Origin of the sequence: Streptomyces spiralis (assembly GCF_014654675.1) — a bacterium.
In the GTDB taxonomy this organism is placed as follows: domain Bacteria; phylum Actinomycetota; class Actinomycetes; order Streptomycetales; family Streptomycetaceae; genus Streptomyces; species Streptomyces spiralis.
On the sequence record NZ_BNBC01000046.1, the window covers coordinates 1 to 57,671 of the forward strand.

Genomic DNA, 57,671 nt, shown 5'->3' on the forward strand with positions numbered 1-57,671 from the left:
TACACCATGGCGGCTCTCCTCGGTGGATGGCGAGTGCGGTACGACGGCCCACGCCGTCGTGACGCGGTGCACTATGAACCCCCGAGGTTGGCGAGAGGTTGGCGCCGCCCGCCCGGCCCGCGCGGTCAGTCCCGCAGGGCCGCGGCCAGGCGTCCGGCCGCGATGGCACGACGGGGATCACGCGGGCCGAGCAAGTTCAGCGCGTGCTCGTGCACCTCCACGTCGTACGGGACCCGTTCGCCGAACCGCAGCGCGTGCTCCGGGCTGGTGCTCACCAGCACGGCCGCCCGGACGGACACCTCCAGGTGGGTGCGCCACTCCGCGATGCCCGGCGCCTCGGACCAGGAGAGCAGCGGGCCCCGGTACAACCGCAGGGCGGTCTCGGTGTCGCCCTGCTCCAGGGCGCGCAGCAACTCGGCGGCGTCGCAGGACACAGGTGCGGTCAGCACGTAGCGGCGGGTGGCGACACCGCCGTCGAGGGCGCGCCGCAGATGGGAGATCTCCGCCTTGAACGTGGACGCCGTCACCGGCCGGTCGCCGTACACGGCCTCGCGGAGGCGTTCGGGGGAGTATCCGTCCGGCTCCAGCGCGAGCAGGGTCAGGATCTCCAGCTGCCGGGGTCGCAGCGCGAGGGGAACGCCCTTGCGTACGGCTCGTCCGGCACCGAGGCAGGTGAGGTTGACGGGGTCGGTGTTACCGCGGGGGCGCGACGGGGGCTCTGTGCGGAGCCTAACCTCGATGGTGGCGACCAGCGAGCGCACCGTGGACATCGCGAGAGGGTTGGAGCGGTCCCAGGTGGTGGACATGTCCAGCACGCCCAGAACGCGTCCGTCCGGGCCGTGCACGGGAGCGCAGTAGCAGACCCAGTCGTGCAGGGCCGTCACCAGGTGCTCGGCCGAGAAGACGGAGGCGGGGCGGCCGGTGCGCAGCGCGAGGGACAACGCGTTGGTGCCCATGGCCTGCTCGTCCCACCGGCCGCCCGGCGCGAAGTTGACACGCTCGGCACGGCGGCGCATGGTCCGCCCGCCGCACGTCCACAGAATCGTGCCGGACTCGTCGGTGAGCGCGGTGACGAACCCGGCGTCCTCCGCGATGCTGCGCAACTCGTCGGCGAGGCCGTCGACCGGCCGGCGCAGCGGCGAGCCGCTCCAGCGGTGCCGCACCCCTCCCCCATCGGTGACCGGGGCGCTGTCCCGGTCCGGATCCACGCTGCTCAGCGAGCGAACCCACGATTCGGTCACGTCGTCGTGCACCGCTTCCAGACCGCTCGGTTTCGATCCGGCGGTTCTCATCTCCGGGACCAGGCGGGACCACTCGTTCTCCAGCGCGGCCCTGCGCCGCCGGAGGTCACTGCGTTGTGACATGTGCTTTCCCCTGTCATCGAACGGGGACGACCGATTATTGTCCGCAGGGGCCGCGCCGGCGCACCTGTCCGAGCGGTCCGCGTCCCCTGTCCGATCGGACAGGTGCCGTACCCCGGCGCGCGCGCCTAGCGTGGTCTTCAGTTGGACGACAGTGTTATCGACCAACTCGGCCGTAAAATCAAGGTTGCATGTGCGTTGCGGGCTTCCCGCCCTTTGGAGGTCGCATGTCGCTCACATCTCACGTCATGGTGGCGGGCGGTGACGATCCGAGTGCCGACTGGAGCCGCGACGAGGGTCGCTGCGAGCTTCTGGGGCCGCAGCGCACGAGCACGGAGGCCGTGCGGCGGTCCGCCCGGCTGGCCAAGTTCCATGTGCCCGAGGTCGTCTTCGGGCCCGGTTCGCTCACGGAGCTCGGGCACTGCGCGCTGCGCCTCGGCGGTCGCCGGCCTTTCCTGGTCACCGATGCCGGGCTGATGGAGGCAGGCTGGGTGGACGAGGCGGTCGGCCATCTGCGCAGGGCAGGTCTGCGCCCTGTCGTGTGGTGCGATGTGACGCCCAACCCCAAGGACCATGAGGTGCAGGCCGGCTTCGAGCGGTACGCCGCCAGCGGCTGCGACGTGATCGTGGGGGTCGGCGGCGGCTCGGTCATCGACGCGGCCAAGGGCGTGGCGATTCTGTCGAGCAACGGCGGGCACATCCTCGACTACGAGGGTGTGGACCGGGTCGTGCAGCCCATCCCCCCGACCGTGATGGTGCCCTCCACGTCGGGCACCGGTGCGGACGTCTCCCAGTTCGCCGTGATCACCGACACCACCGAGCACGTCAAGATCACCATTGTGAGCCGCACGCTGGTGCCTGAGATCTCGGTGATCGACCCGCGGCTGCTGACCACCATGCCGGACTGGCTCAACGCGGCCACCGGCCTGGACGCGCTGACGCACGCCATCGAGGCGTTCGTCTCCCGGGCGCACAACCCGCTGACGGACAACCACGCCCTGCACGCGGTCGAGCTGATCACCGCGAACCTGGTGCGCACCCAGGTCGACCCCAGGGACTTCGGAGCCCGGCTCGCCATGGCCCAGGCCGCGCTGGAGGCCGGCATGGCCTTCACCAACGCCATCCTCGGCGCGACGCACGCCATGAGCCACCAGGTCGGCGGTCTGCTGGACGCCCCGCACGGCGTGGTCAACGGCGTGCTCCTGCCGCACGTCATCCGGTTCAACGCCGAGGCGTGGCCGGAGCGCTTCGTCGCGCTGGGCGCGGCGGCCGGCCTTCCGGTCTCCGGTGTGCCGGCACAGGAGGTGGCCGAACAACTCGCGGATCTGGTGCGCGCACTGGCGGACGACGTCGGCGTGCCGAAGGGACTGGCGAGCCTCGGGGTCGCGGAGCGCGACGTGCCGGTCCTGGCCCGCACGACGCTCAAGGACGCGTGCATGGCCACCAACCCCAGGGACGTCGACGTGCGGGACGTGGAGACACTGTTCCGCGAGGCACTGTGAGGCGATCCCGGTGAGCACCCCCGAACGCACGAACCGGACCCCCGACCTCGGAGTCCTCACCGGGCTGCGGTCCGGCAAGCGGTCCTTCTACCCGGCGTACGTCCGCTCCACCGAGCGGCTGGAGAGGACCGTGGAGGCGCTCGACGGCATCTCCCGCGCCCTCGTGCGCACGGCGGAGGGTCCGCGCGCCCTGGTCGAGACCGTCGTACGGACCGCGGCCGAGCATCTGCGCGCCCGCTGGCTGCTGCTGGCCGTCGCCGACGGCGCGCTGCGGGCCGCCCGTCCACGGTTCCTGCTGTACGCGGACGACGTGTTGATCGACGACGAGACCCGGATACCCGTCGACGTGCGTGAGCACCTGGAGCTGCTGCGCACCCGCCCCTGGGAGGCCCAGGAGCCCGACCGGGGCCGGGGCTGGGTGCGCGCGCCGATGACCCTGGACGACGAGCCGGTCGGCGGCATCGCCGCGGAGCCCGGCGCCGGTGTCGAGGTCGCCGACACGGACCTGGCCATCCTGCGGGTCCTCGCCAACCAGGCCGCCGTGGCGCTGCACCACACGTTCCTCTTCCACGCGGCGACCACCCTGCGCGGACGCGCCGAGGAACTGTCCGAGGCGGCGGAGCGGCAGGCCCGGGACCTGGCCGCGCGCAGCGCCGAGCTGGCCGAGACGCAGGCACGGCTGCTGGACGCGATGCAGCGGCAGGCACTCGACGACGAGCGGCGTCGTATCGCACGCGAACTGCACGACAGCGTCTCCCAATACGTGCTCAGCGCCGGGATGACCGTCGAGGTGTGCCGCGCGGAACTGGCGGGCCTGGGCGGACAGGCCGCGGAGATCGCCGGACGGCTGGCCGGCGCCAAGGACCTCAACCGGCAGGCCGTGGAGCGGCTGCGTGCCGCGATCTACGCGCTCCACCACACCTCGCAGGAGCCGGCGGGCCCGCTCCCGGTGATGCTGCAGCGGCTGTCCACGGTGCACCTGCCCACGGAACTCGACGTCCGGGTACGGGTGGCGGGCAGTCCGTCGCCGCTGCCGCCCGAGGCCGAGCAGTCGATCCTCCGGATGACCGGCGAGGCCCTGTTCAACTCCGCCACGCACGGCAAGGCCGGCCGGGCACTGGTGCGCTTGCGGTACCTGCCCGGGATGCTCGTGCTGACCGTGTCCGACGACGGCGGCGGCGACCCTGCTCAGCTGCGCCGCGCCCTGCGCGTGTCCCGGGCGACCGATCTCGCCGGACGCCATCGGGGGCTGGCGAACATGGTGGCCCGGGCCGAGGAACTGGGCGGCAGACTGTCGATCCGCCGGTCGGCCATGGGAGGAGTCCTGCTGCGGGTCGACGTCCCGCTGCCGGTGACGCGCGTCGGGGAGGCAACGGATGACCACTGAGCAGCGGACTCACGTACCCACGCAGGCCTTGCGGATCGTACTCGTCGACGACCATGCCATCGTCCGGCACGGGCTGCGGTCGATCCTGGAACGCGAGAGCGACCTGGAGGTGGTCGGCGAGGCGAGCACGGCCGCCGAGGCGGCCGCCGTGGTCGAACGGACCCGTCCGTCGATCGTGCTGCTCGATCTGAAGCTGTCCACGGCGGCCGACACCGAGGGCCTGGACCTGTGCGCCCGGCTGACGCAGCGCCACCCGGACCTGGCGGTGCTGGTGCTCACCACCTTCCTCGACGACTCGCTGGTCGTGGAGGCGATCCAGCACGGTGCGCGCGGCTACGTCGTCAAGGACGTGGACACCACCGAACTGCTGCGCTCCATCCGCGCGGTGGCCCGTAACGAGAGCGCCTTCGACTCGCACGCGGCCGCGGCGATGGTGCGTTCGATGCGTGTGCAGCCGCAGCGGCCGAAGTTCACCGAACGGGAGCTGAACGTCCTCCAGATGCTCGCCCATGGGCTGAGCAACCGGGAGATCGGCGGGGAGCTGTACATCTCGGAGACCACGGTGAAGTTCCACGTCCGCAACATCATGCGCAAGATGGACGCGAGCAGTCGGGCGGAAGTCGTGTACGAGGCGAGCAAGCTGGGCGTGATCTGACGGGCGGGAGGCCGGGACCGGCCGTCGGCCGGTCCCGGCCTCCCGCCCTCGGGTCATCCGCCCACGGCCGGGCGGCCGAGCGGCAGTCCGCGTCCTCCGGTGGCCAGCGAGGTCACATGGAGGAAGAGGTAGAACCCGACCGCGACGAACGCGAAGACGGCGTATCCGCCCAGGGTCCGCAGCCCGCTGGATCCGTTCAGGGTGGCGCACAGCACCAGTGCGAGCGCCAGGTCGATCAGCGTGAACAGGACGGTGAAGGCGGCCGGCAGCCGGAGCGTGCTCACGGTCAGCAGCACGATCGTGACCAGCCAGGAGATCAGGAACAGGCCCTGGGTCCTGGTCGCGGCGCCGGCCGTGATGCCGAACCAGCCGTGGATGAGCCCGAGCACGAGCACCGCGTAGCTGAGCCAGAAGCCGGTGAAGACACCGAAGATCGCCGCGACCGCGCTCTGCCCGAGCGCGGCCGCCCAGACCGCGGCGATCAGCTGGCCGAGTGCGGTGGCGGCCAGGATGATCGCGACGGGCGCTCCGGCGGCCTGAGCCGGGAGATAGCCCACCAGGGTGAGACCGAGGGCGATCGAACCGACCACGAAGGTGGGCACGCCGATCAGCGCCGGATCCCCGTCCAGCGGTCCGGGCGCGGCCTGCGGCCGGTGCTTCGCGTGAGCTGCGGCGGCGGTACCTGCCGCGTCCGTTTCCGAGAGGGACATGAACGCTCCTTTGCGTTGTGTTCTTCGGGGTGGCGCAGTTCGTGGGGGAGCGGCTCAGCCGGGCTCGACGACCAGCCAGCCGCCGTGGAAGGCGCCGACCGAGAAGCGGCGGCCCGTGCGGCGGCCGAGGTCGGCGAGTTGCTCCGGGGTGAAGCACCGCACATGGCCGTACGCGGCGGTCGGCTCGTCCTCGTACGGCACGGCCACCACCACGCGCCGCCGGGCCAGCCGCAGCGCCTCGTGCACGACGGCGTCACCGTGCCCGGCGTCGAGGTGCTCCAGTACGTGGATGACGGTGACGGTGTCCACCGACCGGTCGGGCAGCGGCACCCGGGAGGCGTCGCAGACCAGCACGTCGAGCGTGCGGCCCCGGGTGCGGGCCACGGCGCTCAGCAGACGCATGGTGCCGCGGGAGAGGTCGGAGGCGATCACCGTCTGCCGCTCGCGCTCGGCGAGCAGCAACGGCAGGAAGCCGAAGCAGGAGCCCAGGTCGAGCACGCTGCCGGGGGCGACCAGGTCCAGCGTGCGCCGGTACACGGGCGCGAACCCGGCGATCGAGGAGTGCCCGGCCGGCTCCGGGGTCTGCCAGCACTGCCGGATGCGGGCCAGCGTGTTGTCGTAGAAGGTGGTCCAGGCGGGCAGCGGTCCGTCCACGCAGGAGCGCACCACCCCCGTGAAGACCCGCTCGAAGACATCGCTGCCGGACAGCCAGCCGGGGGCGAACAGCTCCTCGGCGAGCAGCCCGGCCAGGTCGTTGTCCAACTGCTCGGGGCGCAGCGAATGGCCCAGTTCGACGCGGCGGCCACGGCGGCGCAGCGTGAAGTGCTCGGTGCGGACGATCGGCGGGGGGACCACGCTCTCGGGGACAGGCCTGTCGCGGATCACGCGGACCAGAGGGTCGGCGTACAGGCCGGGCGCGCCCGGCGCCAGCGGGTCGATGCGGCGGGCGGCGATCGCGCTGCGCAGGCTCGGGACACTCATGGCTGTGGCTCCCCCTGACGGTGTGCGGTGGTGCTCATCGGCCGGTCGCCTCCGTGGCCATCCGCAGGGCGGCGCGCTCCAGCCCGGTGAGGTCGGCGACCACCTGGACGCGGTCGCAGTACTCGGCGTAGCGGGGCAGGTCACAGGCGCCCAGGCCCCAGGAGTAACGTGCCTCCGGGGTCAGCCAGATGGTCTGGCGTACCCGCCGTGTGATCTCCGCGAACGCCTCGGTCCGCGGTGGATTGCCGTTGCCGCGGCCGTCACCCAGCACCAGGAGCGTGGTGCGGCGGCCCAGCGCCGGCGTGTGTTCGGTCAGCAGCGTCTCGAAGGTCCGGCCGTAGTCGGACGTCGCGTCCACGTCCAGCAGACCGCCTGCCGGCAGCCCGTCGAAGACCAGCCCCAGCGCCCGCTCCAGCGGGTGCTCGGCGAACAGCTCGGTGATCTCGGTGGGTTCGTCCACGAAGGCGTAGCTGCGGACCTGTCCGAACAGGGACTGCAGCCCGTGCACCAGGTGGAGGGTGAAGCGCGCCGTTGCCCGCACCGACAGCGAGACGTCCGCGAGGATCACCAGGCGGGGCCGGTCCTCGGCGCGGGTGACGGTGACCGGCCGGAACGGTACGCCGTCGTAGCGCATGTTGCGGCGCATGGTGCGGCCGGGATGGACACGGCCCGTCGGGGTGTTGCGCTTGCGGCTGGTCAGGGCGCCGTGCACGCTGCGGCCCACCCTCCGCAGCGCCTCCTCCAACTGGCCGCGCTCGTCCTCGTCCACCGTCTCCAGGCGGGCGCGTTCGGCGATCCGGGCGGACTCGACGGCCACGGCCTGCAGTTCGGCCAGCCGGTCGAGATGCCGCTTCAGCAGCTCGGGCAGGTTCTCGATGACACCCGCCAACTCCTGCTTGAGCGAGTCGGGTTCGAGACCGTCGTCGGTCTCCTGGGTGAGCCGGCCGAGCAGGGCGTCCTGCTGGGCGACGGTGAGGGTCGTGTCGACGGTCTGCCCGGTCGCCGACGAGAGCTGGCCGGGGATCCCGGCGCCGTGCAGCCGCTCGGTCTCCAGCTGGACGGACGGGCTGTCGTCGCGCCCGCCGGTCGCGCCGTCCTCGGCCAGCACGATCTCGTCGGTCATCGACGCCAGATCGATCTTGTTGGCCTCCTGGTGCAGGTTGTACTGCTGGGCCAGGTCCTGCTGGTCGAAGAAGTCGCGGATGTCGGCCGGCTTGCCGTGGCTGTGCCCCTGCTGAGGGGTCTCGGACGGCTCGTCGGAGACGGTGAACGACTCCAGTTCGCCGGTGTCGGTCAGGTCGTCGTGCGCATGAGTGTGGCCGTGCCCGCCGGAGTCCTGGGAGACCGGGCGCAGCGAGAAGAACGCGGTGAACAACTCGTCGAACAGCGCGTGGTCGCGCCGGTCCTTCACGAGTGTCATGCGCAGTGCCTCGCGCAGCGTCTCGCGCCGGGCGAGGACGCCGGGCTGGGCCGCCCCGCGCATGGCGTCCATCGCCTCCGACACGGATACCCGCAGGCCGAACAGCCGCAGCACGCGGACGAATCGGTGCACGCCGGCTTCCATGCACGCCTCCCGGGTCAGTCCGTACGGCGCCGCGCGACGGCGGCGAACGAGCGGGCGCCCTGGCCGGCACCGGGGGTGGTGCGGTGCGTCGGCCCGGCGCCCGGGGCGCCGTAGTAGCCCTCGTCGTGGCGGCCCTGCCGGTCCATGGCGGCCCGTACCGCGCGCCCGTCGGTCTCGTCCGGCTCGCCGTGCCCGGGGCCGTGGTGGTGTTCGTCGTGGTGATGGTGGCCGCCATGGTGGTGATGGCCTTCGTGGTGATGGTGGCCGGGTTCGGGCAGCGTGCGGTTGGGGTCGACCAGGCGCGGCAGGACCTCCAGCGCGCGGTGCAGGTCCCGCTCGTACTTCAGAACCACGTTGGCGGTGTCCGCGAGAACCTCCGGGTCGAGTTCCTCGACGCCCAGGACCGCGAGGGTGCGGGCCCAGTCGACGGTCTCGGAGATGCTGGGGCTCTTGCGCAGCGGCAGCTCGCGCAGGCCGCGCACCACGTCCACCAGATGGCGGGCGGCCGCCTCGGGCAGCCCGGTGTCCTTGGCCCGTACGATCTCCAACTCCCGTTCCGCGTCGGGATAGTCGAGGAACAGGTGCAGGCAGCGGCGCTTCAGCGCGGCCGACAGGTCGCGCGTGTTGTTGGAGGTGAGGACGACGTACGGGGGCACCTTCGCGGTGTACGTGCCGATCTCCGGCACCGACACCTGGTACTCGGCCAGGCACTCCAGGAGCACCGCCTCCAGTGCCTCGTCCGCCCGGTCGACCTCGTCGATGAGCAGAACGGCCGGCTGCTCGCCGCGCACCGCGTCCAGCAGCGGGCGGGGCGCGAGGAACCGGTCGGAGAAGAAGACGCTGTCCTGCTCCTCGATCCGGTGGACGGCGGAGGCCAGGTCGGGGGCGTCGGCCGTGAGGTCGCCGATCTTGTCCCGGAGCATCTGGGTGTACAGCAGCTGCTTGCCGTAGTCCCACTCGTACAGTGCACGGCTCTCGTCCTGGCCCTCGTAGCACTGCAGGCGCAGCAGCCGGCGCCCGGCGGCGGCGGCCAGCGTCTTGGCCAGCTCGGTCTTGCCGACGCCGGCCGGCCCCTCCAGCAGCAGCGGCTTCTCGAGTCTGGTCTGCAGGAACACAGTGGTGGCGAGCCGCCGGTCGGCGATGTAGCCGTGGGCGGCGAACCGCTCGGCTACGTCCTCGACCGAGCCGAACGCGGGGTTCTCGGGTGTGGCGGGCACGGTTCCTCCGTCCGGTGGGGCGGGAGCGGGGGGCGGCGTCCCATGTCGCCCCCCGCTCCCGGGCACGAGGTGCTCAGCCGAGCAGGTCGTCCAGGTCGCCGGTCATGCAGTGCTCGACGACGGGGCGCACCGTGTCGAACGTGCACTCCTTGGCGTTGCCCGGGGTGCAGGCGTCACCGAGCACGTGGTTCGTGATGCGGTCGACGTCGGCCGCGTCGCCCTTGATGACCTTCGCCTGCTCGTAGAACTTCGTCGGGCCCTGCCCGAGGCGGTTCTTGGAATAGGTGTCCTGCTGGACATCGGTGAACTTCTCGGGGATGCCGACGTCACGCAGCAGCCGGATGCCCGCGGTGAGCGCCGCCTCGGCGGCCTGCACCTTCGTCATGCCGTGCGTGTCCACGCCCATCGCCTCGGCGATGTCCGCGAACCGCTCGTAGTGGGCCGGCATGTTGAACGCCCACACCCGGGGCAGCGCGATGGCGTTGTTGAGGCCGTGGTGGGTGTCGTAGAACGCGCTGACCGCGTGCGAGATGGAGTGGATGATGCCCAGGCCGCCGGAGTTGAACGCCTGCGCCGCGATGTACTGCGCGTACATCATGCCCTCGCGCCCGGCCAGGTCCTGGCCGTTCCACACCGCCTGGCGCAGATGGCGGGCGGTGAGCCTGATCGCGTGCAGCGCGTTGCCCAGCGAGGGCTGGAAGTCCAGCCGCGAGACGTACGGCTCCGAGGCGTGCGCGAGGACGTCGAAGCCGCACTGCGCCGTGTAGTCGAGCGGGCAGTCGTAGTACAGCGTGGGGTCGTCGATGGCCAGGCTGGCCACCGAGGCGTCGTCGAAGGCGACGTACTTGTGCGGGTTGTCCGGGTCCGTGGTCGTGTCGGTGATGACGTACGCCCACGAGGTCTCCGAACCGGTGCCGGCCGTGGTGGAGACGGCGATGTGCGGCGGGTTCTTGGGGTTCTCGGACTTGTTGAAGCCCTCGAAGTCGTTGACGCTGCGGCCGTCGTGGGCGACGGAGATACGGGCTCCCTTGCACGCGTCGTGCGACGAGCCGCCGCCGATCGACACGAACGAGTCGCACTTGTTCTCCTGGTACAGCGCCACGGCGTCCATGACGTTGTAGTCCTTGGGGTTCGACTCGACCTTGTCGTACACCACGACCTCGAGCCCGTGGTACTTCATCGACTCGACGATCTTGTGCACCGTGTCGCTGCCGCGCAGACCGGTGGTCATCACCAAGGTGCGCCGGAAGCCCAGCTTCTTGGCCTCCGGACCGATCAGCTCATGGGCGCCCGGGCCCATCAGCGCCCGGGGGAACGGGTGGAATTCCTTGATCGGGAACGGCTTGAGAAGTTCTTCGACCTGCATGATCGCGACATTCCTCTCCGCGCGGCGACCCGCGCGTCCTGCGTCGGCTGCTCCGTTGCCGGCGGCGCAGATGTCCGGGGTGGAGCACGGACGTGCCGGAGTTGGTGGCGTGTCTCACCCTCCGGGAACGCGGTGCACGGCGACACCGGCCGCTTGGACGGCTGCGTGGCGCGGACGCAGGGGGCGCGACCTGACCGATCGGACGGGGGACCAGGCGGACACCAGCCCCGGCGCGGCACACCTGTCCGACCGGACAGGGTGAGGGCGGCCGGAAGCAGGGTGAGCGGCGCGGCGGCCCGGCCGTAGCGTCGAGTACGGCCCGGTCACCGCGCGACGGGACCGGCCGCGCCCCCCAACTCCCTTTTTCCTCCAGGAGGTTTGTCGTGAACGAGGACCAGCTCAGGGCAGAGCAGGACACCATCGACGTCGCCGGTGAACTCGTCGAGGAGGTCCTCGTCGAAGAGGTCTCCATCGACGGCATGTGCGGCGTCTACTGAGGCCCGCCATGCCGTCCCCGGCGTTCGACGTGGCACGCCCCTACCGGCTGAACCCCTCCGTCGCTCTGCGCCCCGAGCCGTTCGGGGCGCTCGCCTACCACTTCGGCAACCGTCGGCTGTCCTTCCTCAAGGCACCGGAACTCGTCGAACTGGTCCGGGGGCTCGACCGGCACCCCAGCGTCGGGGACGCCCTCGCCGGCGTGCCCGACGCCCGGCGGGGCGCCTTCCTGCGCGCGCTGGCCTCCCTGGCCGCCGCCGACATGATCATTCCCCAGCACAGTGGAACCGGAGCTCGGTGATGACCACCCTTCACGATCCACCGCACGCCCCCGAGCGGGTGCCGGCCCTCGTCGAGCAGTTCAAGGGCGGTCTGCACGCTCCGATCTGCCTGACCTGGGAGTGGACCTACGCGTGCAACCTGTCCTGTGCGCACTGCCTGTCCTCGTCCGGGCGCCGCGACCCGCTGGAGCTGTCCACGGACGAGATCAAGTCCGTGATCGACGAGCTGCAGCGCATGCAGGTCTTCTACGTCAACGTGGGCGGCGGCGAACCCACGGTCCGCCCCGACTTCTGGGAGCTGCTGGACTACGCGATCGCCCACCAGGTCGGCGTGAAGTTCTCCACCAACGGGCTGCGCCTGACCCCCGAACGCGCCCGGCGGCTGGCCGCGACCGACTACGTCGACATCCAGATCTCCCTCGACGGCGCCACCCGCGAGGTCAACGACGCGGTGCGCGGCCGGGGCTCGTACGACATGGCTGTCCGGGCCATGGAGAACCTCGCCGACGCCGGTTTCCGGGACTTCAAGATCTCCGTGGTGATGACTCGTCAGAACGTCCCCCAACTCGACGACTTCGCAGCCATCGCCGACCGCTACGGCGCCCAGCTGCGCATCACCCGGCTCAGGCCCTCCGGGCGTGGCGCGGACGTGTGGGACGAACTGCACCCCACCGCCGAGCAGCAGTACGACATCTACTCCTGGCTGCTCGGCCACGGCGAGAAGGTCCTCACCGGGGACTCCTTCTTCCACCTCAACGCGCTCGGCTCGGAGCCCATCCCGGGGCTGAACCTGTGCGGTGCGGGACGCGTGGTGTGCCTGATCGACCCGGTCGGCGACGTGTACGCCTGCCCGTTCGCCATCCACGACGCCTTCAAGGCGGGCAACGTCCGCTCCCCGGGCGGCTTCGACCGGGTGTGGCGGGAGTCGGAGCTCTTCGCCGAGCTGCGCCGGCCCTCCACCGGGGGCGCCTGCTCCGGCTGTCCCGCGTACGACACCTGCCAGGGCGGCTGCATGGCCGCGAAGTTCTTCACCGGCCTGCCGCTGGACGGCCCCGACCCCGAGTGCGTCAAGGGCCACGGCGCCGCCGCGCTCTCGGCGGTGGCGCGGGACGCGCTCCCGCGCCAGGGCAACGACCACTCGCACCGGACCGTGCCCCTGGGCATGCCCGCCGTCCGCACCGCCCGCCCCGACCGCCTCTGTGACGAGAGCCCGCTGGCCGGCGCCGACCTCGCCGCACACACCGTGAAAGGAACGTCATGAGCAAGTGGTTCGAGACGGTCGCCGAGGCCCAGCGAAGGGCCGGCAAGCGGCTGCCGAAGTCGGTCTACAGCGCACTGCTCGCCGGTTCCGAGAAGGGCACCTCCTACGACGACAACACCAAGGCGTTCGCGGAACTCGGCTTCGCGCCCCACGTCGCCGGGCTGTCGGCCAAGCGGGACCAGTCGACGACGGTCCTGGGCGAGCAGATCTCGCTGCCGGTGATCATCTCCCCGACCGGTGTGCAGGCGGTGCACCCCGACGGCGAGGTGGCCGTCGCCCGCGCCGCCGCGGCCCGCGGCACGGCGATGGGCCTCAGCTCCTTCGCGAGCAAGCCGCTGACGGAGGTGGTGGCCGCCAATCCGCAGACGTTCTTCCAGATGTACTGGATGGGCTCGAAGGACGCGATGCTGCGCCGCATCCAGCACGCCTACGAAGCAGGCGCGAAGGCCCTGATCGTCACCCTCGACTGGTCCTTCTCGCACGGCCGCGACTGGGGCAGTCCGAAGATTCCCGAGCGGCTGGACCTGAAGGCCATGGCGCGGTTCGCGCCGGAGGCGCTCACGCGCCCCAGCTGGCTGCTGGACTTCCTCAAGTCGCGCAGCCTGCCCGACCTGTCGACACCCAACCTCACCGACCCCGGGCAGGACGCACCCACGTTCTTCGGCGCGTACGGCGAGTGGATGCAGACCCCGCCGCCTTCGTGGGAGGACGTCCGGTGGCTGCGCGAGCAGTGGGACGGGCCGTTCCTGCTGAAGGGCATCTGCCGGGTGGACGACGCGTTGCGCGCGGTCGACGCGGGAGTCACCGCGATCTCGGTGTCCAACCACGGTGGGAACAACCTCGACAGCACCCCGGCCCCGATCCGCGCCCTCCCGGCCGTCGCGGACGCGGTCGGCCACCAGATCGAGGTCCTGCTGGACAGCGGAGTCCGCCGGGGCAGCGACGTGGTCAAGGCGCTGGCGCTCGGCGCGAGGGCCGTGATGATCGGCCGCGCCTACCTGTGGGGTCTGGCCGCGGGAGGGCAGAGCGGTGTGGAGAACGTCCTCGACATCCTGCGCGGCGGCATCGACTCCGCCCTGCTGGGCCTCGGCCGTTCCTCCGTCCATGAGCTGACCCGTGACGACGTGGTGATCCCGCCCGGGTTCACCCGCACCCTGGGCGGGGCCTGAGATGACGGCCGAACCCGCCCGAACCACAGCAGCGGGAAAGCCGTCGTCGGCGACGGCCGGGCCGGGGACCCGGCTCGCCGACCTCGCCTGGCCGGACCTCACCGACCGCGGCCCCCTGGTGCTGCTGCCCCTCGGCTCCTGCGAACAGCACGGCCCGCATCTCCCGCTGGACACGGACACCGCCGTGGCCGCGGCGGTGGCCGGGCGGGCCGCCGGTCTGCTGCGGGGCGAGGTGGATGCGCTGGTGGCGCCGGCCCAGTCGTACGGGGCCAGCGGCGAGCACGAGGGGTTCCCCGGCACGGTGTCCCTCGGCCACGACGCGCTGCGCCTGCTCGTCACGGAGATCGGCCGCTCGATGCTGCGCTGGGCGGGCCGACTGCTCGTCGTCAACGGGCACGGCGGCAACCTGGTGAGCCTCGCCGACGCGGTGACCGGGCTGCGCGGCGAGAGCCGGGACGTCGCCTGGTGGCCCTGTCTGCCGACGGGCTCCGACGCCCACGCGGGCCGTACCGAGACCTCGATGATGCTGCGGCTGCGGCGTTCGGCCGTCCGCGAGGAGCGGGCCGTCGCCGGACCCACCGACCCCGTCCACCTGCTGATGAACCGGCTCGTCACCGAATCCGTCCGAGGAGTCAGCCCGTCCGGAGTCCTGGGCGACCCCTCCGGGGCCCGCGCGAGCGAGGGCGAACGGCTCCTCGACCGTATGGCGGACCGGCTCGCCGCCGACATCCGGGCCTGGCGGGTCTCGGGGCGGGGCCGGCTCGGCGCGCCCGAACAGCGGCCCGTCCCCGTGCCCGCGGGAGCCGGGCGATGACCGGCCCCAGGGTCGCCGTGATCACCGGTGCCGCCCGGGGCATCGGGGCGGCGACCGTGGCCGGGCTGGCCCGCGGCGGCTGGGCGGTGGTCGCCGTGGACCGCTGCGCCGACGACCCCGACGTGCCCTACCCTTTGGCCGGGCCCGCGCAACTCGACGCCCTGGCACGGAAGTTCCCGCTGGTCCGCACGGTGCGCGCCGACGTCCGCGACGAGGCCGCGCTGCACGCCGCCGTCGAGACGGCCGAGCGCGAGTTCGGCGGTCTCGATGCCGCCGTGGCCGCGGCGGCCGTCATGCTCGGCGGCGGCCCGGTGTGGGAACAGACCGACACGCAGTGGCGCACGCTGCTCGACGTGGACGTCATGGGCGTCGCCAACCTCGCCCGCGCGGCCGTACCCGCCCTGCTGCGCCGGCCGCAGCCCCGCACCGGGCGGTTCGTCGCACTCGCCTCGGCCGCCGCGCATCGCGGGCTGTGGGGACTCGGCGCCTACTGCGCCGCCAAGCACGCCGTGGTCGGCCTGGTCCGCGGCCTGGCCTGCGACCTGCGGGACACCGGCGTGAACGCGGTCGCGGTGTCACCGGGTTCGACGCGCACGGACATGCTGCGGGCCACGGCCGACCTCTACGAGCTGCCGGAGGTCGACAAGCTCGCCGAACAGCAGCTCACCGGACGCCCTCTGGAACCCGAGGAGGTGGCCGCCGTGGTCGCCTGGGCCTGCTCCGCCGACTCCTTCGCCGTCACCGGCTCCGTACTGCACGCGGACGGGGGATTCACCGCATGACACTCGTACGCCCCCAACCACTCGCCGCCCGGCTGCCGTCACCGCCTGATACCACCCTGCCCCACGGGTTCACGGTCGAACTCGCCCCCGGCACACACCGGTCGCGGGACGGACGGCTCATGACCGGCGGCTCGCCGCTGCGGCTGGTCAGGCTGACCGACGCGGCGGTCAGCCGGCTCGGCGACGGCCGGTTCACCGTCACGGACGCGACGAGCGCCGCGCTCGCCCGGCGACTCCTGGACGCGGGCGTCGTCCACCCACGCCCCGCGCCCGTGCCGGTCGGCGACACCACGGTCGTGGTCCCCATCCGGGACCGCGCCGACCAGCTCGACCGGCTGCTGAGCGCCCTGCGCGCCGATCCGGAGACCTCGGACCTGCCGGTGCTGGTCGTGGACGACGGCTCGAACGACCCCGCCGCCCTGTCCGCCGTGGCCGGCCGGCACGGCGCACGGCTGCTGACCCACCTGAGCAACCGGGGCCCGGCGGCGGCCCGCAACACCGGGCTGCGTCATGCCCGTACCCGCTACGTGGCGTTCTGCGACTCCGACGTCGTGCCGGAACCCGGATGGCTCGCCGCCCTGCTGGCGCAGTTCGCCGACCCCGCCGTGGCGCTCGCCGCACCACGGGTGACCGCACTGCCCGTGTCCGCTCCCAGGCTGCTGGACCGGTACGAGGAGATCCGCTCGCCGCTGGACATGGGCGCGGCAGAAGGACCGGTCGTGCCCGTGTCCGCGCTCTCCTACGTGCCGAGCGCGACCGTCGTGGTCCGGCGTGAGGCCGTCGGCCCCGGCTTCGACGAGGCCATGCGCGTCGGCGAGGACGTCGACCTGTGCATGCGGCTGCACGAGGCCGGCTGGCGGCTGCGCTACGTCCCCTCCGCCCGCGTGGGCCACCGGCACCGCACCGACCTGCGCGGCTGGCTGGCTCAACGGGCCGGATACGGCACGGGCGCCGCCGACCTGGCACTACGTCACCCCGGCCGCGTGCCGCCGCTGTACGCCGCCCCCTGGTCGCTGGCCGCCTGCGCCCTGCTGCTGCGCGGCAGGCCGGCCCCGGCGGCACTGGCCGCGGCCCTGACGGCAGCGACCGCCGTGCGCGTGGCCCGCAGGATGCCCGACGCCGACCATCCGGCCCGCGCGGGCGCCCTGCTCTCGCTCGCCGCCGTGCGCGGCACCGCCGAGCAACTGCTGCGCTGCGCCACCCGGCACCACTGGCCGCTCGCCGTCGCCGCGGCCGCCGTCGACCGCCGCGCCCGGCACGCCCTGGTCGTCGCGGCCGTGGCCGAGGGGCTGCTGGACCACCACCGCTCGGGCAGCCCGCTCTCCCCGCTCGCCCACACGATGCTCCGTCGCCTGGACGACCTGGCCTACGGCTGGGGCGTCTGGCAGGGCGCACTACGCCGCAGGACCGCGGCACCGCTGAAGCCCCGTCTCGCGCTGCGCATGGTGAGCCGCTGGACCGCGGCGCGGCCGTAGCCGTACGGCGCCGCACCAGCCGGCGTCGACCTCACGCCAACCTCACGCCAACCCTGTCCGGCCACCGTGGCCGCACTCGCCCCCTGGAATCGTCCCGGCACCTTGGAGGACCCACATGTCTCCGCGCTCCGACCACCGCGTCCGCTCCGACAGCCCGCCCACCGCAGCGGGCGAAGCGGTGCCCGGACAGCCCGGGCAGGCCGGTGACGACCGTCTGGCGTTCTGGGCGCGGCAGGCGGAGCGGTTGCACTGGGACACCGAGTGGACCACGGTGCTCGACTGGTCGGACGCTCCGTTCGCCCGCTGGTTCGTCGGAGGCCGGCTGAACGTGGCGTACAACTGCGTGGACCGGCACGTCGAGGCCGGCCACGGCGACCAGGTCGCCTTCCACTGGGAGGGCGAGCCGGGCGACACCCGCACGATCACCTACGCCGACCTCAGGCGGGAGGTGTGCAAGACGGCCAATGCCCTGCTCTCCCTCGGCCTGACGGCCGGGGACCGGGTCGCCATCCAGTTGCCGATGATCCCCGAGGCCGTCTTCGCCATGCTGGCCTGCGCGCGGCTCGGGCTGCCGCACAGCGTCGTGTTCGGCGGGTTCTCCCCGGCCGCGCTCCAGTCCCGTATCGAGGACGCCGAGGCGCGGCTGCTGATCACCTCGGACGGCCAGTACCGCCGGGGCAGGGCCGAGCCGATGAAGGCCGGCACCGACGAAGCCACCCGGAACACGCCCTGCGTCGAGCACGTCCTGGTGGTCCGCCGTACCGGCATCGACGTGCCGTGGACCGACGGCCGGGACCTGTGGTGGCACGAGCTGGTGGACGCCCAGTCCGACCAGCACACCCCCGAGGACTTCGACGCCGAGCACCCGTTGTTCATCCTCTACACCTCGGGCACGACCGGCAGGCCGAAGGGCATCCTGCACACCTCGGGCGGCTACCTCACACAGGCCGCCTACACCCACGGCACGGTCTTCGGCCTCGATCCCGAGGCCGACGTCTACTGGTGCACGGCCGACATCGGCTGGATCACCGGGCACTCGTACATCGTCTACGGGCCCCTCGCCAACCGCACGACATCGGTGATGTACGAGGGAACGCCCAACACTCCGCACGAGGGACGCCACTTCGAGATCATCGAGAAGTACGGCGTCACCGTCTACTACACCGCCCCCACCCTCATCCGCACGTTCATGAAATGGGGCGAGGACGTCCCGGCCCGCTACGACCTGTCGTCGATCGGTGTGCTCGGCAGTGTCGGCGAGCCCATCAACCCCGAGGCGTGGCGCTGGTACCGCAAGCACATCGGCGGCGACCGGGCGCCCGTCGTCGACACCTGGTGGCAGACCGAGACCGGCACCATCATGATCGCGCCGCTGCCCGGAGGGCCGGCCGCAAAGCCGGGCTCGGCGCAGACTCCGCTGCCGGGGATCTCCGCCAAGGTCGTCGACGACCAGGGCAGGCAGGTCGGCAAGGGCGAAAGCGGCTACCTGGTGCTCGACCAGCCCTGGCCGTCCATGCTGCGCGGTGTCTGGGGCGACGACGACCGCTACCGGGAGACGTACTGGTCCCGCTTCGCCGCGCAGGGCCACTACTTCGCCGGAGACGGCGCCCGCTACGACGAGGACGGCGACATCTGGCTGCTCGGCCGGGTCGACGACGTCATGAACGTCTCCGGGCACCGGATCTCCACCGCCGAGGTCGAGTCGGCACTCGTCTCGCACCCCGCGGTGGCCGAGGCGGCCGTGGTCGGCGCCTCGGACGCGACGACGGGCCAGGCCATCGTCGCCTTCGTCATCCTGCGCGGCGGCACGGTCTGGTCCGCGGGGGACGTCAGCGGTGCGCTGCGCGAGCACGTGGCCCAGGAGATCGGCCCCATCGCCAAGCCCCGGCAGATCATGGTCGTCCCCGAGCTGCCCAAGACCCGCTCCGGGAAGATCATGCGCCGACTGCTGCGGGACGTCGCGGAGAACCGCGAAGTCGGCGATGTCACCACACTCGCCGACGCCTCGGTCATGGACTTGATCAACGCCGGACTGGCCGACGGGTCCCCGCAGGCCGGTTGACCGGCGCTGTGCGAAGGGAGACGGACATGGGACGCGCCGGCACCTTCACCGGTCGGGTCGTGCTCGTCACCGGTGCGGGCGACCTCGCCGCCGCCGTGGTGGGCCGCCTCGCGGAGCGCGGCGCGTACGTGGTGCTCGCGGGCTCCGAGGCCGAGGACGCGCACCGGGCGGCGCCGCCGCCGGGAGCGCCCCTTTTGATGCTGCCCTGCGCACCCGGTGATCCGGCGGCGCTCGGTCGCGCCGTGGACACGGTCGTCGACCGTCTCGGCCGCCTCGACCACCTGGTGAACCTGGTCGCGACCCCGTCCCCTCCCGGCCCGCTGATGGAAATGGATCCGCTGGCCCTGCGCGACATCCTGCACACTGCCTTCGCGACCCCGCTGACCTGTGTCCAGCGTGCCTACTGGCGGTGGATGGCCGCGCACGGCGGATCCGTGGTCAACGTGGTCGCTGCCAGGGCACGAGGCGGGGCGCAGGACACCGTCCTTTCCGGCCTGACCGAGCTGACCGAGTGGCTGGCCGCCGAACTGGCGCCCAGCGTCGACGTCCACGCCCTCGTGCCCGGCCCGTCACTGGACACCGGTGCGTACCAGGCAGGTGCGGCCGAGGCGGTGTGCGAACTCCTGACCCGCCGCACGGACTCCACGCACGGGCCGGTGCTCGTGCTCAGTGAGGATCCCGTCTGTCCTTCCCGGGCCTGATGAGCGCGGCGTACGCGTGTACGGGGAACGACCGGCCGGGCATCGACGTGAACCGATTTCCGAATCCGCTTCAGAACCGACTCGAAAGGTGTGCAGCACCGATGCGACTCGTCCTGATCGGCCCTCCCGGAGTGGGCAAGGGCACCCAGGCGGCCGTGCTCAGCCGGCGGCTCGGCGTCCCCCACATCTCCACCGGAGACCTGTTCCGGGAACACGTGGCGCGCCGCACCCCGCTCGGCCGGGATGCTCAGCGTTACCTCGACACCGGCGAACTCGTCCCCGACCACGTCACCGGGGGAATGGTCCGGGACCGGCTCGCGCACCCGGACGCCCGGCACGGCTTCCTCCTCGACGGGTTCCCCCGTACGCTGCCGCAGGCGCGGGAACTCGCCGCCGTACTGGGCGCCGCGGGCTCCCCGCTGGACGCGGTGCTGGAGTTCACCGCTCCCGAGGAAGCCGTCGTGGCGCGGCTGCTGGGCCGCGGCCGGCCGGACGACACCGAAGACGTCATCCGGCACAGGCAGCGGGTGTACCGACAGCAGACCGCACCCCTGCTCGCCCACTACTCGGCCATCCTTCTGACGGTCGACGCCGTCGGCCCGGTCGAGGACGTCACGGCGCGGGCACTGGCGGTCCTGCCGGACGTGGAACGACGGGCCGGGTAAGCGATCTCGGCCACAAACCGGGCGAGTCCGGCCGAGTTCAGAGCCACCGCCGCCGCCCGGGAAGGGGCCGGATCACGTCCTCGGTGGCGGGCCGTGAGCGGCCCGCCACCGAGGGAGTGACAGCCCTCAGCTCACAGCGCGAGGGCTGCTGCCCTGCGTCACCGCACCTCGCGTGCGTACGGCGCGACGGTGATCCGGTCGATCAGTGGTGCGTAGCGGGAGCGGAGCAGCACTCCGGGGAAGGTGTCCGAGGCGTACGTGGTGCCGTCGAAGTTCGGCAGTTCCTCGGAGCGGAAGGTGATGCTGTTCTGCCCCTTCCTGAGGTGCACCGGGACGGTCAGCTCCCAGAAGTTGTTCTGGTGGAAGCTGTGCGGGAAGCTCACGCGCAGCATGTCACCGCCGTTGACGGTGATGTCGGCGTGACGGGCGAGCGGGTCGGGGTTGTAGTGGGTGGCCTCGGACTGTTCGGGGTTGGAGTAGCGGATGCGCAGCGCGTACAGGCCGGCCTTGTCCGCCGCGACCGTGAACGTCGCCGTGTTGTCGTTGCCCGGGGCGCCGCCGATGCCGGTGATGGCCGTGCCGTCGGTCGCCAGGGACAGCGGGGTCAGCGCGGCCGTGCCCGTGAGCTTGGCGTCCCGCGCCTCGTACTGCTGCGCCTTGAGCGTGCCGTCGGTGGGCGTGACCGTCAGGCGGTCAACGAGCGTGGCGGCCGAACCGCCGGTCACCGTCACCTTGTTGACGCCGCCCGAGAGGGAGACGGCCACCTCGTGCCGGCCCTTGGTCACGTGCAGGACGTCGTGCCCGTCGACGGACAGACGTGCGTCCGCGCCGCCGAGGGTGTCGACGCTCAGGGTGGCCTCGCGGTCGGCGGCGGAGTAGACCCAGAACGTGGCCGTCTGGTTCTTCGAGACCCGGACCGCGCCGGAACCGGTGGCAGGCGTCCGGGTGTGCCGCGGAAGGTCGTAGACGGGCCGCGCCCCGCCGGTCGTCCAGGCGAGTTCACCCTCGTAGGCCCTGGTGGCCGCCGACGCGCTGGGCAGGGACAGGGTGAGTCGGTCCACGATGGCGTCACCCTTGGTGGCGCGCTTGCCGTCGAGGCTCTTCGCGGCGAGCGTCAGGGTGTGCTTGCCCTTGGTCAGATGGACCGTGGTGTCCGTGTGGTCCCAGACCACCCACTTGTAGCCGAGCGGCAGGTACAGCTCCTGCTCGCTGTCCGCCTTGCCGTCCACCCGCAGGAAGACGTTGGTGGGGCCCTGTTCCTTCACCTTGTCGAAGGTGTTGAGGGAGTTGGCGAAGACGCTGAGGTCGTAGGCGCCGTCCTCGGGTACGTCCACGCCGAAGTCGAGCGTGACGTCCGAGCCGGTGCGCAGGCCGCCCACGTCGTAGCCGCCGGAGGTGTAGAACTTCGACACATCGCCGGTCGAACCCTCCGGGCCGTTCTTGGAGTAGCCGGACCCGGTGTGGGCGGCGTCCTCCGCCTCGTACGATCCCTGCCAGCGCACGGGCAGGGACTGCGTGCCCTTCGCCTGGCCGGCCGGGCTGAGGACGATCTCGTACGCCGAGGACTCCTTGAGTTTCGGCAGCGTGCCGTCGCCGAAGTCCACGACGACCTTGCCGTCGTCACCGACCTTCAGGTTCGTCTCCGTCAGCAGCTTGGGCCCGGAGTTGTCGCCGATCTGTCCGCTCCAGTCGATCTCGCTCACCCAGGCGTGGACGCTGTCTCCGAAGACCTTCCTGGGGACGTTGTCGAAGGTGACGTGCCCCTCGCCGGCGGAGCCGCCGAAGATCAGCCGGGACTGCTTCTTCTCCTTGTCGAGCGTGGCCACGCCCTGCATGGTGTAGTTCCGGCCCGGGAACGGCGGGGTCACCGTCACCGTGTGCCCGCTCATCGAGGCGTACGAGTGCAGCAGCCACCACTGGCCGTTGCCCCGGTTGGACTGCACCGCGGAGTCGGAGAGGTTGCCGTCGATGTTCCAGTACGCGATGTCGGCGTCCACCTTGGACTCCTCGATCGCGGACACCCACTGGATCATCTGGCCGGGGACCGAGGTGTGGTAGTTGAAGGCGTACTCGTTGATGTTGACGGGCAGTTGGGTGCCTTCGCGGGCGGTTCCCTTGAAGAGGTCCTTCTCCCACGCCCGGTACCTGGCCACGCTCTCGCGCACCGCCTCCGGGTGGCTCAGCTCGTGCCAGGTGATGACGTCCGGGAGCGTGCCGGCGGCCAGGGCGTGACTGAGGAAGCCCTTCACCTGGTCGTACAGGACGCTCGTGTTGGGCCCGGCTATGCGGGCAGTGGGCATCCTGCCCTTGATGAGCTTGTAGGCGGAGTCCCAGGCGGCGAAGTAGTCCTTGGGGTCGCTCAGCCAGCTGACCTTGTCGTAGCTCCAGTCGCCGGTGCCGAACATGTTGCCCTCGGGCTCGTTGAAGGGCACGAAGACGATGTTGTCCTGGTACTGCTTCGGCAGCTGCAGCACCTGGTCGACCTGCCTCGCGATCTTCTCCTCGTAGAGCTTGAGCTTCTCCGCCGGGGTGTCACCCGGCCACTCGTACGGGAAGCCGCGGTGGATGTCGGTCATGTAGATGTACACATCACCGTTCGTGGAGTCGGCCAGCGGCCTCACCACGTCCAGCGCGTCGGCCCCGGGGTGCTGCGGGCCGTCCTGGGCCTTCGTGGAGACCGTGCGCAGGCCCATGCCCTCGATGAGGTTGTCGGTCGGGACGTTCGGTCCGTACACGCCGTAGAGGGTGCCGGAGGCGCCGCCGTGGAACGCGCCGGTGTCCGAGCCGAGGTCCACGGTCAGCGCTCCCTCGCGGACGACGGAGACGGTCGCCTTCACCGCCTGCCCGGCGGCCGTCCCGGCGACGGTGAAGGTGCCCGGCCCGGAGTACTTCTCGGGCGCCACGGCGTCCCAGGTGATCGGCGTGTCGCGGTCGTAGCCGTCGGAGAAGGAGGAGCGGACCGAGGCGGGGAGGGAGGGGGCGGTCCCGGTCGTCGTACGGACGTCGAACGACGCTTGCGAGAGCTGCTGGAGGGTGGGCACCTTCCCGACCGTACCGGCCACCTGCTCGGCGGTGAGCGCCGAGTGCCAGACCGTGAAGTCGTCGATCGCGCCCTTGAGCAGCGGGTCCTGGTAGAAGGACCTGCCTATGCAGCCGGCCGCCGTGGCCGAAGAGTCCAGCAACTCCCTGGCCTTGACACTCGTCACGGCGGAGGACACCGCGACGCCGTCGAGATAGGTGGTGACCCGGTGGGCCGCCGTGTCGAGGGTGACCGTCACCGTCCGCCAGCCGTCGGCGGGCAGCGGTGCGTAGCCGGAGACCTGCGCCTCCGCGCCTCCGCCGCCGGTGGTCACGGCGGTGCGCAGCACGCCGCCGTTGGACGGCGTCGTGAACAGGTACTTGCTGGTGTCGGTGCCCAGATCGAAGATCCGCTGCCAGGCCGACTTGTCATCGCCCCACTTCACGCGGGCCGAGACCGTCAAGTCGTCGGCTTCGCCCAGGACTTCACGGGGAAGGCGGACGTACGCGCCGGTGGAGCCGGGCGCCCCGCCGGGCAGGGACAGCGCCCTGCCGCCGTCCCTGCCCGCGACCGACTGTGCGGTGGAGGCGTTGACCAGGGTCGCCGTCAGGGCGTTGCCGGAGCTGTCGGTGATCTTGCCGGAGGCGAGGTCGTCCTGGTCGAAGGTGTAGTGGGCGGTGGGCTCTGGTGTGTCGGCCGCGTGTGCCGGGACGGCCGGAGCGGTCAGCAGGCCCGCACCGAGAGCCAGCGCCATGGCGGCCGGCGCTCGGCGCCGGGCGGGTCTGTCAGCGGATGGCATGGATCGCGTCCTCAATCCTTGAGTGTCGGCATCTGTCGAACCGGTTCGATCACGGCGTCGCAGCGACGGGGGACTCGTCTGAAGGAAGGGGGTGGCGGCTCACTGGCTCCGGCAGAAGGTGTGGAACCGGTCCACGGTCGTCGGAAGAATCACTCCATCGAACCGGTTCGAGGAAGCTAGCACCGGGAATCCCGAGCCAGCAATCCCCTCGCCCTGACAGGATCCGGACGTTCTGCCGGACAAGGAAGTGCGGCCGGATGTGTTGACAGGTGCTCGCTCCGTTCCTACCTTCACTTCACGCGAACCGGTTCGACGAGCGGCCCTCGCACCGCGGTACAGCCCACCCTCACCCTCACGACCGGCGCGTACTCTTTTACGAGTTGTCGAACCGGTTCGAGCAAGGAGTCCCCGTGAACATCGGTGAGATCGCCCGGCGGGCCGGTGTGTCGCGGAGCACCGTGTCGTACGCGCTGAGCGGCAAGCGGCCGGTCTCGGACGACACGCGCCGTAAGATCCAGCAGGTCATCGACGAGTTGGGCTACCGCCCGAACGCCAGCGCACGCGCCCTTGCCAACGGCCGGACCAACACGATCGGACTGGTCTTCCCGCCGGCCGGCAACCACTACACCGGGATGCAGCTGGACTTCATCGGCAGTGTGGTGGAGGCCGCCGCGGCCTACGACTATGACGTCCTGCTCTCACCGAGCGGTGTGGACAGCGACCGTTCGTTCCAGCGGCTGCTGGGGGAGCGGCGGGTCGACGGCGCGATCCTGATGGAGATCAGGCTCGAGGACGACCGGGTCGACCACCTCGCCGAGCTGGGCTTCCCCGCCGTCGCCATCGGCCGTACCGCCCACCCGGAGGGCGGCTGGTGGGTCGGCCTGGACCACACGGCCCTGGCTGCGGCCTGCGTGCATCACCTGGCGGACCTCGGCCACCGCAGGATCGCCTTCGTCAACCGGCCCGAGCAACTGCTGCGGTCCGGATACGAGTCCGCGCACCGCGGCCTGGACGGCTTCACCAAGGCCGCGGCCGAACGCGGGCTGACCGTGCGGACGTACTGCTGCGGGGACGACGCGGCATCGGGCCAGGCCTGCGTGGAGCAGATCCTGCACGACGACCCGGCCACCACGGCCCTGGTCACGCTGAACGAGGCCGCGCTCGGCGGCCTCTACCGGGGGCTCGCCCAGGCGGGCCGCCATGTGCCGCGCGACTTCTCCGTCACCGGGGTCGTCGCCAGCCGGTGGGCGGAGACGGTGACCCCGCAGCTCACCGCCGCCGACGTGCCGGCGGAGGAGATGGGCCGGCGCGCCGTCGACCTGCTGGTGGAGCGCCTCGACCATCCCGGCGCACCGCCCCGCCACCACCTCCTCGCCCCGCCGATCTCCCTGCGGGCGAGCACGGGGCCCAGCACGGCCTTCTGACCACACCCGCGTAGTTCACCGCACCGCACTCCACCTCACGGGACGCCCGAACCGCTCACCGTGCCGTTCGTCGTGCCCGCTTGTGCTCACCATCCCGTGCCTCGGCACCCGCATGCCCAGAACAAAGGAACCCTCGCGATGAACAGCACCTCCAGACGGCGCCGTCTGACCGCCGCAACCGTGACCGCTCTCGCCGTGGCCGTCTCCGCCTGCTCCACCGGCTCGGGCAGTACCGACACCAAGGGTGCCGGCGGCGGCACGTACACGATCTGGGACCCGTATCCACAGTTCGACAAGGGCTCGGACTGGGCGAAGCTGCTGGACCAGTGCGGCACCAAGGCCAAGGTGAAGGTCAAGCGGACCGCCTTCGACACCAGCGACCTGGGCAACAAGACGCTGCTGGCGGCGCAGCAGGGCAACTCGCCGGACGTCCTCATCGTCGACAACCCGGTGGTGTCGACCCTGGCCGAGGCGGGCGTGCTCACCACGACGGACGACAACAAGCTGGACACCTCGAAGGTGGACCCCAACCTGCTCGCGGCCGGCCAGTCGGGCGGCAAGATCTACGGCACGCCGATCGGCGCCAACACCCTGGCCCTCTACTACAACAAGGAGGTGCTGCAGAAGGCCGGCGTGGACATCGCCTCGGTCAAGGACTGGACGTCGCTGACGGCGGCGCTGGCCAAGGTCAAGAAGGCCGGCAAGAAGGGCATCACCTTCTCGGCGATCGGCACCGAGGAGGGCAGTTTCCAGTTCCTGCCCTGGTTCTGGGGTTCGGGCGCGAAGCTGACCGAACTCGACTCCGCCCAGGCCGTGTCGGCGCTCTCCCTGTGGAAGGACTGGCTGAAAAGCGGCTACGCCCCCAACTCGGTCCTCAACAACACCCAGACCACCAGCTGGCAGGAGTTCGCCGGCGGCGACTACGCCTTCGCGGAGAACGGCACCTGGCAGCTCGCCAACGCCAAGAAGGCCGGCTTCGATTACGGGGTGCTGCCCATCCCGGCCGACACGGGCGGCAACGCTGCAGCCCCGACCGGTGGCGAGTTCGTGACCGTCCCGGTCCAGAAGGACACCGGCCGCTACGCCACCGCTCAGAAGCTGGTGACCTGCCTGACCAGCGGCGACAACCTCTACAACACCGACACCACGCTGTCCTACGTGGCCCCCGACGGCGAGGTCCAGGACAAGCAGGTGGCCGCGAACGCCGACCTCAAGCCCTGGGTCGACGCGGTCAAGGCGGCCAAGGGCCGCACCAGTGACGACCTGGGCACCAAGTACCCCAAGATCTCAGAACAGATGTGGAAGGCCGTCCAGTCCGCCCTCAGCGGGTCCAAGTCGCCCAAGGACGCGCTGTCCGAGGCCCAGTCCGCCGCCAAGTGAGCCGACCACAAGGGTCGTTGATGAACCACACGACACAGCTCCCGGACCACCGATCCGAGGGCGTCCGGAACGGGGCGGCGGCCGCCACCCCGCACTCGGCCCGCAGCACGGAACGCCGCCGGCCCGCCTCCCCCCAGTGGGCCGCCTGGGCCTTCCTCACCCCGGTGACCCTCTACCTCCTCCTCTTCTACGCCTATCCGCTGTACCGCAACCTCGACCTGAGCCTGCGCGACTACACCGTGCGCTCCTTCGTCCAGGGCGACGCGCCGTTCACAGGCCTGGCGAACTACCGCGAGGTCTTCGCCGACCCGGTCTTCGCCCCGGCCCTGCTCCACACCGCGGTCTTCACCGCCGTGTGCCTGGTCTTCCAGTACGCCATCGGACTCGCCCTCGCGGTCTTCTTCCACCAGAACTTCCGGCTCTCGGCCACGCTCCGTGCCCTGTTCCTGGTGCCCTGGCTGCTGCCGCTGATCGTCTCGGCCTCCACCTGGTCGTGGATGCTGAACAGCGAGTCGGGCGTCGTCAACGCCGCCCTGCACGCCATCGGCATCGGGCCGGTGAACTGGCTGACCTCGCCGTCCTGGTCGCTGACCTCGGTGATCATCGCGAACATCTGGATCGGCGTCCCGTTCAACCTGGTCGTGCTCCACAGCGGCCTGCAGTCTATCCCCGCGAGCCTGTACGAGGCCGCCGCCATCGACGGGGCGAACGCCTGGCAGCGCTTCTGGCGCGTCACCTTCCCGCTGCTGCGTCCGGTGTCGGCGATCACTCTGCTCCTGGGACTGATCTACACGCTCAAGGTCTTCGACATCATCTGGATCATGACCAAGGGCGGCCCGGCGGACTCGTCCACCACCTTCGCCACCTGGTCCTACCGGCTCGGCTTCGGCAACCTCCTGCCGGCCTTCGGCCCCGGCGCGGCCGTCGGCAACCTGCTCGTGGTCGCCGCGCTGGTCTTCGGCCTGGTCTACGTCCGGGTCCAGAGAAAGCAGGCGCTGTCATGAGCCGAACCCGCAGGCATACCTGGGTGAAGACCACGACCGGAGTGCTGTTGACCGGGATCATGCTCTTCCCGGTGTACTGGATGGTCAACGTCTCCCTCACCCGCGACCGGGACATGCGCAAGAGCCCACCGGACCTGCTGCCGCTGCACGGCACCCTGACCGGCTACCACACCGTCCTCGACGAGCAGCTGCCCTACCTCGGCACCAGCCTCGTCATCGGCCTGGGCACCGTGGTCCTGACCGTCGCCCTGTCCGCACCCGCCGGCTACGCACTGGCCAAGCTGCGCCCGCGCGGCGGAGGCATCCTGGGCTTCGTGCTGCTGGCCGCCCAGATGATCCCCGGGATCATCATGGCGATGGGCTTCTACGCCATCTACCTCCGGCTCGGCCTCCTGCAGTCCGTCCCCGGGCTGATCGTCGCCGACTCCACCCTCGCCGTCCCCTTCGGCGTCCTGATCTTCACCGCGTTCATGTCCGGCATTCCCGGCGAACTGCTCCAGGCGGCGACGACCGACGGCGCCGGGCCGCTGCGCACCTTCTGGTCCATCGTCCTGCCCATCAGCCGCAACGCCGTGGTCACCGTGTCCCTGTTCGCGTTCCTGTGGTCCTGGTCCGACTTCGTCTTCGCCGGCACCCTCGTCAACGGCGGCGCCCACGAGCCGATCACCCTCGGCATCTACCACTACATCGGCAACAACAACCAGCAGTGGAACGCCATCATGGCCACCGCCGTGGTCGCCTCCCTGCCGGCCGCGGTCATCCTCGTCCTGGCCCAGCGCTATGTCGCCGCGGGTGTGACCGCCGGTGCGGTCAAGGACTGAGTTCCCCCTCAACCACGGCACGACGGCTGACCCGACGGCGCGTCAGCCGACCGTTGCCCCTGCTCCAGAAACGAGTCACGCCCCATGACCGCCGCCCGATCCGGCCCGGCCTTCTCCGTCCATGACATCCCGTTCAGCACGTTCGGATCCTGGTTCGACATCTCGCCCGTGATCGCGGAGAAGACCTACGCAGAGGACCTCCACCTCGTCTCGCACCAGAACGGCATGCACGGCGTCCTGCGCCTGGTCCCCCTGAACACGGCGACGGGCGACCGCGCCGAGGGCCGTGTCGAGGCGACACCTGGCCTGCTCAGCTGGATCGGCGAGAACGGGCGCGTCGACCTCGCCTACGAGTCTCCCGACACCGTACGGCTGTGGGGGAGCGGCCTGGGCTTCGGCGTCTTCGCCGCCGCACAGACCCTGACCCCCTTCAGCGGAACGTACTTCTTCCACGACCCGGCGGCGGACGCGTACGTCTTCACGTCGTACGAGACCGGACGCCGTTACCGCGTCTCCGTGCTCTCGGGCACCCGCGCCGAGGTGGCCGGAGAGCAGGCCCTGGGCGGCGCCGACCGCGGTCTCGCCGTGACCGGGGACGCGGACGGGGTGTGGGAGATCGCGATCGAGGAACTCGACACCGCCCGCCCGCCGTACACCTCCTCGGCGGCTTTCGAGGCCGTCGCGGAGTCCGCGCGGCGGGAGTTCGCGGACTTCGTCGAAGCGGTGGCCCCCTGGCGGTCGGCCGCCACCCCGGCCGCCGAACTCGCCGCCTACGTGGTCTGGTCGGCCACCGTGCGGCCGACGGGCCTGCTCTCCCGGCCCGGCGTGCTGATGTCCAAGCACTGGATGGACAAGGTCTGGAGCTGGGACCACTGTTTCAACGCTCTTGCGCTGGCTCCCGGTTGCCCGGAACTGGGCTGGGACCAGTTCCACCTCCCCTTCGACCACCAGGACGCGGCAGGCGCGCTGCCCGACTCCGTCACCCACTCCGAGGTCCTGCACAATTTCGTCAAGCCGCCCATCCACGGCTGGGCCTTCGGTCACCTGCGCCGCCGGTTGCCGACACCTCCCGGCCAGACCGAACTGGTCGAGACCTACGACCGGTTGGAGCGCTGGACCGACTTCTGGCTCACGGCGAGACGGGCCCCCGGGGATGCACTGCCCTACTACCAGCACGGCAACGACAGCGGTTGGGACAACGCCACCACCTTCGATCCCGAGCGGGTGGTCGTCACCGCCGACCTGGCCGCCTTCCTCATACTCCAGCTGCACGAACTTGCCGCTCTCGCCACGGAGTTGGGTCGCCCGGACGACGCGGACCGGTGGACGCGCACGGCCGCGGAGATACAGACGGCGCTGTTCGAGGAGCTCTGGACCGGCGACAGGTTCGTCGCCCGCGGGGCCGCCGGCGGGACCACTTGGAGCAGCGCCAGTCTCCTGGACCTGATGCCCGTCGTGCTGGGCGAACACCTGCCCGACGAGGTCGGCGGCGCGCTGGCCGACCACATCAAGGCCCACCTCACCCCGTACGGTCTCGCCACCGAACTGACCACCTCACCGCACTACCTCGCCGACGGCTACTGGCGCGGTCCGATCTGGGCCCCCGCCACCGTCCTCGTCGAGGACGGCCTGCGCCGCGCCGGCCACACCCGACTGGCCGACGACATCAGCGCCCGCTTCCGCGCCCTGTGCGAGACCCACGGCTTCGCCGAGAACTTCGACGCCCTGACCGGAACGGGCCTGCGCGACCGCGCCTACACCTGGACCGCCAGCAGCTACCTCCTCCTCGCGGAGGCGCACGCCCACCGGGAGAGCCACTGACCGGGGAGAGTGCCGGCGACGAGCGGGATCGGTGATCTTTGATGTACATCGCGGCGTCCGGTTCGAGGCGGTCGACGACACCCGGTGAAGGAATGCGCGGAGGCGGTCTTGGACTACCTGGTGCAAGCTTCGAAGAGCAGGCGGCATGACCTGTGAAGGGTGATCATGAGTGTGAGGGATCCGAACGCCGGCCACGCGGAACCCGCGGATCAGGGCGCTACGGCCGCGGGCGCCGGCGTCGCCCATGGCGATGCGCCATTGGCCGGATGTGCGGCGCTGGTGACCGGCGCGTCCAGCGGTATCGGCGCGGCCACCGCTTTGTCGCTTGCGCGTCAGGGCGCCGCCGTGGCGGTGGTCGCCCGCCGTACGGGGCGGCTGGAGGACCTGGCCGCGGTGATCCGTGACGGGGGTGGCTCGTGCAGCGTTCTCACCGCTGACCTCGAAGACGCGGCGCAGGCTCGTCGGACCGTCGAAGAGGCCGTGGCTTGCTTCGCACGGTTGGACGTGCTCGTGAACAACGCCGGTTACGTGGCCATGGGCACCATCGGGGAGGGCGACGCGGCGGAGTGGGAGCGGATGGTCGATCTCAACTTCAACGCCGTCCTGCACCTGTCGCAGGCGGCGTTGCCCCATTTGCTCCGCGCGGCGGCGAACGGGCCGCGCGGGGTCGCTGATCTTGTGAACGTCAGCTCGGTCGGGGGCCGGGTGGTGCGCAGGAACAACGGTGTCTACTCGGCGACCAAGCACGCGGTGGGCGCGCTCAGCGAGGCCCTGCGTCAGGAGGTGACGGGAAGGGGCATCCGGGTGGGGCTGATCGAGCCGGGCATGACGGTGACGGAGATGGCGACCGGCCCCGGGGCCGCTGCCGCCCGTGGTGTACCGCAGGACGCTTGGCTGCGCGCCGAAGACATCGCCCGCGCCATCACCTTCGTGATCACGCAGCCCCCGCATGTAGCGGTCAATGAGATCATGGTCCGTCCCACGGCCCAGGAACACTGACCGTCGACCCAGTGGGAAGCTCGATGACCGGTCTGACCGTTGTTCTGCTGCTCGTGGTCCTGGCCACGGCGGTGGCGACCGGTGCCCGGCGCTGGAGCCTGCCCGCTCCGTCACTCCTCGTGATCGCCGGCCTCGTCGTGGGGCTGATGCCGTGGGTTCCCGAGGTGCGTCTGCCGCCTCAAGTGATCAGCGTGCTGGTGCTGCCTCCCCTGCTCTACGCCTCGGCCGGGGAAATCTCTGTCCGCGACCTGCGCGCCGTGTGGAGGCCGGTGAGCGCACTGGTCTTCGGTCTGGTCGTCGTCTCGGCCCTTGCCATCGGGTACATGGCCGCCGCGATCACCCCGCTCACCGCCGCGACCGCGCTTATTCTCGGGTCTGCACTGGCCAGCACCGACCCCGTGGCCGTCACCGCGCTCGGCCGACGTCTGTCCCTCCCACCGCGCGTGCAGGCCCTGGTGCAGGCGGAAAGCCTGTTCAACGACGCCACCTCGCTGGTCCTGTACAAGGTCGCCGTGGTGACCGCGGTGACCGGCAGCGCCATCAGCGTGTCCGGGACCGCCCTGGAGTTCCTGATTCTCGCGGGCGGAGGAGCCCTCGTGGGTGCGGCGGTCGCCGCGGTGGTGACCCTGATCCGCAGGCGGACCGACGACCCCATGCTGGAGACCGTCATCGCGCTGGTCACTCCCTACGCCTCCTACGTCATCGCGGAGCAGTCGCGCACCTCCGGCGTGACCGCCGTCATCGTGTCCGGGGTCGTCCTCGGCAGCACCGGCCACAAACTCGGCAACGCCTCCGTCCGCCTCCAGGTCCACGCCGTCTACGACACCGTCACCTTCCTGCTGGAGAGCGTCGTCTTCGCACTGATCGGCCTCGAGCTTCCCTCGGTCGTCCGCCATCTCGCGCGCGACGAGCACGGCTGGCCGCTGTGGGTGCCGTTGATCGCCTTCGCTCTGCTGGCGATCCGCCTGCTGTGGATCTTCCCGCTGTCCGCCCTGATCCATCACCGGCACAGGATCGGCGACAACCGGCTCTCCTGGCGCGTTCCGGCCGTCCTGTCCTGGGCGGGCACCCGCGGTGTGATGCCGCTGGCGGCCGCGCTCTCCATCCCCCTGGTCACCCACACCGGGGCGCCGCTGCCGCACCGGGCGCTCATTCTCATGCTCACCACCGGGACCGTCGCGCTGACTCTCGTCTTCCAGGGGTTCACCCTGGCCCCTGTCGTCCGCCGCTCCGGTATCGCTCTGGAACCGGAGCACACCGCTCGCGAGGAGGCGCGGACCCGCCGACGCATCGCCCACGCCGCACTCGCAGAGCTGGAGCAGCTCGGCGATCTGGATGAACTCGCCGATCTGGGTGCCGCCGCGCAGGCCGCATTGAAACAGGCCCGTCGTCATTTGGAAGCGCGCATCCACCAGGTGGAAGACGCCCACTACAGCGACCCGGACGCCCGGCCTGCCGACGCCTACCGCGAGATTCGCCGGACACTCATCGCCATCGAGGCGGCCGAGCTCCAGCACCTCTACGAAGCGAACAAGATCAGCAACGCCACCCGGCGCCGGATCCAGCACGAACTCGACCTCGAAGAAGCCAGCCTCCGCCCGCGCGACTGACTGCCGGCGCTCAGGTTGCGTGCAAGGGGGCGGTGTACGGGTTCAAGCTGATCCGGGGTTTCATGGCGCTCTCCCGGACGCGGACGGCGCTGGGCCGGTTCCTGTGTCTCGAAAAGCATTGCCGTACGAGGGGTGTTGACGGGACTCGCGGACACCCTAAGATCCCTGCTGCTCGAAGTACCGATCAGTGTACGGAATACCGAACGAGGTCGGTCGGCAGCTTCCGCAGGGCTGCCCTGCTCCGGCCGCTACGCAACGCAACGGTCTGTCACAAGGGAATGAGCCGCATGCCTTCAGAAGCCGGAGTGCCGCGCAGAACCGTCCTCACCGTCCTGGGAGCCGCCTCGCTCGCCGGGACCTTCGCCACCGCCGCTCCCGCCGGAGCCGCCGAACTCGCCGGCACAACCGCGAGCGCCGCTGCCGCGGACCTCCCCGCCGCAGCCGCCCACTGGACCTTCGACGAAGGATCCGGCACCGTGGCCGCCGACTCCTCCGGCAACGGTCGTACCGCGACGCTCCAGGGCGCGGCCGGCTGGGACACCGGCAAGGCCGGAACCCACAGCCTGAATCTCAAGGCGGGCGGCAACGCCACGGCGTCCGGGCCGGCCCTCGACACCTCCAAGGCGTTCTCGGTGGGCGTCTGGGTCAACCTCGCTCAACTCGGCGGCTACCAGACCGCCGTCAGCATCGACGGCAAGGTCGTCAGCGCCTTCTACCTGGGGCTGCGCGACGACACCGGCACGTTCGCCTTCGCCCGGCTGGGCTCGGACGCCACCCAGAATGCCGCGGTGGCGGCCGCCGCCTCAGCGCCCACCACCGACACGTGGACCCACCTGGTCGGCGTCAGCGACCCGACCGCCGGCGTCATCCGCCTGTACGTCAACGGCGTGCTGGAGGGGGAGACCGCCTACACCGCGGGCTGGGCCGGCAGCGGCGACACCGCCATCGGCCGTGCGCTCTACGGCGGCGGGCACGTGGACCAGTGGCACGGCCTGATCGACGACGTGTGGATGTTCCCGACCGCCCTCACGTCCGACCAGGTCGCGGCGCTGGCCGGGGTTCCGGTGGAAACCACGACGCCGCTGCTGAGCGTGGACGTCGCCAGCCCCGCGCACGCCGTGTCCCCCATACTCCCCGGCTTGATGTTCGAGGACATCAACCACTCCGGCGAGGGCGGCATCTACGCCGAACTGGTGCAGAACCGCTCGATGATGGCCGACGACACCACCCCCGTCCACTGGTCCGCCGTCGGCGGAACGACACTCGCACTCGACACCGCCACCCCGCTCAACGCCGCGCTCAACCGTTCCCTCAAGGTCGCACTGCCGGGCAGCACCGGGGCCGGAAACCGGGCCGGCGTCGCCAACGACGGCTTCTGGGGCATACCCGTGCGGCCTGCAGCCACCTATACCGCCCGGTTGTTCGCCAAGGCCTCCCGACGCATCGGCCCGCTCACGGTGGCCATCGAGTCGGCGGACGGCGCGACGGTGTACGCGTCCGCCCACGTGCCCCACATCGGCACCGCCTTCCCCGGCCGCCCGTTCGAGCTGACCCTGCGCACCGGTTCGCGCACCCCCGTGGCCGGTGACGCGAGGCTGACCGTCACCACGGCCGACCCCGCCGCCGCGGGCGAGACCCTGTGGCTCCAGCACGTGTCCCTCTTCCCGCCCACCTACAACAACCGGCCCAATGGCCTGCGCATCGACCTGATGGAGAAACTGGTCGCCCTGAAGCCGAAGTTCCTGCGCTTCCCCGGCGGAAACTTCCTCGAAGGCAACACCATTGCGACACGGTTCAACTGGAAGAACACCGTCGGTCCGGTCTGGGAACGCCCTGGCCACATGGACGACGCCTGGGGCTACTGGTCCACGGACGGTCTCGGACTCCTCGAATACCTGGAATGGGTCGAGGACCTGCACGCCCAGCCGGTCCTCGCCGTGTACGCCGGCTACGCGCTCAAGGGCGAACACGTCACCGGCGACGCCCTCAAGCCGTTCGTCCAGGACGCGCTCGACGAGATCGAGTACGTCACCGGTCCCGTCACCAGCACCTGGGGCGCCCGACGTGCCGCCGACGGACATCCGGCGCCGTTCCCGCTGGAGTACGTGGAGATCGGCAACGAGGACTGGTTCGACTCCTCGGGGTCGTACGACGAGCGGTTCGCGGCCTTCCACGACGCGATCAAGGCGAAGTACCCGCATCTGAAGCTGATCGCCACGACGTCCGTGACGAGCCGCACGCCGGACCTCATCGACGAGCACTACTACCTCGCGCCGTCCGCCGCCCAGGCCTCCACCCACAAGTACGACAACCGGGACCGTAATTCGACGAAGGTGTTCGTCGGAGAATGGGCCGCGCAGGAGGGCCGCCCCACACCCGACCTCGACGCGGCGCTCGGCGACGCCGCTTGGCTGGCCGGCCTGATCCGCAACTCCGACCAGGTCCTCATGGAGTGCTACGCGCCGCTCTTCTCGCACGTCAAGAACAACGTCTGGGCCACCAACCTGATCGCCTACGACAACCTCACCAGCTACGTGTCGCCCAGCTACTGGGCTCAGCACATGCTGACGAGCAGGCTCGGCAACACGGTGCTTCCGGCCACCGCACGCGCCCTGCCCGGCCTCGCCACCGTGGCCACCCGTTCCGGGAAGCGGCTCTATGTCGCGATCGTCAACTGCGGCACCGAGAAGGTGAAGGTGCCCGTCGAGCTGAAGGGACTGGCCAGCGGGGTCAAGAGACAAGCCACCGCGACGGTCCTGACCGGCTCTTCGCGCGCGACCACCAACACGCTGACCGCCCCCGACACGTTGGTGCCCAGGACGAGCGCCGTGACCGGTGCGGCAGCGTCCTTCACGAGCACCGTGCCACCTCTCTCCGTCACCGTACTGGAGCTCGTCCTGACCTGATCGGTCACTGCCCGACGCCCCTGTTTCTCGGCGCCCCCGGTTTCGGGAACAAGGGCTCGCCCTGTGCCACCTCGACCGTATCGTCAGCCGTCAACTCCCCCTCGGACACAGAGTTGCCCCACGGCGCCCCGTTTCCGGACAGGCGTGATCGACACCCGCTTCCGGCTCCCGGCCGGTGGCACGACCTGCGGGCCGACCTGCGAGGTCAGCGGGCGAGCAGGGTGTCGAGCCAGTCGAAGGTGCGCTGGTGGAACAGGGAGAGTGCCCCCTCGTGGCAGTGCTCGCCGGCGCCTTCGTCCTCACGGAAGAGGATCAGTTCCTTCTGGCAGGTCAGCTCGCCGAGCAGACGCTGCGGCTGCCCCTTGAAGAACGCGTCGTTCTCGGCGTCGAGGACGAGTGTCGGGCAGGTGATGCGGTCGGCGATACCCGCCAGGGTGTACGACTGGGCTGCCTCGACCAGCTCATCGAAGTCGGACACACCGAAGGTCCACCGGCCGTTGCGCACAATCCATCGCACCATGGTGTTCTGCGCCATCAGTGCCTCGATACCGCCGGGCGTCGTGGCGGCTCGGCCGGCGGTCGCGGCGGCGACTTCGTGGAAGTCGTCGACGCCGTCGTGCAGCACCAACGCGGCGAGGCGGTGCTCGAAGGCGGCCGCCCTCGCGGCGAGGTAGCCGCCGAGACTCGTGCCGACCAGCACGAGTCGTTCGGCATCCACCTCGGGCACGGTGAACGCGAAGTCGACGACCGGAGTGACCACGGCCTCCCAGTCCGGCCGGAAGTGCAGGCCCTGTTCGCGGACGGTGCTGCCCTGACCGGGACCGTCGAACGCGATGACGTCGTAGCCGCGCCGCAGCGCGCCTGCGGCCAGTGCCAGGTAGTTCTCCTCGAGGGTGGAGTCGTATCCGCCGTGGTAGAGCACGGTCGGGCGCGGGGTGCCCGAATCGTCGGCGAGGAACAGGTAGCCGGGAAGCGTGGTGTCCTCGTACGGGATGCGCAGGGCGCGGGCCGGAGTGTCGAGCAGGGCGGCCGCGTCGGCGAATGTCTGCTGGGATGCCTTGGCCAGCCGCGCCGACTCGGTGTCGGCGGCGGGATTCTCGCGGCGGTAGAAGTCGGCGGTCCGGTAGTAGTTGGACGCGCGCAGCAGCGCCTCGCGGGCGCTGACCCGGTGACCGGCGGCCAGCGCGTTGCGGCCGATGCGCTCGATGCGCGCCGCCGTCGCGGCCCACTGGGCCGACCAGGCCTCCTCGTCCCCCTCCGGGATCTGCCGGCAGGTGACCAGGACCTCGCCCAGGTCGGCGCCGCTGTAGGCGGCGTAGCCCGCGGCGCGCAGTGCCTCGAAGGAGAAGGACTCGTCGTCGTAGAGGAACTTCATTCTCACTCCCTCGTGGAACGGAACGGTAACGTTCCATTGCGTTCTCAGGCTAGCACATATGGAACGGGGCCGTTCCGTTCGTTATGCTCGGACCGTGGCAGCAGAGCAAAAGGAGACCAGGCCGGCGACCGGCGGGGCGGTCCTGCGGCAGCGGGTGACCGACGCGATCACCGAGGCAGCCTTCACCGAACTCGCCGAAGTCGGGTATGCACGGCTGTCGATGGAGGCGGTGGCCCGGCGCGCCGGCGTGGGCAAGGCCGCGCTCTACCGGCGCTGGCCCTCGAAGCAGGCGATGATCACCGAGTTGATCCACGACAAGGTCACCGACACACTCCCGCACACGCCGGCCACCGGCGACTTGTACACCGACCTCCGCGAACTGCTCGCGACCTTCCGCAGCCAACTGGCCAATCCGCTCCTGGCCCGGATCGGGACGGAACTGCTCGCCGAGTCCCGCCGCGACAGCGCCCTCGCGGAGATGCTCCACACGGCAGTGGCCGCCCCGCGGCGGCTGGCAGCACGCGCGATACTGCAGGGCGCGATCGACCACGGCGAACTTCCACCCACGGTGGATCTGGAACTCGGCACCGACCTGCTCATCGCCCCTCTCGTTTTCCGCATGCTGCTCATGCAGGACCGCAGCGACGACGACTACCTGGAAACACTGACCACCGCCACGGCGGCAGCACTGAAGGCAGCCGTCCGCTAGCCGCGATCATCAACATGGTGGTCCGCCGACGGGTCGGCGGTTTCACCGCAGGGCAGCGAGGTTCCAGGAGCGGGGCTTTGCCCGTCAGGACGAGCATGGGTATCCAGGCCGGCGCCCGACCGTTCTTGCGGGGTGCGCGTCGCTGCCTGAACCTCAGCCCTCCGACGCCGTGTACACGTGCGGGACGACGGCACGAACGGCGGGTTGTGGTGCTCGCCGGTGGCGAAGACGTCGAGGCCGGCCTCCTCGGCCTTCTGGGCGATGGCGACCATGGCCTTGATCCGCTCGTGCTCGGTCGGGACCGCCCTGTGGTGGGTTCCGGTGTGACGTCGCCGACGCTTGCCGTCAGGTGATGTGGCGCAGCAGCGCGGCGACCGCCGGGGGTGCTTCGCCGGGAGGCCGTACCACCATGATCTTCCAGCTCGGTGCGTGTCGGTCGAACCGGTACTGGGGCAGATCGGGGAAGCGGTCCGCGATCGACTTGGGCATGATGCAGACGCCCAGGTCGCCCCGGACCAGTTCGGCCGCCGCGCCGATGTCGTTGACCTCGAACGTCGTGCTGCGGTCGATGCCCGCGGCGCGGAAGGCCCTGTCGACCGCGTAGCGGATGGCCCAGCCGGGTGTGAAGTCCACCAGGGGCAACTGGGCGATGTCGGCGAGCCGGACCTCGCCGTTCGGTGTGGCCCCGGCGAGTACCCGCCGGGGCGCCGCCAGCAGCACCATGTCCTCGCGGGACAGCAGCCGGGTCGCGAGCCCGCGCTGCTGCTGGCGGTCCAGCGCGACCACGGCCAGGTCCACCGTGCCGTCGCGCAGTGCCTGCCGGATGTCGGCGACGGCCGCCTGTCGCAGGTGCACGACCACGCCCGGATGCTCCGCACGCAGCGCGGCCAGGGCGTGGTGGAGCCCCGCCCACACCCCCTGCATCGTGCCGACCGTCACCCGCCCGCGCAGCTGCCCCCGTACGGCATCGACGGCCTCCCGTGCCAGCTCGGCGGCCCGGAGCGTCGCGCGTGCGGCGGGGACGAACGCCTCGCCGGCCGGGGTGAGGGCGACGCGGTGCGTGGTGCGGTCGAACAACGGGGTGCCCAGTTCGCGTTCGAGGGCGCGGACCGTGCTGGACACCGCGGACTGGACCACGTGCAGCCGCCGTGCCGCCGCCGTGAAACCGCCCGTGTCGGCCACCGCGACGACGACCTCCATCTGCCGCAGATCCATCATCCGCTCCCGGTCAAGCAGCGCCGGCTTCGATCTTCGCTGCATCGTATGCGTTCGGTAGGGCTCACATCGGCGGGGACAGTGGCTGGAGGCCGTCGGTCAGGCACGCACCAGCGGTGTGTCGACCAGATGCTCGGCCAGGAACCACGCCTGCCGTTCGCCGGTCCGGATCACCTGGGAGACCAGGAGGTCGATGGCGCCGTCGTCACCGTGTCGGCTGCTGGAGGCCCACGAGACCATCCTCATCGACGCGCACGACGCCACCGACCGGACCGCCGAGTTCGCGGCCGACTGAGGGACAAGTTGACCGCGAGCTGAACCCGACCTGCGCGGAACCCGGGGTTACAGGCTTGCCGTGCTCGGCTTTCCTGCCGCCCCGCTCCGACGTTCGGTGGTCCAGTAGAGGAGGGCGACGAGGGGGAGAGCAGCACCGAGTGCGGTGAGGCCGGTCCAGCCTCCGGCGTGGTAGACGACGGAGCCGAGCTGCGATCCGGCCGCGCCGCCCACGAAGAACAGGGCGATGAATGCACTGTTCAGGCGGGCGCGGGCGGCGGGGTCCAGCTGGTAGACGGTGTGCTGGCCGAGGATCAGGGTCGTCTGTACGGCCATGTCGACGAGGATCGCTGCCAGGGCGATCAGCACGACGCTGTGTCCGCCGAACCCGGCGAGCGCGAAGGCCAGGGCGGCGACCACGAAGGCGATGCCGGTCATGGGGCGGACGAGCCCACGGTCGGCCCAGTGCCCGGCGAACGGGGCGATGGCCGCTCCGGCCGCGCCGACGAGGGCGAACACGCCGACCCCGACGGGGGAGTAGTGGAAGCGGGGACCGGTCAGGACGAAGGAGACCGTGGTCCAGAAGGCACTGAAGGCGCCGAACATCGCCGCCTGGTAGAGACCGCGGCGCAACAGCGCAGGGTGCGTGCCCACCAGCCGGACGGTGGAGCGCAGCACGTGGTGGTACGGGATGTTCGTGGTCGGCGCGTGCTGCGGCAGGGCCAAGCGCAGGGCCACGGCCAGCACGGCCATCAGGGCGGCGGAGCCGAGGAAGACGACGCGCCAGCCGGCGAGGTCCGAGACCAGACTGCTCAGCGTGCGGGAGAGCAGGATGCCGGTGAGCAGGCCGCTCATCACCCGGCCGACGATACGGCCGCGGGCGTGGTCGGGAGCGAGGCCGGCGGCGAACGGCACCAGGATCTGGGCGACGACCGAGGTGGCTCCGCTGACCAGCGAGGCGATCAGCAGCATGGGGAAGCTGGTGGCGAGTCCCGCCGCCACCAGGGCGAGGGTCGTGACCGCCAGCAGGACGGTGACCAGATTGCGCTTCTCCAGCCGGTCGCCGAGCGGGACAAGGAAGAGCATGCCGAGCACATAGCCGACCTGGGTCAGCGTGATCAGTGCGCCGGCGGTGGCCGTGCTGGTGTGGAAGACACCGCTCAGCGAGGACAGCAGGGGCTGGGCGTAGTAGAGGTTGGCGACCGTCATGCCGGAGGCGACGGCCAGGAGCGCGACCAGCCACCCTGGCACGCCGTGCGGGGCCGTTGCGGTCGCGGTCCGACGCGAGGCCTTGAGTTCGGACGATGCGGACATGTGCACCTTCTTGGCGGGGCGAGCCGGGAGACCGGCGCGGGCGGTAGTGCTGCGAGTGGCCGACAGCTTCTTCGATGCCGTCACGCAGGCGTAAGCGTCGGTCCGCACTGGGTGCTTCCCCGTCTGTGGCGATGGTTCGGGATGTCAGTCATCTCCATCAGAGATGGACGGGGACTTGTCGATTCGACCGACACATCGGTGCCGGGAGTGTGGAGCCCTCGATTGCGCCCCACACTGTGGAAACCCGAGCCCCCGGCGGACACCCGGCCCGTGGACACGGGACAGATCCGGTCCTGGATAATCTCCCAGGGCTATGAAGTGCCCATGCTGGGACGGACCCCGAGGAGGTTTGCGAGGCTTGGGATCGCGCATACCACCCCGAGCCCGGGTTCGTCGGCGGCCGCCGAGTGTATCCGAGTGGGCGCAAGCGATCATGCCCCAGTTTGTCGACCAGGTTGCTCGATGACGCCGGTACACACCCCCTCTCGGTGCTCCGACGTTGCACGAGTTTGTTGCCGGGGAACAACACAGCCGTGTGCTATGGGGCTTGCGCCACACGCTCCAAGACCAGTGGAGGCTTCGTAAGACTCTTCGGGCTGCCGGGATCTGTCAGCGCTGGAGATACAGACGCCCTTGGGCGATCACGAGCGTATCGTTGAGGACCGACTCCCCCCTCGGACACAAACAGTGACATCCCAGTGACGAGGGTCTCGACCTGACGGTCGGGTCCTCGTCGTGTGTGCGTGGCTGATGGTGATGTCCGCGGGGCTCGTGGAGCGAGCCGCTCCCGCGCTTGCGGCGAACACGCTCGCGGAACGACACGACGCGCGGTCGTCACCGCGACGAGGGACGGCCGGCAGCGCGGCCTCACGGGACCACCGGCCAGTCGATGGTCTGGGAGTATCGTTCATTTACGTGGCAGGTCATCGGACCAGTTCCGCGGCCGGTCCGCCCCGCGCGTTCAGTGCCGACCTTCATGTGGAGCTGCGCGGACCGGGGCTGCGCGCAGGGCTCGCGGACGCCTTGAGGGAGGCCGTGCGCACGGGGCGTCTGGCGCCCGGCAGCCGTCTGCCGGCCTCCCGCTCACTCGCCGCGGATCTCGGCGTCTCGCGTAACACCGTGGTCGAGTCCTACGCCGAGCTGGTCGCCGAGGGCTGGCTCACCGCCCAGCAGGGCTCCGGGACCCGGGTGGCCACGCGGGTCCCGGAGCCGCACAGGGTCACGCCCGACGCTCCTCGTTCGAGGCCCGACGAGCACCGTCCCAGGTATGGCGTGTGGACGGGTGCACCGGACCTCGCGAACTTTCCGCGCACACAGTGGCTCACCGCGGCCCGCCGGGCTCTGACCGCCGCGCCGTACGAGGCCTTCGGCTACGGTGACGCCCGCGGCCGGACGGAGCTGCGCGCCGCACTCGCGGACTACCTGGCGCGGGCCCGCGGGGTATGCGCGGGGCCGGAGCGAATCGTCATCTGTTCCGGTTTCCACCACGGCCTGGCGCTGATGGCGCGGGCGCTCAGGGTGCGGCGGGCGGGGGCGGTGGCCGTCGAGGCCTACGGCCTCGGTCTGTATCGCGACCTGCTGAGGAATGCCGGTCTGCACACTCCGCCCCTCTACGTCGACGAACATGGCGGGCGCATCGACGACCTCGCGCGACTGCCCGGAGTGGGCGCGGTGCTGCTGACCCCGGCGCACCAGTACCCGACGGGGGTCGCGCTCTGCCCGGAGCGGCGCACGGCCGCCGTCGACTGGGCACGCGCCACGGGCGGCCTGATCCTGGAGGACGACTATGACGGGGAGTTCCGATACGACCGTCAGCCGGTGGGGGCCCTGCAAGGCCTCGATCCGCAGCGGGTGGTGTACTTCGGTTCCGTGAGCAAGTCCCTGGCGCCTGGGCTACGGCTCGGATGGACGGTGCTGCCGGAGGAACTCATCCGGGAGATCGTGACGGCCAAAGGGCACGGCGATTACATGACGAGCGCCCTGGAGCAGCTGACGCTGGCGGAATTCATCGCCTCGGGTGCGTACGACCGTCATGTGCGCTCGATGCGGCTGCGCTACCGGCGTCGCCGCGATCAACTGGTCGAGGTCCTGCGTCAGAGGGCTCCCGGCATTCGTGTGACCGGGATGGCCGCCGGACTGCAGACGGTCCTCGAACTCCCGCGTGGAACCGAAAGCTCGGTGGTCCAGGCCGCGGCCCGGCAAGGTCTGGCGATCAGGGGGTTGACGCAGTTCCGCTACGAAACGGAGGACTGCGGATGGCAGTTGCCCGAACGGGACGCCCTGGTGTTCAACTACGCGGCGCCCTCGGCCAGCGCGTGGTCGAGCGCACTGGACGCACTGTGCACGGTGCTGCCCTAGGGGGTGTCTCGGCGATCATGCCGGGCTCGCGGCGGCCGGCACCGCACCTCGCGGCGTTGTCGTCGGTCGCCGATGCTCCGCGTCGACTCCCTCCTCCGCCTTGCGATGCTTCCCCACTGCCTGAACGGCGTGGGAGGTGCCCCCACCACCAGCCACCGCTCCCTGATCCGGCCTGATCGACGAGACACCCGCCAGCAGGGCTTCCGAGGGCGGAGCGGATGTGCCGGATCTGGGCCTCACCGCGTCCGTGTCGGGCTGTCCGAACACGGTCCGCAGCAGCGTGGCCACCCGCGCCGTCGGAGTTGACGAGCTGGACACCGGTCAGGCCGCGGGCGATCAGAGAGCGCAGTGGACAGGGACTCGCCGCTGAAAATGGACCGGACCGCTACTGTCACGCGCCTCCCGCACGGGCCCTTTTCTTCGCGCAGCAATGCGCAGAGGCGGAAGCGGTAGACAGGAAAGATCCGGCCGTTTCCGCTGGTCAGATCACGCAACCACTGCGATGGGCGCCGTAGAGAAGTTATAGAGCTGTTCTAGACACTGCTATGGCAGGGTCAGGTGGAACACGGGAAAGAAGTGTTCATCGCTCAATGGAGAAGGACCGTAGCCATGGACTTCGAAGGCAAGAAGCTCGTCGTGATCGGCGGTGCCAGCGGCATGGGTCTCAAGGCCGCCGAAGACGTGATCGCGCAGGGAGGCAGCGCGGTGATCGTCGGCCGCCCGGGTCGGAAACTCGACGACGCCGTGGCAGGCCTGTCGCGCTCCGGCAGCGCGTGGTCGATCGCGGCCGACCTGGCGGACCGGAACCAGGTCGTCGAGGCGCAGAAGCAGCTGGCGGAGGACCACCCCGACGCCACTCTCCTCGTCAACTCGGCAGGGTTCTTCATGCCGAAGCGCTTCCTCGACTACGAGGTCGCGGACTACGACGCCTATCACGACCTCAACAGGGCGACTTTCTTCCTGACTCAGACGATCGTCCGGGGCATGGTCGCCGGGGGCCGGGGCGGCGCCATCGTGAATGTGGGCAGCATGTGGGCGCACCAAGCCCTCGCCGTGACCCCGTCGTCGGCCTACTCGATGGCCAAGGCGGGACTGCACGCCCTCACCCACAACCTGGCCATCGAGCTCGCCGGCGAGGGCATCCGTGTGAACGCCGTGGCTCCGGCCGTCACCAGGACGCCCCTGTTCGAGAAGGTCTTCCCGGCAGACCAGCTGGACGCCGCGATGGAGCAGCTGAGCGGGCTGCAGCCCCTCGGTCGGGTCGGCACCCCGCAGGACGTGGCCTCCGCGATCGTCTTTCTCCTCTCGCCGGCCTCGAGCTGGACGACGGGCGCCATCCTCAACGTCGACGGCGGGGTCATGGCAGGCCGCAATTAAAACCCGTCCGGCCGATCATGGCGCAGACGCGAGTCTGCCACGTGAGTTGATCGGCGCCGCTACTTACCTGCACCTTGATTCGCCGGGCAGACCCTGGACGCACCCTCACGCCCCGCCCGGGACGGTGACCCGTCATCTGCTCCGAACGAGGTGTCCAGAAGGCGTCGATCAATACCGCCCGCTTTTGAGGTAGCCCGAACGGCAGGCAATCCGAGAAGCGTGACGGACGAGACCTTCGCGAATGAGGTGCGCAAGAGCACAAGCCCGTGCTTGTCGATTTCCGGGCCGAGTGGTGCAAGCTCTGCCGCCTTGTAGCACCGGTCCTCGAGGCGAATCCCGGAGACCGTGAAAGCGATGCATTTCCCATCGGAACCGGGCACCCGCAACCAGCGGGAGAGTGCCGCGCAGCGCCGTGCGAGATTCGAAGAGGAAGCCCTCCCGCATCGTCGCACCCTCTACGCCGCCGCCTGGCGCATCACGCGCCACGCAGCAGACGCTGAGGACCTGGTCCAGGAAGCGTACGCGCGCGCGTACGCATCGTTCGACCGGTTTCGCCCAGGCACGAACTTCGCGGCCTGGATGAAGAAGATCATGGTCAATCAGTACATATCCATGCGTCGTAGCCAGCAGTGCAGACCGCAGCTGTGTCTCTCCTCCGAGGTCGAGGACGAGCAGCTGGCACGCCTTGGCGCCCGTGCTTCCGAAGCGCCGAAGTCGGCCGAGGCGGAAGCGCTGGAGAGCATCGTGAATCCCGACCTGAAAGCCGCCTTCCGCCAGATCTCCCCGCCGCGCCGCCTCGCTGTGTACCTCGCAGACGTCGAGGGTCTCTCCTACCGCGAGATCGCGGACCTGATGGGAACCCCTGAGGGCACCGTGATGTCGCGCATCCACAGGGGGCGGCGGCAGCTGCGTCGGCTGCTGCAGCAGCACATGCTCGGAGTGCACACGGTGTGACCGCCCGCCCGCCCGGCTGGCCGGCCAGGTTGCCCGAACGACATGGCGGTGGGCGCCCCCTCTTGCGGCTCGCGGCCCAGCAGCCCCAGCCGATAGCCGTGTACAGCAGTACGCAAAACGCTCATCCAGGGGAGACTTCTTCCAGGCAGGACGCCGGACGGAAGGCACCTGGTCCGTCGACGCGAATGGGCGGTTCTGTTCCTGGCCCCAGGTTCCGGGACAAGCCCAGGCGGTGGCCCCGCCGGCCTCCAGCGGCCCGGCCTGCCGGTCGTTCGTCGACGCTGCAGACTATTCGGAATCGCCGGGCTTCAGCCGCAGGGAGAGGCTGTTGATGCAGTATCGCTTGTCCGTCGGTGTTGCAAATCCCTCACCCTCGAACAATTCTCCAAGATACGACCCGCAACGAGCGCACCGCACCACAGGATACGGGGATTCTCCCTGCTTCACTTCGACCGACGCGAGATCCTTGGGGTCGTAGAACGCGGGCCAGCCGCAGCGAGAGTCGAACTTTTCTTCAGATGTGAAAAGGTCGGCACCGCAGGCCCTGCATGAGTAAACGCCCTTTTCTTTGGCGTCGGTGTACTCTCCCGTGAACGCCGCTTCGTCCTCCGCGCCGCGCAGCACCCTGTATTCCTCCGGGCTGAGCTCTGCGCGCCACTCCGCGTCTGACTTCTCGATATCGTTTGCCATGACTTCATCCTTCAGGGATGAGAGCGCTGCTTCGGTAGGTGAGCAGTGCTGGGCGGATCGTTGCTTTTTGTCGGGACATATATCGATGACACCGGGTCCAAATTATGCCTCCGAAGCGGACCGGAAACCTCTTCCTGAGCGTTGGCCACGGAGCTCATCGCTCGCGTGCCGAACGAGATCCGCGAGAGTGGAAAGAAGAGCACCATCGTCTGGGGGACCGAGAAGGAAGGCCTCGACGATCCCCGCTTCACAGCGTGGACGGGAGCTCTTGGTCGGCCCAGACGAGCTTGCCGCCCGTTGCGGAGCGGGAGCCCCACTTGCTGGACAACTGGGCGATCAGGAACAGTCCCCGGCCGTTTTCGTCGGCCATGCGGGCATGGCGCAGGCGCGGGTAACACTTTCCGCTGTCAAAGACTTCACAGGTCAGGACTTGGTGCTTGATGAGCCGTAGCCGGATCGGGCCCGCGCCGTGGTGGATGGCGTTGGTGACCAGTTCGCTGATGAGCAGCTCCGTGGTGGGCACGAGATGCTCCAGTCCCCATGCGCTGAGTTGATGGGCGGCCAGGTGCCGGGCGTCGCTGACGACGGCCGGCTCGGTCGGCAGGTCCCAGGAGGCAATGTCGGCCGGCTTGAGTGTGTGGACCCGGGCAAGGAGCAAGGCGACGTCGTCAGATGCTGCCTGAGCCGGCACGGTCTCCATCACTGAGGAGCACAGGTCTTCCAAGGACTGTTCGGGTTGTGACAGAGCGGTGCCGAGGCGGTGCATGCCGACCTCGATGTCGTCGTCACGGGATTCGACCAGCCCGTCGGTGTAGAACGCGAGCAGGCTTCCTTCGGGCAGTTCCACCTCCACGGCGTCGAAGGGGACCAGCCCGAGGCCGAGGCCGAGTGGGACCCCGGTGGGCAGGTCGGGGAAGGTGACCTGGCCCTGTGCGTCGACTATCGCGGGCCGGGGGGTGCCCGGCCCGTGCCATCGTGCACTGCCGGGTGACCGGGTCGTAGACGACGTACACACAGGTCGCGCCCATAATCGCGGGGATCTGATCAGAGGCGTCATCATCTTCCCCGGTCAGCCGCCGGACGCTGTCATCGAGGTGGCTCAGCAGTTCGTCGGGGGGCAGGTCCAGGTCCGCGAGCGTGCGGACCGCGGTGCGGAGCCTGCCCATGGTCACCGCGGCGTTGATGCCGTGTCCGACTACATCACCGACGACGAAGGCCACCCGGGCACAAGGCAGCGGGATCACGTCGAACCAGTCGCCTCCGACACCGGCGTCCGTGTCGGCCGGCAGGTAGCGCCCGGCCGCCTCGACGGCGACGCCGCCCCTCAAGCGGTGCGGGAGCAGGTTGCGCTGGAGCGCGAGGGCCGTGCTGCGTTCGCGAGCGTACTGACGGGCGTTGTCCAAGGACAGCGCGGCCCGGGTGACCAGTTCCTCGGCCAGGAGCAGGTCGTCCTGCTGGAACGGCGTCGGGTCCTCGGTGCGTGCGAACAGGGCCACGCCCAACACGGAGTGCCGGGCACGGATGGGCACGATCATCAGGGAGTGAATCCCGTTCTCACGGATCTTTTGCGCCCGTGCCGGATCGCGGTCGACCCATGTCCCAGGGGTGGTGTCCAGTACGGGTTCCAGGTGGGACCTTCCCGTGCGCAGTGCGTCGGCGAGCGGCGAATTCGGGGGGACGGAAATCGTCTCCCCTCGCGCAAACGTCGACTCTGGGACCGCTGGGTGGATCGAGGCCAAACCGGCACGTCGGAACACGCGGGAGTGGTCGTACAGCGTGTCGATTCGGGGGGAGGGCTCTCTGCCGAGTGGAACCGACTCTGCCAGGTCGACGGTGACGTAGTCGGCCAACAGGGGCACGGCGAGGCCGGCCAGTTCCTGTGCGGTCTGCATGACGTCCAGGGTGCTCCCGATGCGTGTGCTGGCCTGGCTGAGGATCGCAAGGCGCTCGCGCACCCGCTGGTTGCTGGTGACGTCCACGGTCAAGGAGCAGACCCCCAGTGCCTGGCCGTCCGCGTCCTGGAGGCAGAAGAACGAGGCCGAGAATGCGCGCTCCCGGCGTGGATCTTCCGGCGGCCATGCCCGGTACTCGTGGACCGCGGAAGTGCCGCTCGCCAGCACCTGGCGCATCACCGCTTCAAGGGCCTCGGCCTCGAAGCCGGGCAGTGAATCCTTCAGGCGCCGTCCGATCCTGCGGTCACGGGAAATGCCGTCATGCTCCACCGTGTCGTTCGTCCAGGTACAGCGCAGCTGCGGGTCATGAATGGCGATGCCGACCGGCGCGCGGGCAAACAGCGACTCCCGCACCGATCCGTTCACCATTTCTGGGGAGAGCGCCCCTATGTCGGTCAGGGATATCAGCCACCGGTGGGCTGTGCCCTGTCCCCGCAGCAGCGAGAGGCGCACGCTCAGGTTGAGCGTGCGGCCGTCGTGGTGGCGGACCGCCGCGGTGCCGGACCAGCCACCTTGGGCACGGCACTGCTCTGCGAACGCCGATACCCCCAGCGTCTCCGCGGACGACGGCAGCACGAGTGCGGCGGATCGTCCGACCACGTCCTCAGCGCAGTGCCCGACAAGGTGCTGAGCGGCCTGCGTCCACGCGACCACCGTCCCTTGCGCGTCGATCACCGCTATCGCTGCGTCGGATATCTCGCGGAGCGCCGGCGGCGGCTCCCGGAGCGTGGCCTGGTCAGTGCTCATCATCGTGGCCCCTATCAGATGCGTCGCGACCCGACCGTATGCGCGCGCGTGCCCACACGTGCGGACCATTTTCTGAGCAAAAGACCGGACCACTTCGCGCCGCACGGCCAGGCGGGCCCCTGGCGCCGCCGGTCGGACCGGTTGCATCGCGAAGCGCCACGTCGCATGTTCGGGACGCCCACGCTCGGGAAGGGAGCGAGGCAGCCTCGATTCGCGGTGCGGAATTCGGGAGGCGCGCCGTACCCGTCTCCCGGACGTCGCCACGGCGGTGAAGCCCCCCTGCGCCCAGGCGAGGGCATGGTCGGGCCGACGCGGCCGAATGACATGCTGGTGGCGGTGTGCGTGGCGGTCAGGTTTCTGCCGAAGGCCGGGTCCCCGGCCGGCCGCCGTTCAGCCATGTGCCCGCGTTTTGGCGGGAGTTCGCCTATGCCGCAGGCCACTCACAACCCTTGACACAGGTCCGTGACCACTGCATTCTTCCACCATTCGGTTGGCGTCTACCGAGTAGTGGAATCGACATTGTCGTCAACACCTCGGAGTGCCCGCATGGACATTGCACCAGATCCCGGATCGGTCAGGGAGCGAGCGCCGAAACGTACGAGCTGCTGCATCCCGCATCCGCCCGCGAACCCGGCGAGCGCAAGACGAAAACGGTGCCGGCCACCCGCGCAGTCGTCATCCTGACCGCCGACACCGGGTGCCGGGCGCAGGTCGCGGCCATCCCCGCCCGCATCGGCGAAGGGATGCCCTACCGAAATTGCTCGAGCGAGCGCTGTACGGCCCCGGCGCGCCGTCGTCGCGCGCGCCATCCCACCGACCACCGCGGTGCCGACCGCGGCGCGGCCCCCTCCTCTCCGATGTCGTAGAAAAGGGTGCTAGATGATCCTCGCCAACTACCAGCAGGACTACACCCCGGTGGGTCACTCGCTCGGGCTGTCGTCCATCATCGCGATCCTTCCGCTGCTCATCCTGTTCGTGCTGCTCGGCGTGGTGCGGATGAAGGCGTGGCTCGCCTCGCTGATCTCCCTCGTCGTCGCCGTGGTGCTCGCGGTCGCCGTGTACTCGATGCCGCTCGCCGACGCGCTCAACAGCGGGCTGCTGGGAGCCGCGTTCGGTTTCTTCCCGATCATGTGGATCGTCATCAACGCGATCTGGGTCTACAACCTCACCGTCGAGACCGGTCACTTCGACGTACTGCGCAGGTCGTTCGCGTCCATCAGCGACGACCAGCGAGTGCAAGCGATCCTCATCGCCTTCTCCTTCGGCGCCCTCATGGAGGCGCTGGCCGGTTTCGGCACGCCCGTCGCGATCAGCTCGGTCATGCTGATCGCCCTGGGCTTCAAGCCGCTCAAGGCAGCCACTGTCGCCCTGGTCGCCAACACCGCGCCCGTGGCTTTCGGCGCGATAGCCGTGCCGATCACCACGCTGGCGGGCGTCACCAGCCTGCCCGTGGACGACCTCGGCGCGATGGTTGGCCGGCAGACGCCAGTCCTGGCACTGTTCGTGCCGCTGGCTCTGGTGTTCATCGTGGACGGCCGAAGAGGGCTGCGGCAGACCTGGCCTCCGGCGGTGGTGTGCGGCGTGTCCTTCGCGATCTTCCAGTACCTGTCCTCGAACTACTGGTCCGTGCCGCTCGCCGACATCATCGCCGCCCTCGCCTCCATGCTGGCGGTCCTGGCGTTCACCCGGGTGTGGCACGCCGAGGAGACGTACCAGGAGAGCGACGAGAGCGACCCTCTCGACGGCGTCCTCGGCGGTGCCGACGGCGGCTCCGGGCGGCCGCAAACCCCCGCGGGCGCGCCGGATCCGGCCGGCGGCGAGTCCGTGGCGACTCGGCTGCCGATCCGGGCCCGCGCGGACATCGACCGCGACACGCACGACTCGCCGCTGGACGTCTTCAAGGCGTACGCGCCCTACCTGGCCGTCATCGTGGTGTTCGTGCTGGCCACCCGGGTACCGGCGATCACCGGAAAGCCGCCGGCCGGGGTCGGTGCGACCGGTACCGGCCTGGAGTCGGTGACGCGCATCGTCAACTGGCCGGGACTGCACATCCTCAAGGCGAACGGCGACCCGGTCGCCACCACCTTCAAACTCAACTACCTCTCGGCGGCCGGAAGTCTGTTGCTGATAGCCGGCCTGATCAGCATGGTGCTGATCCAGGTCGGCCCGCGCCGAGCCCTGCGTGCCTACGGACGCACCCTGGACCAGCTGAAGTTCGCGGTGCTCACCGTCATGCTGGTGCTGGGACTCGGCTACATCATGAACGAGTCCGGTGAGACCACCACGCTGGGTCTGTGGGTGGCCGGGGCCGGCGGGGCCTTTGCCTTCCTCTCGCCGATCCTCGGCTGGCTGGGCGTTGCCGTCACCGGCTCCGACACCTCCTCCAACTCCCTGTTCGGTGCCCTCCAGATCACCGCCGCCCACCAGGCCGGCCTGTCGCCCACCCTCATGGCCGCGGCCAACTCCTCCGGTGGCGTGCTCGGCAAGATGATCTCACCGCAGAACCTCGCCATCGCTGCGGCCGCGGTCGGTTTCGAGGGCCGCGAGGGGATCCTCTTCCGCCGGGTCATCGTGTGGAGCGTGGTCTTCATGCTCTTCATGTGCGCGCTGGTCTACCTGCAGAGCACCCCGGTGCTCGACTGGATGGTCGTGAACACCTCGGCAACCACCCCCTGACAGGGCGTGTGCCACCGCACTGTACGCGCCGGAAGATCCCCGTCCTGTCGCTGTCTGCTCAGTCCGGTGGCTGCCGGCGCCTGGATGGGAACCATGGCCTCGGACGGGCTCGTCTCCTGAAAATCGTCTGGTGCGCGCAAGGCTCGTCGCGATTCTCCGCATGGGCTGTCGACGGCAGCCGCAGCCAGGTGTCGCGCATCGACGTGCCGCTAGAGCTCACCGAGGGAAGTGAAAGTGGAGCAGTTTGCCGCGGGCAAGGTTCTGCGCAGCAGGTACCGGCTGGACCGGATTCTGGGCCGATGGGCGATGGGACGCGTCTGGCAGGGGACGGACGTCCATCTGGAGCGGCCGATGGCGGTCAAGACCGTTGCCGCGGATCTTCGGTTCGAAATCCGTGAGCTGTACGGCGACAAGTACGACACCCACATCAAGGACTGCGACATCCTGAAATGACGCCGTCGTGAGGGAGTGAGGGGTACATTGGATCTGGTACTCGACCCGCCGCGCGGAGTCGCGCCGATCCTGCTGGGCATGACGCTCGACGAGGCCCCGCAGCGGCGGCCGACTGGGGCGAGCCCCGCGTGCTGCGCCGCCCGAGCCGGAACCCGGCCAAGGCGTCCCGGACCCTCGACCACGTCGGTGTGCAGGCCCCCGGCCGAGGGTAAATCCCAGGGCACCGCGGTCGAGTTGGTGGCCTGGCGAGGGGCGCACGTCCAGCACCCGCGTCCTGCTCGGTGAGTACGAGGTGTTCACACCCCCGCCGAGGACCTCTTCCGGCGCGCGACCGAGCCGGGCTGGACGGTCGACATGTCGCAGCCCGAGTGCCGGTGATCCCCGGCGTGTCCCTGGGCTTCGCCCGGCAGACCCGCCAGGAGGTCGGGCGGGACGCCGACGGCCGCCCGAGGCACGTCACGTCGGTGCTGGTGGGCGGTGAGGACTATGACAACTACCGATAGGAAGGACGCGGCTCACCTCGGCTCGTCGGACACCCCGCCTTCCGGCTGGTCAAGTAGCCCAGACAGATCCTTTGCAGAGGTGGTGCTGTGCGGAAACTTTCGCCAGGTCGCCTGATCACGCGGCAAGACAGGGTCGGCCGCCCTGCGGTTGCTGTTCTCACTACGGTGCTGGTGAGCTACCGGAGCCGGGATCTCTCCGGGCCTGACGGCCTTCAGTACAGGGGCCCCGCGCGCGGTGCTCGGGGTGTGTGGCGGGGGGCCGAGCCTGGAGTGAGTTCGATCAGGCGGAGGACCCGGTAGCGGTGTGGGCGGAAGGGTTCGTAGAACGCCTCGATCTCGCTGTCGTCCAAGGGGCGGCCGAGCAGGGCGGCACCCGTCATCCGGCTGAGGTGGTAGTCCCCCAGGGGGAGTGCGTCGGCGTCGCCGAGGGCGCGGTGGCCGACCTGGGCCGCGGTCCAGGGCCCGATGCCCGGCAGCTTGGTCAGGAGCGCGTAGGCACGCTCGGGGTCGGCCGCGGTCCGGTCGATGCGAGTGGCGTGGTGTGCGGCCTGGATCACGGTGCGGGAGCGGTGCAGGTCGACGCCGGCCTGGCGCCATTCCCAGCTGGGGATCGACGCCCATGCCTTGGGGGTCGGTGGCACGCGCATGCCCTGCGGGGCCGGCCCGGGCGGTTCGGTGCCGTGCGCTCGCACGAGGCGGGTGAGGGCGGCCTGGGCGTCGAGACCGACGATGCGCTGCTCGATGATCGCCGGGACCAGCGCTTCGAACGGCCGCCCGGTGCGTGGCACTCGCAGGCCGGGCATCCGGCGCAGCGCGCGCCGGAGAAAGGGGTGGGTGGGCCGGAACAGCTCGGGGTGATCCCCGGCGCCGAGTTCGGTCGGGATGGTGTCCACCAGCTCCTCGGCCCCGGGTCCCCAGGCGTCGATGGTCAGGTCGTCGAGCCGCTGTTGCCGGATGCGATAGCTGACCGGACCTGCGGCAGTGAGCGCGGCGCGCCAGAGGACCCGGTCGGGCGTGACGCGGTGGGTGGGATCGTGGCGGCCGCGGTGCAGGGCGGCCAGCGTCCGTCGTGCGTCGACGGGGAAGCCGGGCTGCCAGTGGAGCGACGCGTCCGGTGGCTGGAGCATCTGGCTGCTTTCAGGAGGGCCGAACTCTCGCGGGGCCGCTGAGGGTGAGGTTCGTCATGATTACCCAGCATGCCATCCGTTCCCGGCATGCCATCCGTTCCCGGTCGTGTCCGCATGCGGGTTGCGTGCGGCGAGGACAGTGATCACGCCGGCGGCGAGGGCGACCTGGAGCCCGTCGCGGAAGATCTCTCGCCACTGATCGAACGGCTTTTCGAGTCTCGTCGTGGACGTCGAGGTCGGTCTTGATAATCTCGCTCGCGAGGGAGCCGAGGGTGCAGCCCTCCTTCGACATTCCCTCCGTCAGCTCGGTCGGTATGCCCAGCTGACGACGAAACCCCAGAGTGAGAGATACGGACGTCGTCCTCCTGGAGGTGCCTGAGCCGTCGGCTCCTGTCCCGGTCAGCTTCCGCTGGAGATGGAGGCGGCCGGTGCCGGTCCGCGGGATCGGTTGCTGCCCGGCACACGTGCAAGGGGCTGCCGCCTTGGCGGCCCAGGAGGGCGGGGCACGCGGACGAAGCAGGAAAGGCTGAGGAGCGATGGGAACAGTCACCGAGGACATGCGGCAGATCGTCGACAGCGCCGGCCGGCATTCGTCGCGACGGTCTGCGAGGACGGCTCTCCGAACCTCTCCCCGAAGGGGTCCGTGCCCGTCTACGGAGGCCCGCCCCCGGTGAGATCCGGGTCTTCGAGGCGGTCCTCGCGGCTCTGGCCGACCACGGCTTCACCCCTACCGCCATTCGCTCGCTTCACCGAGCGGCCTGCCGGGCCGACACCGGACGGCGGCAGCCTTGAGCAGCCATACCTGCACGCGCAATACGGCTTCGTGCTGCAGCCCTGCGGCAGACCGCCACCGGACCGGCGTCCCCCCCGGACGGTTCCTCAGACCGTCGCCACCCGGCCGGCGTACCGCTGCGTCCAGCCGGTCGCGCCGCCGTCGGTGATCACCACGTCGTAGTAGCCCTGCTCGGTGGGCCAGTGGACGACCACCGACCTGCCGCCGGCGACGTGGTAGTGCCGGGTGCCTCCGGCGTAGTCGTTCGCCGTCAGGGTGTACCGGACCGCCCGCTTGCCGTGGTTGCGCAGGGTCAGCCGGACCTTGGCGTGCCGGCCGGTGATCAGTTCCGCCTCGACGAACGGGATCGCGACGTTGGTCCGGTCGGCGGGGACGACCTGTCCGGCGAAGGAGCGCAGGAAACCGTCGGGCCCGTAGACGGAGAAGGCGTACTTGCCGTCGGTCTCGTTCGTGTCCCAGGTGTACTCGCGCGGGTCGGAGGCGGAGACGGTGAACGGCGTGTTCGAGAAGTCGCGGTAGTCGTCCGGGAAGACCTGAAGGCTCACCGCCTTGCCGTCCGGACCGCCGGCCAGCGTCATCGACGCGGTCACCGTGCCGGCGTCGCGGTCCTCGGTGAGCGTGGCGTGCGGGTGGAAGGAGAGGCCGCGGGGCCGCATCCCGCCCTCAGGGAACGACGGCGGCGTTCCGTCGACCGGGTCGGCGATCTCCACGGGGCCCGGCCGGGGGTGGGCGAAGTCGAGTGCGCTGGTCAGGTCACCGGCGATCGAGCGGCGCCAGTCGGTGATGTTCGGGCAGGTGAACGGCTTGCCGAGGAACTCGGCCCAGGTCTCGAGGAACCTGACGACCGAGGTGTGGTCGAACACCTCCGAGGCGACATGACCGCCCCGCGTCCAGGGCGATACCAGCAGCATCGGCACGCGCGGGCCGAAGCCGTAGGGGGTGGCGCCGGAGTACTCGCCCTCCGTGCCCGGCTCGGGGCGCGGCGGCAGCACGTGGTCGAACTTCCCGTCGTTCTCGTCGTAGGTGATGATCACCAGGGTGTGGTTCCAGATGTCCAGGTTGCTCTGCAACGTCTGGAGCACCTTGTTCATGTAGCGCTCGCCGTGGACGGTGTCGAAGTTCGGGTGCTCGCTCCAGGCCGCCGGCATGACCACCCACGAGACCTCCGGAAGCGGGTACTCGGCGTTCGGCTCGCAGGCCGCGATGAGGTCCCTGAGCACCGCGTTGAGATTCTCCTCCGAGTCGTCGTTGGGCGTGGTCGCGCCCGAGTAGACGAAGGAGTTGGCCTTCCAGATCCTGCCGGTGCCCGGGGCGAGGTCCTCCTCGCCAGCGATCCGCGGGTCGAAGGCCTTGAAGCTGTTCGTCACGTTGCAGCCGTACTCGCCGATGAAGCCGCTCTGCATGCTGCGGCCGACACCGTTGCCGCTGTTGTCCGAGTAGACACGCCAGTTGATGCCGGCCCGCTCCAGCTGCTCGGGCACCGTCAGCCAGGTCCGGGAGTAGTTGTTCTGCCCGGCGTTGGAGGTCTCGCCGCCTCCCGTGCCGGACATCAGGTAGTAGCGGTTCGGGATGGTCGGCCCGTGCAGCGAGCAGAAGTTCATGTCGCAGACGGTGTACTGGGCGGCGAGCGAGTACATCCACGGCATGTGGTCGGGCGTGTAGTACCACATGCAGTGGTCGCCCTTGTCCTTCACCCAGGTGTTCCAGCGGCCGCCGTTGGCGCCGTAGAAGCTGTGGTTGTCGCTCCAGGTGGCGGTCGAGACGGCCGGCGTCACGATGGTGCCGTCGGCGTCGCGCTGCTGGAAGACACTGGTGCCGTCCTGGAACTTCAGCACCTGCTTGTCGCCGTGCCCCCGCACGCCCGGCAGTTGGCCGAGGTAGTGGTCGAAGGAACGGTTTTCCTGCATCAGGACCACCACGTGCTTCAGATCGGACATGTCGCCGCTGAAGCCCTCCGGCAGGACGTACTCGGCGGCACGGGCGTCCGTGGCGCCGGCGAGGTCGGCGACGGCGCCGACGGCGAGCGCACCGAGGGCGCCCGCGGCGGTCTGGAGCGCTCTGCGCCGGGTGAGCCGGAGTTCACCGCGGGGACTCTCGGCGGACGAGGGTTCGGTGATGGTGGGTGTCATCAGTGGGACCTCTCGGGAGAAAACACTGAGAACGGGAGGGGCGAGGACACGTCGCGGTGGAGGGCGGGGGCAGGAGCTGGGGCGAGGCCGGCGCGCGCGTCGTCCATGGACCGCACCACCGCATGACCTCCCAAAACGGACTCCGTCGCGAGAGGAACGATAACTTCCGGGCCGCCGGACCGGGTCGTGTTTCCGCCTCCGGATGACGCCCGGGGCGTGCCGTCGCCGGATCTCAGGGTTGGGACGTCCACCGCACCGGCAGCCGGTGCGGGCCCCGGATGAGCATGCCCTGACGCCAGCTCAGGGCCGCCGGGTGGGCATCGAGTGCGAGGTCGGGGCAACGCTCCAGCAGCGCACGGATCGCGATGCGAGCCTCCATGCGGGCGAGCGGTGCGCCGAGGCAGTAGTGGATGCCGTGGCCGAAGGCGACATGGCCGCCCGCGGCCCGCCGGATGTCGAAGCGGCCGGGGTCGGGGAACCGCGCCGGGTCGTGGTTCGCGTCCGCCAGGGCGACGAGGACCAGCTCGCCACCGCCGGGGACGACCGTATCGCCGATCTCGACCGGTTCCGTGGTGAACCTGAACGTCGGCGTCTCCACCGGCCCGTCGTAGCGCAGCATCTCCTCCACGGCGCTGTCGATGAGCGTCATGTCCTCGCGCAGCGCGGCGAGTTGGTCGGGATGCGTCAGCAGGGCCAGTACGCCGTTGGATATCAGATTGACCGTGGTCTCATGCCCTGCGACCAGCAGCAGCCAGGCGGTGCCGCGCAGTTCGTCCGCGGACAGCCGGTCGCCGT

Annotated in this window: 42 protein-coding genes and 5 pseudogenes (1 of these 47 running past the window's edge); 29 read left to right on the forward strand and 18 right to left on the reverse strand. The window is 70.3% G+C overall.

Going from position 1 to position 57,671, the window contains the following annotated elements:
* Positions 1-125: 125 nt before the first annotated feature.
* On the reverse strand, positions 126-1,364 hold the full coding sequence (locus IE318_RS34555) for a sigma-54-dependent transcriptional regulator family protein (protein WP_189906711.1): 1,239 nt from the start codon (positions 1,362-1,364) through the stop codon (positions 126-128).
* Positions 1,365-1,588: 224 nt separating this feature from the next.
* Between IE318_RS34555 and IE318_RS34560 the strand changes: the two genes are divergently transcribed.
* Genes IE318_RS34560 through IE318_RS34570 form a run of 3 tightly spaced genes read left to right on the forward strand, consistent with a single transcriptional unit; the run spans position 1,589 to position 4,905 of the window.
* Positions 1,589-2,863 carry an iron-containing alcohol dehydrogenase gene (locus tag IE318_RS34560; protein ID WP_189906713.1) on the forward strand — a complete coding sequence of 425 codons (1,275 nt, stop codon included), beginning with the start codon at positions 1,589-1,591 and terminating at the stop codon, positions 2,861-2,863.
* A 10-nt stretch (positions 2,864-2,873) separates the two neighbouring features.
* On the forward strand, positions 2,874-4,250 hold the full coding sequence (locus IE318_RS34565; RefSeq protein WP_189906715.1) for a MadS family sensor histidine kinase: 1,377 nt from the start codon (positions 2,874-2,876) through the stop codon (positions 4,248-4,250).
* The gene (locus IE318_RS34570; protein WP_189906716.1) at positions 4,240-4,905 is read left to right on the forward strand and encodes a MadR family response regulator transcription factor; all 666 of its coding nucleotides are present in this window, start codon (positions 4,240-4,242) and stop codon (positions 4,903-4,905) included. Before IE318_RS34565 ends, IE318_RS34570 begins: the two co-directional genes overlap by 11 nt.
* A gap of 53 nt (positions 4,906-4,958) precedes the next feature.
* On the opposite strand, the gene IE318_RS34575 is transcribed toward IE318_RS34570, so the two are convergent.
* The 5 genes from IE318_RS34575 to mdo form a co-directional block, all read right to left on the reverse strand.
* The gene (locus IE318_RS34575; RefSeq protein ID WP_189906718.1) at positions 4,959-5,615 is read right to left on the reverse strand and encodes a GPR1/FUN34/YaaH family transporter; all 657 of its coding nucleotides are present in this window, start codon (positions 5,613-5,615) and stop codon (positions 4,959-4,961) included.
* A gap of 54 nt (positions 5,616-5,669) precedes the next feature.
* Positions 5,670-6,596, reverse strand: a complete 927-nt coding sequence (gene mftM, locus IE318_RS34580; RefSeq protein ID WP_189906720.1) for a mycofactocin oligosaccharide methyltransferase MftM — start codon at positions 6,594-6,596, stop codon at positions 5,670-5,672.
* Between the two features lie 34 nt (positions 6,597-6,630).
* Complete coding sequence (locus tag IE318_RS34585) at positions 6,631-8,148, reverse strand: VWA domain-containing protein (protein ID WP_229903935.1); 1,518 nt, start codon at positions 8,146-8,148, stop codon at positions 6,631-6,633.
* A gap of 26 nt (positions 8,149-8,174) precedes the next feature.
* Entirely contained in the window at positions 8,175-9,377 is a 1,203-nt protein-coding gene (locus tag IE318_RS34590; protein WP_189906724.1) for an AAA family ATPase, read from the reverse strand.
* 73 nt (positions 9,378-9,450) lie between these two features.
* Complete coding sequence (mdo, locus tag IE318_RS34595; RefSeq protein ID WP_189906726.1) at positions 9,451-10,743, reverse strand: NDMA-dependent methanol dehydrogenase; 1,293 nt, start codon at positions 10,741-10,743, stop codon at positions 9,451-9,453.
* 383 nt (positions 10,744-11,126) lie between these two features.
* Between mdo and mftA the strand changes: the two genes are divergently transcribed.
* From mftA to IE318_RS34645, 10 genes are all read left to right on the forward strand, one after another.
* Positions 11,127-11,240, forward strand: coding sequence for a mycofactocin precursor MftA (gene mftA, locus IE318_RS34600; RefSeq protein WP_189906728.1), 114 nt, complete (start codon positions 11,127-11,129; stop codon positions 11,238-11,240).
* 8 nt (positions 11,241-11,248) lie between these two features.
* The gene (gene mftB, locus IE318_RS34605; RefSeq protein ID WP_189896495.1) at positions 11,249-11,539 is read left to right on the forward strand and encodes a mycofactocin biosynthesis chaperone MftB; all 291 of its coding nucleotides are present in this window, start codon (positions 11,249-11,251) and stop codon (positions 11,537-11,539) included.
* Positions 11,539-12,780, forward strand: a complete 1,242-nt coding sequence (gene mftC / locus IE318_RS34610) for a mycofactocin radical SAM maturase (protein WP_189906731.1) — start codon at positions 11,539-11,541, stop codon at positions 12,778-12,780. The genes mftB and mftC overlap by 1 nt, the downstream gene beginning before the upstream one ends.
* Positions 12,777-13,949, forward strand: a complete 1,173-nt coding sequence (mftD, locus tag IE318_RS34615) for a pre-mycofactocin synthase MftD (RefSeq protein WP_189906733.1) — start codon at positions 12,777-12,779, stop codon at positions 13,947-13,949. The genes mftC and mftD overlap by 4 nt, the downstream gene beginning before the upstream one ends.
* A gap of 1 nt (position 13,950) precedes the next feature.
* Complete coding sequence (mftE, locus tag IE318_RS34620) at positions 13,951-14,763, forward strand: mycofactocin biosynthesis peptidyl-dipeptidase MftE (protein WP_189906735.1); 813 nt, start codon at positions 13,951-13,953, stop codon at positions 14,761-14,763.
* On the forward strand, positions 14,760-15,545 hold the full coding sequence (locus IE318_RS34625) for a mycofactocin-coupled SDR family oxidoreductase (protein WP_189906737.1): 786 nt from the start codon (positions 14,760-14,762) through the stop codon (positions 15,543-15,545). Before mftE ends, IE318_RS34625 begins: the two co-directional genes overlap by 4 nt.
* Complete coding sequence (gene mftF / locus IE318_RS34630; RefSeq protein ID WP_189906739.1) at positions 15,542-17,020, forward strand: mycofactocin biosynthesis glycosyltransferase MftF; 1,479 nt, start codon at positions 15,542-15,544, stop codon at positions 17,018-17,020. The genes IE318_RS34625 and mftF overlap by 4 nt, the downstream gene beginning before the upstream one ends.
* A gap of 115 nt (positions 17,021-17,135) precedes the next feature.
* Positions 17,136-19,082 carry an acetate--CoA ligase gene (gene acs / locus IE318_RS34635; RefSeq protein WP_189906741.1) on the forward strand — a complete coding sequence of 649 codons (1,947 nt, stop codon included), beginning with the start codon at positions 17,136-17,138 and terminating at the stop codon, positions 19,080-19,082.
* A 26-nt stretch (positions 19,083-19,108) separates the two neighbouring features.
* Positions 19,109-19,783, forward strand: a complete 675-nt coding sequence (locus tag IE318_RS34640; RefSeq protein ID WP_189906743.1) for an SDR family NAD(P)-dependent oxidoreductase — start codon at positions 19,109-19,111, stop codon at positions 19,781-19,783.
* Positions 19,784-19,884: 101 nt separating this feature from the next.
* Positions 19,885-20,448 (forward strand): adenylate kinase, encoded by a 564-nt coding sequence (locus IE318_RS34645; RefSeq protein WP_189906745.1) that lies wholly within the window; start codon positions 19,885-19,887, stop codon positions 20,446-20,448.
* A gap of 158 nt (positions 20,449-20,606) precedes the next feature.
* On the opposite strand, the gene IE318_RS34650 is transcribed toward IE318_RS34645, so the two are convergent.
* Entirely contained in the window at positions 20,607-24,266 is a 3,660-nt protein-coding gene (locus IE318_RS34650) for a LamG-like jellyroll fold domain-containing protein (protein ID WP_229903936.1), read from the reverse strand.
* Positions 24,267-24,676: 410 nt separating this feature from the next.
* Between IE318_RS34650 and IE318_RS34655 the strand changes: the two genes are divergently transcribed.
* From IE318_RS34655 to IE318_RS34690, 8 genes are all read left to right on the forward strand, one after another.
* A complete protein-coding gene (locus IE318_RS34655; protein ID WP_189906747.1) occupies positions 24,677-25,690 on the forward strand; it encodes a LacI family DNA-binding transcriptional regulator in 1,014 nt (337 codons plus the stop codon).
* A 138-nt stretch (positions 25,691-25,828) separates the two neighbouring features.
* Positions 25,829-27,070, forward strand: a complete 1,242-nt coding sequence (locus tag IE318_RS34660; protein WP_189906749.1) for a sugar ABC transporter substrate-binding protein — start codon at positions 25,829-25,831, stop codon at positions 27,068-27,070.
* A 20-nt stretch (positions 27,071-27,090) separates the two neighbouring features.
* Entirely contained in the window at positions 27,091-28,074 is a 984-nt protein-coding gene (locus IE318_RS34665) for a carbohydrate ABC transporter permease (RefSeq protein WP_189906750.1), read from the forward strand.
* Entirely contained in the window at positions 28,071-28,895 is an 825-nt protein-coding gene (locus IE318_RS34670) for a carbohydrate ABC transporter permease (protein ID WP_189906752.1), read from the forward strand. The genes IE318_RS34665 and IE318_RS34670 overlap by 4 nt, the downstream gene beginning before the upstream one ends.
* An 84-nt stretch (positions 28,896-28,979) precedes the next feature.
* Positions 28,980-30,716, forward strand: coding sequence for an amylo-alpha-1,6-glucosidase (locus IE318_RS34675; protein ID WP_189906754.1), 1,737 nt, complete (start codon positions 28,980-28,982; stop codon positions 30,714-30,716).
* Between the two features lie 165 nt (positions 30,717-30,881).
* A complete protein-coding gene (locus IE318_RS34680) occupies positions 30,882-31,715 on the forward strand; it encodes an SDR family NAD(P)-dependent oxidoreductase (protein WP_189906787.1) in 834 nt (277 codons plus the stop codon).
* Between the two features lie 23 nt (positions 31,716-31,738).
* A complete protein-coding gene (locus IE318_RS34685) occupies positions 31,739-33,325 on the forward strand; it encodes a Na+/H+ antiporter (protein WP_189906756.1) in 1,587 nt (528 codons plus the stop codon).
* 287 nt (positions 33,326-33,612) lie between these two features.
* A complete protein-coding gene (locus tag IE318_RS34690; RefSeq protein WP_189906758.1) occupies positions 33,613-36,231 on the forward strand; it encodes an alpha-L-arabinofuranosidase family protein in 2,619 nt (872 codons plus the stop codon).
* Between the two features lie 205 nt (positions 36,232-36,436).
* On the opposite strand, the gene IE318_RS34695 is transcribed toward IE318_RS34690, so the two are convergent.
* Positions 36,437-37,606: an alpha/beta hydrolase family protein gene (locus tag IE318_RS34695; RefSeq protein WP_189906760.1), complete on the reverse strand. Its 1,170-nt coding sequence runs from the start codon at positions 37,604-37,606 to the stop codon at positions 36,437-36,439.
* A gap of 94 nt (positions 37,607-37,700) precedes the next feature.
* Here IE318_RS34695 and IE318_RS34700 point away from each other — a divergent pair, with 94 nt between their 5' ends.
* Positions 37,701-38,315, forward strand: coding sequence for a TetR/AcrR family transcriptional regulator (locus IE318_RS34700; protein WP_030175072.1), 615 nt, complete (start codon positions 37,701-37,703; stop codon positions 38,313-38,315).
* Between the two features lie 176 nt (positions 38,316-38,491).
* On the opposite strand, the pseudogene IE318_RS34705 reads toward IE318_RS34700, so the two are convergent.
* The 4 genes and pseudogenes from IE318_RS34705 to IE318_RS34720 form a co-directional block, all read right to left on the reverse strand.
* A pseudogene (locus IE318_RS34705) lies at positions 38,492-38,664 on the reverse strand (LLM class flavin-dependent oxidoreductase); the annotation flags it as partial.
* Positions 38,661-39,575 (reverse strand): LysR family transcriptional regulator, encoded by a 915-nt coding sequence (locus IE318_RS34710; RefSeq protein WP_229903938.1) that lies wholly within the window; start codon positions 39,573-39,575, stop codon positions 38,661-38,663. The gene IE318_RS34710 and the pseudogene IE318_RS34705, both read right to left, overlap by 4 nt.
* Before the next feature lie 54 nt (positions 39,576-39,629).
* Positions 39,630-39,743 (reverse strand): annotated as a pseudogene (locus IE318_RS34715) (DNA starvation/stationary phase protection protein); the annotation flags it as partial.
* A gap of 129 nt (positions 39,744-39,872) precedes the next feature.
* On the reverse strand, positions 39,873-41,054 hold the full coding sequence (locus IE318_RS34720) for an MFS transporter (RefSeq protein WP_373311363.1): 1,182 nt from the start codon (positions 41,052-41,054) through the stop codon (positions 39,873-39,875).
* Positions 41,055-42,032: 978 nt separating this feature from the next.
* Here IE318_RS34720 and pdxR point away from each other — a divergent pair.
* The 4 genes and pseudogenes from pdxR to IE318_RS34740 all read left to right on the forward strand — a co-directional run bounded on the left by pdxR (position 42,033) and on the right by IE318_RS34740 (position 45,806).
* Complete coding sequence (gene pdxR, locus IE318_RS34725; RefSeq protein ID WP_229903939.1) at positions 42,033-43,475, forward strand: MocR-like pyridoxine biosynthesis transcription factor PdxR; 1,443 nt, start codon at positions 42,033-42,035, stop codon at positions 43,473-43,475.
* Positions 43,476-44,084: 609 nt separating this feature from the next.
* Complete coding sequence (locus tag IE318_RS34730; RefSeq protein WP_189906765.1) at positions 44,085-44,852, forward strand: SDR family NAD(P)-dependent oxidoreductase; 768 nt, start codon at positions 44,085-44,087, stop codon at positions 44,850-44,852.
* A gap of 171 nt (positions 44,853-45,023) precedes the next feature.
* Positions 45,024-45,184, forward strand: a pseudogene (locus tag IE318_RS34735) (thioredoxin family protein); the annotation flags it as partial.
* 22 nt (positions 45,185-45,206) lie between these two features.
* Positions 45,207-45,806: a sigma-70 family RNA polymerase sigma factor gene (locus IE318_RS34740; protein ID WP_189906767.1), complete on the forward strand. Its 600-nt coding sequence runs from the start codon at positions 45,207-45,209 to the stop codon at positions 45,804-45,806.
* A 288-nt stretch (positions 45,807-46,094) separates the two neighbouring features.
* On the opposite strand, the gene msrB is transcribed toward IE318_RS34740, so the two are convergent.
* The 3 genes and pseudogenes from msrB to IE318_RS46395 form a co-directional block, all read right to left on the reverse strand.
* Complete coding sequence (msrB, locus tag IE318_RS34745) at positions 46,095-46,496, reverse strand: peptide-methionine (R)-S-oxide reductase MsrB (protein WP_189906769.1); 402 nt, start codon at positions 46,494-46,496, stop codon at positions 46,095-46,097.
* A 247-nt stretch (positions 46,497-46,743) separates the two neighbouring features.
* Entirely contained in the window at positions 46,744-47,556 is an 813-nt protein-coding gene (locus tag IE318_RS46390) for a SpoIIE family protein phosphatase (RefSeq protein ID WP_308438611.1), read from the reverse strand.
* Positions 47,504-49,342: pseudogene (locus IE318_RS46395) on the reverse strand (SpoIIE family protein phosphatase); the annotation flags it as partial. The gene IE318_RS46390 and the pseudogene IE318_RS46395, both read right to left, overlap by 53 nt.
* Before the next feature lie 732 nt (positions 49,343-50,074).
* Here IE318_RS46395 and IE318_RS34755 point away from each other — a divergent pair.
* A complete protein-coding gene (locus IE318_RS34755; protein WP_189906772.1) occupies positions 50,075-51,871 on the forward strand; it encodes an L-lactate permease in 1,797 nt (598 codons plus the stop codon).
* A gap of 234 nt (positions 51,872-52,105) precedes the next feature.
* Complete coding sequence (locus IE318_RS34760; protein WP_189906774.1) at positions 52,106-52,324, forward strand: hypothetical protein; 219 nt, start codon at positions 52,106-52,108, stop codon at positions 52,322-52,324.
* A gap of 715 nt (positions 52,325-53,039) precedes the next feature.
* Here IE318_RS34760 and IE318_RS34770 read toward each other — a convergent pair.
* The gene (locus tag IE318_RS34770; protein ID WP_189906775.1) at positions 53,040-53,954 is read right to left on the reverse strand and encodes a DNA-3-methyladenine glycosylase family protein; all 915 of its coding nucleotides are present in this window, start codon (positions 53,952-53,954) and stop codon (positions 53,040-53,042) included.
* Between the two features lie 645 nt (positions 53,955-54,599).
* Here IE318_RS34770 and IE318_RS46400 point away from each other — a divergent pair.
* Positions 54,600-54,692: pseudogene (locus IE318_RS46400) on the forward strand (citryl-CoA lyase); the annotation flags it as partial.
* Between the two features lie 141 nt (positions 54,693-54,833).
* Here IE318_RS46400 and IE318_RS34775 read toward each other — a convergent pair.
* Both IE318_RS34775 and IE318_RS34780 read right to left on the reverse strand, forming a co-directional pair.
* On the reverse strand, positions 54,834-56,876 hold the full coding sequence (locus IE318_RS34775) for an alkaline phosphatase family protein (protein ID WP_189906777.1): 2,043 nt from the start codon (positions 56,874-56,876) through the stop codon (positions 54,834-54,836).
* Positions 56,877-57,108: 232 nt separating this feature from the next.
* Positions 57,109-57,671: the 3' end of a cytochrome P450 family protein gene (locus IE318_RS34780; protein ID WP_189906779.1), read on the reverse strand. The gene runs 646 nt beyond the window's last position; only the last 563 of its 1,209 coding nucleotides appear in the window; its start codon lies off the right edge, out of view; the stop codon is at positions 57,109-57,111.

Coding starts and splice junctions, on each gene's coding strand:
- IE318_RS34555 (WP_189906711.1), bottom strand. CDS start 1,364: ATGTCACAACGCAGTGACCTCCGGCGGCGCAGGGCCGCGCTGGAGAAC.
- IE318_RS34560 (WP_189906713.1), top strand. CDS start 1,589: ATGTCGCTCACATCTCACGTCATGGTGGCGGGCGGTGACGATCCGAGT.
- IE318_RS34570 (WP_189906716.1), top strand. CDS start 4,240: ATGACCACTGAGCAGCGGACTCACGTACCCACGCAGGCCTTGCGGATC.
- IE318_RS34575 (WP_189906718.1), bottom strand. CDS start 5,615: ATGTCCCTCTCGGAAACGGACGCGGCAGGTACCGCCGCCGCAGCTCAC.
- mftM (WP_189906720.1), bottom strand. CDS start 6,596: ATGAGTGTCCCGAGCCTGCGCAGCGCGATCGCCGCCCGCCGCATCGAC.
- mdo (WP_189906726.1), bottom strand. CDS start 10,743: ATGCAGGTCGAAGAACTTCTCAAGCCGTTCCCGATCAAGGAATTCCAC.
- mftB (WP_189896495.1), top strand. CDS start 11,249: ATGCCGTCCCCGGCGTTCGACGTGGCACGCCCCTACCGGCTGAACCCC.
- mftC (WP_189906731.1), top strand. CDS start 11,539: ATGACCACCCTTCACGATCCACCGCACGCCCCCGAGCGGGTGCCGGCC.
- mftD (WP_189906733.1), top strand. CDS start 12,777: ATGAGCAAGTGGTTCGAGACGGTCGCCGAGGCCCAGCGAAGGGCCGGC.
- mftE (WP_189906735.1), top strand. CDS start 13,951: ATGACGGCCGAACCCGCCCGAACCACAGCAGCGGGAAAGCCGTCGTCG.
- IE318_RS34625 (WP_189906737.1), top strand. CDS start 14,760: ATGACCGGCCCCAGGGTCGCCGTGATCACCGGTGCCGCCCGGGGCATC.
- mftF (WP_189906739.1), top strand. CDS start 15,542: ATGACACTCGTACGCCCCCAACCACTCGCCGCCCGGCTGCCGTCACCG.
- acs (WP_189906741.1), top strand. CDS start 17,136: ATGTCTCCGCGCTCCGACCACCGCGTCCGCTCCGACAGCCCGCCCACC.
- IE318_RS34640 (WP_189906743.1), top strand. CDS start 19,109: ATGGGACGCGCCGGCACCTTCACCGGTCGGGTCGTGCTCGTCACCGGT.
- IE318_RS34645 (WP_189906745.1), top strand. CDS start 19,885: ATGCGACTCGTCCTGATCGGCCCTCCCGGAGTGGGCAAGGGCACCCAG.
- IE318_RS34650 (WP_229903936.1), bottom strand. CDS start 24,266: ATGCCATCCGCTGACAGACCCGCCCGGCGCCGAGCGCCGGCCGCCATG.
- IE318_RS34660 (WP_189906749.1), top strand. CDS start 25,829: ATGAACAGCACCTCCAGACGGCGCCGTCTGACCGCCGCAACCGTGACC.
- IE318_RS34665 (WP_189906750.1), top strand. CDS start 27,091: ATGAACCACACGACACAGCTCCCGGACCACCGATCCGAGGGCGTCCGG.
- IE318_RS34670 (WP_189906752.1), top strand. CDS start 28,071: ATGAGCCGAACCCGCAGGCATACCTGGGTGAAGACCACGACCGGAGTG.
- IE318_RS34675 (WP_189906754.1), top strand. CDS start 28,980: ATGACCGCCGCCCGATCCGGCCCGGCCTTCTCCGTCCATGACATCCCG.
- IE318_RS34680 (WP_189906787.1), top strand. CDS start 30,882: ATGAGTGTGAGGGATCCGAACGCCGGCCACGCGGAACCCGCGGATCAG.
- IE318_RS34685 (WP_189906756.1), top strand. CDS start 31,739: ATGACCGGTCTGACCGTTGTTCTGCTGCTCGTGGTCCTGGCCACGGCG.
- IE318_RS34690 (WP_189906758.1), top strand. CDS start 33,613: ATGCCTTCAGAAGCCGGAGTGCCGCGCAGAACCGTCCTCACCGTCCTG.
- IE318_RS34695 (WP_189906760.1), bottom strand. CDS start 37,606: ATGAAGTTCCTCTACGACGACGAGTCCTTCTCCTTCGAGGCACTGCGC.
- IE318_RS34710 (WP_229903938.1), bottom strand. CDS start 39,575: ATGCAGCGAAGATCGAAGCCGGCGCTGCTTGACCGGGAGCGGATGATG.
- IE318_RS34730 (WP_189906765.1), top strand. CDS start 44,085: ATGGACTTCGAAGGCAAGAAGCTCGTCGTGATCGGCGGTGCCAGCGGC.
- IE318_RS34740 (WP_189906767.1), top strand. CDS start 45,207: ATGCATTTCCCATCGGAACCGGGCACCCGCAACCAGCGGGAGAGTGCC.
- msrB (WP_189906769.1), bottom strand. CDS start 46,496: ATGGCAAACGATATCGAGAAGTCAGACGCGGAGTGGCGCGCAGAGCTC.
- IE318_RS46390 (WP_308438611.1), bottom strand. CDS start 47,556: ATGATGACGCCTCTGATCAGATCCCCGCGATTATGGGCGCGACCTGTG.
- IE318_RS34755 (WP_189906772.1), top strand. CDS start 50,075: ATGATCCTCGCCAACTACCAGCAGGACTACACCCCGGTGGGTCACTCG.
- IE318_RS34770 (WP_189906775.1), bottom strand. CDS start 53,954: ATGCTCCAGCCACCGGACGCGTCGCTCCACTGGCAGCCCGGCTTCCCC.
- IE318_RS34775 (WP_189906777.1), bottom strand. CDS start 56,876: ATGACACCCACCATCACCGAACCCTCGTCCGCCGAGAGTCCCCGCGGT.